We start from the raw sequence: 40717 nt of genomic DNA, 5'->3' as shown, positions 1-40717 counted from the left end.
CGGGGGGGGGGGGGAGGGCGGGGGGGGGGGGGGGGGGGAGAGGGGAGGGGGGGGGGGGGGGGGGGGGGGGGGGGTCCGCCCCCCCCCCCCCCCCCCCCCCCCCCCCCCCGCCCTGCCGCGCGCCGCCCTGCGACACCGCGCCGTACCGCGCGCCGTCGCCCTGCCGGGTGGCGCTCCGCGGCTCCGTGCCCTCTGCCTGGTGGCGCCTCATCCGCCGGGTCCGCCGCGCGCGGGCACGGCGTCCGGCGTCGGGGACGCGGACGGGGACGCGGACGGGGACGGGGACGCGGACGCGGACGCGGACGGGGACGGGGACGCGGACGCGGACGCGGACGCGGACGGGGATCGCGTACGCGAACGCGACAGCAGCGGCCGCAGCGGCCGGGCCCAGGCGAACAGGATGACGGCCAGGCCGGCGAGCGTCAGCAGCGCGGTGAAGATCCACTCGCGGGATCCGCCCGGTCCGTAGACCCGTCCGGTCCGCCCGGTGTCGACCGCCCGGGTGTGCTCCCCGGCTCGCAGGGTCTCCCGGTCGGCGCCGTAGAGGACGATGTCGTCATGCCGGACGGCGCCGTCGTCGGAGCGGAACTCCCCGCTCCACGAGCAACTCTCGTGTCCCGGATGCGAGACGCACGAGAGCGTCTCGGCGGTGAACACCCCGGGAACGCCATCGGCCCGCGCCGCGCGAACGACCGGGCCGATGTTGGGGATGGCGAGGTACAGCAGGAACGCCCCCACGAGCGTCAGCGCCGCGGCGAAGACCGGGGAGCGTCCCTGCCTTGAACGTCCCTCCGTCATGCGCGCGCCGCGCAGGTGCAGGCCATGATGGCGCGCTCGGACGGGGAGGGGCGCAGGTGGCGGACCATGGCCACGACCATCGGGATGAAGACGATCGCGTTGTAGAACAGGTGGAGCTCCACGCGCGGCGCGATGAGCTGCACGATGCTGGTGGGCACGGGACGGCCGGCCAGGTGCCAGCCCATCTGCGCTTGGACGAGCAGCAGCAGGTGCTCGAAGTGGTGCCACACCTGGATGCCGAGCGAGATGTTCCACCACGTGCGGGCCGTGCCGGTGAACGCCTTCCTGAGGATGATGAGGCCGATGAGCATGACCAGCGCGTAGCCGTAGTGCATCCACTCGGAGGTGAAGGCAGGGGGGTACAGCGACCCGATGAGGCCCAGCGACTGCTTGGGGGGCCAGCCGAGCACCCACAGCTGGATGGCCTGGACGATGTGCTCGGCCCAGTGGGCCACCACGATGAACGCGAAGATGTTCAGCGCGATCCGGTGGTAACGGCCGTTGAGCGCGGACCCGTTCAGGGGTGCCGCCGAAACTGTCTCGGTCGCCATGCGCAAACCTCGATCCCGGGATATGACCGTGTGCCCGCCGCGCGCCCCGGCGCGTACGGGCGCTTTCCCGGCCTCGCGCGCGCGAATGCCGGGAAACGCCGAAGTCAATTGTTCCGGTCGGGCGACAGGTGATTCTTCTTCGAATTTGCTGTATTTCGCTCGCGCGCCCGCCCGAGCCCGTGAAATGGGGCGGCCATCGCGCGGCGGGCGCATCTCACCGGGACGCGCGACCGTTTTCGCGCGAATTCACAGCGGCACGTTCCCGTGTTTGCGCTGCGGCGAGGGCTTGCGCTTGTTGCGCAGCATCGCAAGGCCCCTGGCGACCGCGGCGCGGGTGTCCACCGGGTCGATGACGTCGTCGACCAGGCCGCGCTCGGCCGCGTAGTGCGGGTGCATGAGCTGCTCGGTGTACTCGCCGACCAGCTCGGCCCGCAGCTCGGCGGGGTCGGCGGCGGCGGCCAGCTCCTTGCGGAAGATGATGTTCACGGCGCCCTCCGCGCCCATGACGGCGACCTCGTTGGTCGGCCACGCCAGGGACAGGTCGGTGCCGATGGTGCGCGAGTCCATCACGATGTACGCGCCGCCGTAGGCCTTGCGCACGATGACGTGGATGCGCGGCACCGTCGCCTCGCAGTAGGCGTACAGCAGCTTGGCACCGTGCCGGATGATCCCGGCGTACTCCTGGTCGGCGCCGGGCAGGAAGCCGGGGACGTCGATCAGCGACACCAGCGGGATGCTGAAGGCGTCGCAGAACCGCACGAAGCGCGCGGCCTTCTGCGAGGCGGAGACGTCGAGCACGCCGGCCAGCACCATGGGCTGGTTGCCGACGATGCCCACCACCTCGCCGTCGATGCGGGCCAGCACGCAGATGACGTTCTGCGCCCAGTCCTCGTGCAGCTCCAGGTACTCGCCGTCGTCCACCAGCTCGGCGACGATCAGCCGCATGTCGTAGGGCTTGTTCGGCTCGACCGGGACGATCTCGGCGAGGCGGGGGCGGACGTCCGTGGTGGCGTCGCAGGGCGGCGCGCTCGGCGGGAACTCCAGGTTGTTGCCGGGGAGCAGCGAGATCAGGTAGCGCACTTCCTCAAGGCAGCTCTCCTCGTCGTCGTGCACGAACGTCGCCACGCCGGACTTCTTGCCGTGCACGTCGGCGCCGCCGAGCTCGGCGTGGGTGTACCGCTTGCCGGTCACCGCCGCGACGACGTCGGGCCCGGTGAGGTACATCTGCGCGGTGTCGCGCACCATGAACGCGAAGTCGGCGAGCGCCACGGTGTAGGCGGCGCCGCCCGCGCACGGCCCGAGGACCACGCTGATCTGGGGGATGACGCCGGACGCCTGGACGCTGCGCTGGAAGATGCCGCCGTACCCGCTGAGCGCGACCACGCCCTCCTGGATGCGGGCTCCCCCGCTGTCGATGAGGCCGATGAGCGGCGAGCCGGTGGAGATGGCCAGGTCCATCACCTTGTGGATCTTGGCCGCGTGTCCCGCGCCGAGCGAGCCGCCGAAGATCGTGAAGTCCTGGGCGTAGACGAACACCCGCCGGCCGTCGATCGTGCCGGAGCCGGTGACCACGCCGTCGGTGTGCGGCCGGCTCTCCTCCATGCGCAGGCCGTGCGCCTGGTGACGCCGGTACATGTCCAATTCGACGAACGAGCCCTCGTCCAGCAGCATCGCGATGCGCTCGCGGGCCGTTCCTTTGCCCAGGCGGTGCTGGCGCTCGACGCCCTCGCGGCGGCCGTCGACGATGCCCTGGCGCAGCCCGCCGTGCCGCTCGCGCAGCGCCTCCATCGACCGGGCCGGCTGCCCGGACGGCGTCTCCTCCGCCGGCCGGCCGCTCCGGCGCTCCTCGGCCCCGGTGGCACCGTTCGGCCGCCGGGGCACGGCGACCGGGACGAAGTCGATCTCGACGGCGGACAACGGCTCCGGCGCCGGGACGTCCAGGCTCGGGCTCGTCGCGATCTGCTCGGTCATGGCGCCCTCTCCCCTCATCGCGCGCCCGCGGACGCCAGGCTCGGCCGTTCCAGCCCAGCCTGGCGGGCCGACAGGCGGCCGTTCTCGTACAGCCAGCGCACGGTGTCGCCGACCGTCTCGGCGATCGGCCGGGGGCTGACGCCGAAGGCGCCGGCGTGGTCGGCCACCCGCGTGGCGCAGGCGCATGTGTAGATGGCTCCGTACTCGGCGGGGATGTGCCAGGGCCACACCCGCTGGATCAGGCCGGCGAGCACGCCCACCGGGAGCATCGCGCCGGCGGGCAGGAAGGCCGCCGGCAGCGCGCGCCCGGTGACCTCGCGCAGCACGTCCATGTACCGCCGGGTGGACAGATAGTGTCCCGGCCCGAAATGGCGGCCGGGCGCGCCCGCTCCGCCGGCGGCGGGTTCAGGTTCCCGGCCGGGCACGGCGCCCTCGCCCGGGCTGGAGCGCAGCGCCCGGTCCGGCGCGGCCACCAGGGCGGCGTGCAGCGCGGCGGTGTCGCGGACGTCGCCCACCGGGAAGCCGCCCAGCGGCCACAGGGGCGTCAGCCCGCGCAGCACCGCGCGCACCCGCGAGACCTGGTCGCCCATGTTGGGGTCGTGCGGGCCGAGCAGCGCGGGCGGATAGGTGATCGCCACCGGCGCCCCCTCGTCCTGGTGCCGGCGCGCCACCGTCTCGGCCGCCGCCTTGCTGGCCATGTAGGTCTCGCGGGGACGGCCGACGGGCGAGCCGGCGTCCACGAAGCGGCCGGGTGCTGGGAACAGCGCGACGACGCTGGACACGTGGACGATCAGGCCCGCGCCGGCGCGGCGCGCGGCGTCCAGCACGATCTGCGTACCGCGCTCATTGACCTGCCGCATCCGCGCGTGGAGCCTGCTGTCGAAGGAGTACACCGAAGCGGCGTGCAGCACGGCGTCGGCGCCGCGCACGGCCCTCGCCACGGAGGCGACGTCGGTGACGTCGCCGGTGACGGTCTCGACGGCGTCGCGGCCGAGGTGGAAGGGCGCCAGCGCGGGGGCGGCCTTCGCGGGGTCGCGGACCAGCATGCGGACGCGGTGGCCGTCGCGGACCAGCGCCGCGACAGAATGGGCTCCGACGAATCCCGTGCCCCCGGTGACGCAAACCAGCATCAGACCATCTCCTCTGATTCACACCAGTCAAAAGCTTGTAAGCGGCCTCTGTCATCTCCGAGTGTGCGCGGGGCGCCCGCGGTCAGATCCAGCCCTCTTCTTTGGCGCGCAATGCGGCCTGGAAACGATTGACGGCGCCGAGCCGCGCCATGAGATCGGCGACATAACGGCGATAAGTGCGGACGGAGACGTCGATTTCGCGCGCCGCGATCTCGTCCTTGTCCGCCGTCGCCATGACGGCGAGGACCTGACGTTCCAGATCGGAAAGAAGCGGCGCGTCCGAGCTCGGCTCGGTGTATTCCTTGAAATCGGTGGCGCCGTCCCATACGCCGTCGAAATAGGTGACGAGCTGCGAGACCAGGCCGGGCTCCTTCACCAGCAGGGCGCCGCGGGCGCTCTCCTTGGGATGGATGGGCACCACCGCGATGCTGCGGTCGAAGATCAGCATGCGGTCGAAGGGATCTTCGGTGATGTGGACCTGGCCGCCGAGGCTCGTCAGCTCGCGCAGGTACGCCACCATGTTGGGGTCGTCGAGCGCCTTGGGATGGTAGACGGCCTTCACCGCCAGGCCGCGGCGCAGCGAGCGGGTGTCCAGCGGCAGCGCCGTCTCGATGGCGCCCCGCGACAGCGGCCCGCCCGGGTGCAGGCACAGGGTCTCCTTGTAGGAGAAGAAGCCCAGGTCGTCCAGCCGCTGGCGCACGCGGTCCAGGCCCTCGACCCGCTCGATGTCGAGCATGGAGTTGGCGTTCTCGCCGTGCTGCTGGTCCTCGACGAGCGAGGCGATGGCGTCCCGCGCGCCGAGCACGCGCCGGATCTCGGAGTTGAGCTCGTTGAGGCGTTGCTCGATGAGGCGCTCGATGCCGATGCGCGGCTCGGTGGCCATGACGCGGTGCCGGTCGGTGAGGTCGAGCAGGGACAGTCGATCGAGGGTGTCGACGGCGGCCTCGATGGTGTCGGGGTCCAGGTCGAGCGCCTGCCTGATCGAGCCGATGCCGTCGCCACGGTGTCGCAGGAAGTACCGGTAGATCTCCAGTGCGTCCGCGGGAACACCGATGACGGAAATGTCCATGGCTCGCCTCCTGGCCATGTACCTCACTCAGGGGGGATCAGGGCCCTTCGCCCCGTGCCCGGCTCCATGGATTCGTATACATACCAACTATCAGGGATCTAGATAGTCTGCGTTTCTCGCATATTGCTCTGCTCAGCCGCCACGGGTGAGCCGGCCGAGGATACGGGTCAGGGCGTCGCGATCCTGGGGTCCCAGGGGGCCGAGCACCCGCTCGTGGACCTCGGCGGTCAGCGGGTGCAGCACGTCCGTCAGGAGCGTCCGTCCGGCGTCGGTGAGCTCGATGGCGTAGGCGCGCCGGTCGGCCCGGTCGCGGCCGCGCGCGACCAGGCCCCGCTGCTCCAGCAGGTCGATGACGTGCACCATCGTCGAGCGGTCGACGGCGAGCCGCCGGCCGATCTCCTGCTGGGACAGCGGTCCGGCCGATTCCAGCACGACGAGCACGCCGTAGTCGCGCCAGCGCAGGTCGTCGCCCCTGAGCGCCTCCTCCAGCCGCTGCGTGAGCTCACGGGCCACGTCGTTGAGCAGCCAGCCGACGGACTCGGCGAGCGTCCGCGCCGCCGGCGCGGACTCGCGCCCGTTCCCACCCATGACCCCCGGCCTTCCCGCGTCCGCCGATCGCCTTCAGGCCCGGCCGGTCGCCTTCACCCGGCCGGCAGCCTTCGGGTCCGGGCCGGTCGGCCCGCACGGCCGCCGATCGACGCTCCGGGCCGCCGATCGGCTTTCCGCGACGAGGATCGGCATTCCGCGTCGACGATCAGCATTCCGGCTCCTCGGCCGCCTGCGCGGCCTCCCACGCCGTGACGATCTCGCGGACCTCGTCCCAGATATCGCGTATCTGGTCCCACGTGGTCCCGGCGTCGGGGACGGCTGGTCTGTCGGACATGAGGACCTCCCTCACCACCGATCGGCGAACCTCTGGCCGACACCCTCACTCGCCCCTCACTGGATAGTATTTTGACAGATCATCAGCAACACCGTCAATCAGTGCCACTGACGATCGCATTCGTGACCGTCGGTTGCGCCGCCCATCTCAGCGTGTGACACTCGTGCCAGACGGAGCCGTGCTTAATGTGCGGCATGCCGCACATTTCGGGACAGGTGACACCGAAAGGCACGTCTGTGAGCGCTGATTCTTCGAATTCCCACATACCTTCGCCGGAGTTCGCCCCCGGCTCCACCGGCATCCTGCTCGGCAAGGCCGGCGACCTGTTCGACGAGCTCCTGGAAGCGGCTGTGGAGCCGTTCGGCCTGCGCTCGAAGGACGTCATCGTGCTCACGGCCATCGACTCGGTGGGCCCGCAGTCCCAGCAGCAGCTCGCCCGCACGCACGGCATCGACCGCACCACCATGGTCAGCGTCGTGGACGGCCTGGAGCGCATGGGCCTGGTGCAGCGTGCCCGCAACCCCGATGACCGGCGCAAGTACGCCATCGGCCTGACCAGCGAGGGACAGGCGCTGCTGCGCCACAAGCTCGGCCCCGCCATGCTGAACGCCCTGGACACCTTCCTCGCCCCGTTCACCCTCGACGAGCGCGAGATGTTCGGCGAGTTCCTGTGGCGCCTCGTCCACGACCGCCGCGAAACCCCCCGAACCCACCCCTAGCCCACTTCGCCGAGCCGGGCGCCGTACGACGGACTTCGGGTCAGGGGACCGGGCAGGGGAGCGTGGTGCCGGGGGGGACGGTGCGGTAGCACGCGGCGCCGGGGCATACCACCTTCACCGCTTCGCCGGCCTCTCCCAGTGTGACCACGACGGGCTCGTGCCCGAACCGGCGGCAGGCGATGTCGGCCCAGCTCGGCGTCTCGTCCTCGGGGCCGGGCGGGTCGAACGCCGAGGCGTCGGCGTCCAGCGCGGACCACTCCAGATAGGCCAGGTAGTCGACCTCGCGGTGCCATACGGTGAGCCGGCGCAGCGAGTCGGCGGTCGACAGGGTGTTCCACGGCTGGGCGCGCGCGGCCAGCGCCCGCAGGAACGCCTCGGAGACCGCCTCGCCGACCGTGCGCGCGGCCGCGGTCGCGATCGTGGTGCCCTCGGCGCACACGCCCACCACGGCGATCTGGAAGTCCGGGCCGGGCAGCGCGAACGCCGACACCCGGAGCCCCAGGGCGGCCGCCGCCTCGGCTGCGCCCTCGGGGATCATCTCGGCCAGGTGCTGAGAGACCCGCAGCAGCGGCATGCGCGGGCTCGCCCACCAGCGCGTGACCATGTCGTGCGCCAGCAGGTCGGCGATCGCGCCCGACACGCCGTCGTCGCCGTCGCCGATCACGCCCACCGCGGTGGGCTCCACCCGGCAGTCCCGGTCGCCCATCCACACGACCTCCGCCGGGAGCATGTACCGCTCGCGGCTCAGCAGGCCGGTGCCCGCGACGCGCGCGAAGCGGCCGGCGGGCGGGTCCGGCATGAACTCCGACAGGCACAGGTCCCTGTGGTCGTCCGGCGCGCAGGGCCGGGCGACCCCGTCCGGCAGCCGGTGCAGCGCGTCCAGGGACGCGGCCCGCGTCTTGGCCCTGCCGAGCGCCGTCTCGGCGGAGAAGTGCCCCACGACGGCGACCACTCCGGACTCGGGACGGTGGGCGTAGGCCAGGTACACCTCACCGCCAAGGCACTCGGCGACCTCGTCGAGGCACTCCGGCGGGGGTGGTGCGGAGATCGTCGGCCGCAAGCCGTCGGGCGTGGGCACCATCGTCAACTCCTCGCGACGGATCTGCGGACCGCCGAAGACCCCATGGGAGGCCCCATGGAAGGCCTCTCCACCCGTGGCCGGACGCCGCCGGCGCAGGGTCGTCGCCACCGACCGAGCCGTGATCCGGGCTTCCCCGGCATCCGGCGCCCCGGCACGCGTCGCGGATCGGACGAGGGGCTGACACGACTCCCATGGAACATGGCCGACAAAGCGCACGTCAACGCGGTGCGGCCCATCCAGCAACGTGGAAGAAGACCCGCAGGGCGATACACACCCGGCGGGCCGTCAAGCCGTCCGGCCGGAGAACCGCCGGCCGGCGGCGCGGCCGGCCCCGGTCATCCGGGTTATCAGCCGGGCCGGGGGACGTTCCCGCCGGGGCTGGGGACGGCGGCGGGTGGGAACGGCGGCGGGTGGGAACGCCGATGGGACCGGCCGGGCGGTCGCGCGGTTTCGCGCGGAGTACGCCTGGCACGGCCCCTGGGAGGCGATGCGGCTCGCCGGTCAGGCGGTCCCGAGAGGGCTGTTCTGGTAGGCGGCGAGCTTCCACTCGCCCTCGTGCCGGGCGACGACCCAGGTGGCGCGGACGGCGCGGTCGGGGTGCACCTTGTTCTCGCCCGGGGCGAGCACGCCGCCCTGGGTGATCACCAGGGCGGTGTCGGCGTTCAGGAACCGCATGTCGATGGGCAGGCCGGTGACCTGGGTGCCCTTGTAGGGGCCGGCGAAGGCCCCGGTCATGAAGTTCTCGATGTCCGCCGTGCCCTTGCTGTACGCGCCCGGGAGGATCATGGTGCCGTCCGGGGTGAAGACCTCGGCGAAGGCCTTGGCGTTGTGGCTCGCCCACGCCGCGACGATGCGGCTCGGGACGGAGACGACGGCGGCCCGGTCGGTGTCGGTTATGGCGGGGGCGTCGGTGCTGGTGATGGTCATGTCAGGGCCCTTCTGTCGTCTCTGCCGTCAGATGTAGAGCGTGTTGGGCTCAAGACCGCAGAGGATCCGGCCGTAAAGCTCGGCGTTGGTGTTCGGGTGCATCAGAGCGTGCAGGTTGGCGGCGTGGACGTCACGGCTGATCCGCTGGATCGGCACGTTGCTGTAGATGGACGACCCGCCGCTCGCCGCGGCGAAGATGTCCACGGCCTCCTTGGCCAGCTTGACCACCGCGCCCATGTCGGCGCGGGCCAGCGCGCGCTCCTCGATCGTCCACTCCGCGCCGGCGGCGCCCTTGCTGTCGACGAGCGTCGCCAGCCGGTGGGCGTGGAACTCGGCCTCGTCGATCTTCATGACGCCCTCGGCGACCTGGAGGTGGGTCAGCGGCGCTTCGGCCTGGCTGTCGTACCCGGTGTAGGTGATCTTGCGGCCGGGCAGCCGGTCGAGGAAGGTCTCCTTGGCGGCCCTGGCCAGGCCGATCAGCGTGCCGACCGAGGACGCCGAGGCGACCGGGAGCAGCGGCGAGCTGTAGATCGGGCGGCCCGCGACGTCCGGCGACGCCGCCTGGCCCTGCAGCACCAGGGGCAGGGGGAGCACGCGGTCGTCGGGGATGAACAGGTCCTGGGCGATCGTGGTGACGCTGCCGGTGCCCTTCAGGCCCGAGGTGTGCCAGTCGTCGACGATCGTCAGGTCGGAGATCGGCACGACGATGGCGATCGGCATGGGCTCGCCCTCGCCGCCGATCTGGATGGCGACGAGAACCTGGTAGTGGGCGTGCAGGGCGCCGCTGATGAAGCCCCACTTGCCGTTGACGATGACGCCGCCGTCGACCTTGGCGGCCATGCCGGTCGGGCTCAGCGTCCCGCAGACGCGCACGTCGGGGGTGGCGAACACCTCGTCCAGGACGTGCTCGGGGAACATGCTCGCCATCCACGTCGGGATCCAGTACACCGACGCGACCCAGGAGGTGGAACCGTCGGCCCTGCCGAGCTCGGAGGCGACGTCGACCAGGGTGCGCGTGTCGGACTCGTAGCCGCCGTAGCGGGCGGGCACCCGCATCTTGAAGACGCCCGCCTCCGCCAGGGCCTCGATGGACTCCTCGTGGATGCGGCGGTTCTCCTCCGCCCAGGCCGCGTGCCCGCGCAGGAGCGGCACCAGTTCGGACGCGCGACGGACGAGCTCGTCCCGCGTCGGAACGTCGGTCGTCAGCACCATATCCTCCTAGATAAGTCCGGCGAGAAAAGGCGGGACCGGCAGGCGCGCCGGCTGGCCCGAATTCGCATGTGGCCGGAACGCCGGCCGCCGATGCTCACCATCCGACGGTCGCACCGGCCGTTCCGATAACGCATCTTCTGAAGTGCCGAACGCCCATTTCTCAGGCCGTGGACCGCAATGTGAGAGATGTGCCGGGTCAATGCCGGATGTGAACATTAAGCTCCGCGACAGGCTTCCGGTGTGCCCGCCCGTCACCGTCGCCGAGCGGAACGTGTCGCCGGTGACACCACGGCTGCGGCCTGCCTCCGGCACGCGCGTGCGACAGCGGACTTTTCTTCGGGCGTGTCCTTTCCCGGGGCGTGCTTTCCCGGCACGTCTCCTGGACGGCCGGCTCGACGGCTACCGATTCATCGAGGAGTTGAGGTGCACGTAGAGGAAAGAAGTCCGGCGCCCGCCGACACGGCCCCCGCCAACGGCGCCAACGGCGCGGCCGCCGAGCGGCCGAAGACGCGCCCGTTGACCGGCGACGAGTACATCGAGAGCCTGCGCGACGACCGCGAGATCTACCTGTACGGCGAGCGCGTGAAGGACGTCACCTCGCACCCGGCGTTCCACAATCCCATCAGGATGACGGCGCGCCTGTACGACGCGCTGCACGACCCCGACAAGCGGGACGTCCTGACCAAGCCGACCGACACGGGAAGCGACGGCTACACCCACCGGTTCTTCACGACGCCGCACAGCGTGGAGGACCTGGTCGCCGACCAGCAGGCCATCGCCGAATGGGCGCGGATGAGCTACGGCTGGATGGGACGCAGCCCCGACTACAAGGCGTCCTTCCTCGGCACGCTCGGCGCCAACGCCGACTTCTACGAGCCCTTCGCCGACAACGCCAGGCGCTGGTACAAGGAGTCGCAGGAGAAGGTCCTGTACTGGAACCACGCGATCGTCCACCCGCCGGTCGACCGCAACCGGCCGCCGGACGAGGTCGCCGACGTGTTCGTGCACGTGGAGAAGGAGACCGACGCGGGGCTCGTGGTCAGCGGCGCCAAGGTCGTGGCCACCGGGTCGGCGCTCACCCACTACAACTTCATCGCCCACTACGGGCTGCCCATCAAGGACAAGAAGTTCGCGCTGGTCGCCACCATCCCCATGGACGCCAAGGGCATGAAGCTCATCTGCCGGCCGTCCTACTCCACCACCGCCACGGTGATGGGGACGCCGTTCGACTACCCGCTCTCCTCGCGGCTGGACGAGAACGACACCATCCTGGTGCTGGACAAGGTGCTCATCCCGTGGGAGAACGTCTTCGTCTACGGCAACCTCGGCAAGGCGCTGCTGTTCACCGGACGCTCGGGCTTCTTCGAGCGCTTCACGTTCCACGGTTGCACACGACTGGCCGTGAAGCTGGAGTTCATCGCCGGGCTGCTCGTCAAGGCCACCGAGATGACCGGCACCAAGGACTTCCGCGGCGTGCAGACCCGCATCGGCGAGGTCCTCGCGTGGCGCAACCTGTTCTGGGCGTTCTCCGACGCCGCGGCGCGCAACCCCGTGGAATGGAAGGACGGCGCGCTGCTGCCCAACCCCGCGTACGGGCTGGCCTACCGGTGGTTCATGCAGACCGGCTACCCGCGGATCAAGGAGATCATCCAGCAGGACATCGCCAGCGGGCTGATCTACATCAACTCCAGCTCCGAGGACTTCAAGAACCCCGACATCCGGCCGTACCTGGACAAGTACGTCCGCGGGTCGGACGGCAGCGACGCGGTCGAGCGCATCAAGGTCATGAAGCTGCTGTGGGACGCCATCGGCACCGAGTTCGGCGGCCGGCACGAGCTGTACGAGCGCAACTACGCCGGCAACCACGAGAACACCCGGGTCGAGCTGCTGAACGCCCAGCTGGTGGGCGGCGAGGTGGACGGCTACAAGGCCTTCGTCGACCAGTGCCTCAGCGAGTACGACCTGGACGGCTGGACGGTCCCCGACCTGTCCTCCTTCGACCACCTCCGCCGCATGGGCAACGGCAACACCCTCAACCCCTGATCCGCACGTCCCCGGGGCCGCACCCGGCCCCGGGGGCGGTGACAGGTCACCGGTCGCCGCCTTCCCCGGACCGCCGCGTCGGCACCCTCCCGGACCGCCGCGTCGGCCGCCTTGCGGACCGCCGTGTCAGCCGTCTTGCGAGGTGGAGAGGCCCAGCAGGTGGGCCGCTCGCTCGGTGCGCAGGTGGAGTGCCGTACGGCCCCTGCGCTGTGTCGACACCAGGCCCGCCCCGCGCAGCGTGCCCAGATGCTGCGACACCGCGCTCGGGGTGACGCCCAGGCGGGCGGCCAGGGCCCCGGTCGTCGAAGGTTCGGCCAAGGCGGCCAGGATCCGCGTCCTGGTGTGGCCCAGCAGCGGGACCAGGCCCGTCAGCGTCGGCGGGGCCGGCTCCCAGAGCAGGCCGACGCCCACCGCTGGGTAGCGGATCGACGCGGCGGCGACCGGGGACTTGTCGACGCCCACGTTCGGCCAGTTGAAGACGGTGGGCAGCAGGACCAGGCCGTGCCCGGCGGTGTCCACCGTCCAGACGGAGTGCGGCGTGCGCCGGCCGTGCACCACCAGCTGGCCGCCGTCCCAGGCGACGTCCCGGTGCAGCTCGGCGAACAGCGCCTGCACCCCGCCGTCCACCAGGGTGAGCGCCCGCCGCCCGATGTCGGCCTCCATCACCGCGCGCATCCGGGCCCAGTGCGGAGCGATCAGCAGCTCGTGGCAGCGGTGGAGCGCCTCGGCCAGCCGTGGCAGTACCGCGGCCGGCTCGGGGGCGTCCTCGGCCGGCACGCTCGTGACCGCGCCGTACTCCTGCCGGAAGAAGCCCTCTTCTGTGGCCCGCAGCACGTCCAGTTCGGCCGCCATCGTGGGCAGCCGCTCACCCGGAACCGGGAGCAGGAACGACGGCAGCGGGCCGGCGATGAGCGCGCGCAGCAGCGGCAGCTCGCGCTCGCCCGCCACCAGCGGGCGCCCCCGTCGTACCCAGGGCCGGTGCACCGCGTGCCCGCCGGCGCCGAGCAGGACGCGCAGCGCCAGCACCGTCTCGCCCAGCGGTGAGATGGCGAACCGCACCTTCGCGACCGACGCCGCGGTGAACCTGATCTCGACCGACATCCGCCCCCATCACCCGGCCCGCCGACCGCCCTCGGCACGAAGCCCGCCGCCGACCGCCCTCGGCACGAAATCCGCCGCCGACCATCCTGTCGTCACGGAGCCCTTCGCGGGCCACGCCCGTCATGTGCTCCGTCCGCGTTCCAGGCCCATTATGTAGCCCTCGCTAAACGATGGCCGAAAAGTGCCATCGTCCCTCAGGCTGCCGCGCATGGAGTTCTTCACCTCGTACGACGGCGCCAAGCTCGCCTACCACGTGTCCGGCGACGGCTCGCCGGTGGTCTGTCTGCCCGGCGGGCCCATGCGGGCCTCCGCCTACCTCGGCGACCTCGGCGGCCTCTCCGCGCACCGGCGGTTGATCATGCTGGATCCACGGGGCGCCGGCGGATCGGCGGTGCCGCGGGACGCGGACTCGTACCGCTGTGACCGGCTCGTCGACGACGTCGAGGCCCTGCGCGAGCACCTCGGCCTGGACCGGATGGACCTGCTCGCCCACTCCGCGGGCACGAATCTGGGCACGCTCTACGCCGCCCGCCATCCGGAGCGGGTCGGCAGGCTCGCGCTGATCACCCCGAGCGTCATGGCCGTGGGCGTCACGATCACCGAGGACGTCCGGCGGGCGACCGCCCGGCTGCGCGAGGGCGAGCCGTGGTTCCCCGCGGCGTTCGCGGCCCTGGAGGCGGTCATGGCCGGGCGGGCCACCGGCGACGCCTTCCGGGCCATCGCGCCGTTCTGGTACGGCCGCTGGGACGAGGCGGCACGGGCGCACGACGCCGCCGGGGACGAGCAGCGGAACGACGAGGCCGCGGCCGCCTTCGGCTCGGCGGGCGCCTTCGACCCGGAGACCACCCGCGCCGCGCTCACCCGCTTCACCTCGCCGGTCCTGGTCCTCGCCGGTGAGGTCGACCTGAACTCTCCTCCCGCGGCGATGACCGAGCTCGCCGGGCTGTTCCCCAGGGCCGAACTCGCCGTCCAGCCGCGAGCCGGGCACTTCCCGTGGCTCGACGACGCCGAGCGGTTCGTGGCCGCCACCGCGGCGTTCCTGCGATAGGGACACCCGCGGCGGCGGTCGGCGGGGCAGTGGGGGGCAGCGGGGCGCGGTCAGACGCGGGCGACGGGGGCGAGGGGGACGCCGGGGACGGTGTCGCCTTCGAGGACGACGTAGGGGTCCTCCATCTCGTACCAGCCGAGGCCGGGCGGGCAGCGGTCGTAGCCGAGCAGGCGCCGCACCTCCTCCGGGTAGGCCAGCACGGCCTCCTTGGGCACCGCGAGGTACTGGTTCTCCTCCTGGCGCAGGTTGCCCAGGTCCAGCGCGATGGTCATCCCGGTGCGCGGGGTGTCGGTGTCGTTGCGGCCGCCGCCGTGGTAGACGCCGCCCAGCCAGATCAGGCCGGACCCGGCCGCCATCTCGGTGGGGAACGCCTCGTCCGCCTCGGGGGCGCGCTCGTCGTCCCAGTGGTGGCTGCCGGGGATCACCATGGTGCCGCCGTTGGCCGCGGTGAACTCGCTCAGGGCGAGCATGAGCTGCACCCGGCTGGTCGGCCCCGGGTGGCGGCGCAGGTGCAGCGCGTCGTCCCGGTGCAGGGGCTGCTTGCCCTGCCCGGAGTGCAGTTGGATGAGCTGGGTGCCGCTGATCTGGATCGTCGGGGTCATCTCGACCCGCGACTTGCCGACCCACATCGGCACCGGCTTTTGCATGATCGCCCGCGCGGCCCCCAGGTACAGCGGCTGGGTGACGACGGGCGTGAGGTGCGCGGTGCGCGCGAACAGCGACGACACCCGGCGGGTGCGCTTGCCGTTGTACCAGTCCTGGCTGTACTCGCACGCGTCGAGAGCCGGTCCGAAGTCGTCCCACAGCGCCGCCAGTGTGGCGGCGTCGGCGAAGTCCTCGACGATGACGGCGCCGTCGCGCTCCAGGATCTCGACGACCTCACCGAGGTCGGCATCGGGTCGCACCCGGGTCAGGCCCGCCATCGCAGACCACCTTTCCTGATGAGAGTTGTCCTCGCGCCCGCGCGCGGGCCGCGCGCGGGCGACGCCGATGACCGGCCCACAGTGGTCACACCCGCGTGGGGTCGCCGGCCTTGGCGACGACGCTGCGGACGAAACCAGTCAGGTTCGGGTCTTCCTCGAAGATGTCGCCGACCTCGATGAAGATGCCGAGCTCTCCCTCGACGCGCGACACCAGCCGGTTGGCGGCCATGGACTCGCCGTTCAGCTCGAAGAAGGTCTCGGTCTCGTGGCCCTCCGGCACCTGGAGGACGGACCTCCAGATGTCCTCGACCTTCTTCTCGATCTCGGCGATGGTGTGCTTCCCTGTGCCCTCAGTGCTCATTGGGTGTCCTCTCACTTGCCCGGCGAGCCTTCGCGATCGCTCGCCGGCTCTGTTCGCTGGTCTGTCAGGTCCTCGGTCCGTCTGATCCTCGGTCCGTCACGTTCTCGGGTCCGTCACGTTTCGGGGCTGTCACGTTCTGGGGCTGTCCGCGTCGTTCGCCGGTCAGGTCCACCGCACCGGGGCATCGGGGGCGGTGACCGCGTCCGCCACCACCTGGTGGAACTCCGACGCCATGCGGGTGATCGTGCTCTTGTCGAACAGGTTGCTGTTGAACCCGAGGGTTCCGACGATGTCGCCCGAGGAGTCGATCTCCAGGTGCCACATCGCGCCGTCCGGGATGTCCCCGCCCACGGGCTGGGACAGCAGCCGCCGGCGGATCTCGGAGTAGGCGAGGCCGCCCGCCGACTCCGCCTCGCCGGCCAGCGGCGACCGGAAGACCTGGAAGGCGCACACGGCGCGGTCGTCGGCGATCGAGGGGAGCATCAGCTCCGGCGCCTCTTCCAGCACCTGGGCGAACGGGATGTCGTGGCCGTACGCCGCGATGCAGGTGGCCCGGGTGCGCTCGACGACCTGGCGGAAGGTGTCGCAGCCGGCTAGGTCGATGCGGAGCGGGACGAAGTTGAAGAAGGACCCGACCGTGTCCATGAAGCGCGGCTGGGCGCGCCCGGAGGTGAAGGTCGGCACGACGATGTCGGTGACGCCCGTCATCTTGCGCAGCAGCGTGGTGTAGGCGGCCAGCAGCACCATGAACGGCGAACTGCGCATGCCGCGGCCGATGTCGAACACCCCGGAGGTCAGCTCGGCGGGGATCCAGAAACGGTGCCAGGCGGTGGCCTTCGGCAGGCCGGCCGAGCGCAGGTGGTCGGTGGGCGTCGCCAGGATGCGCGCGTCACGCAGGTTGTCGCGCCAGAACGCGCGCTTGCGCGCCGACGCGTCGCCGGAGGCGCTCTCCTGCTCCCAGCGCGCGTACTCGCGGTACTGGCACACCTCGGGCAGCTCCACCTGGTGGCCGTCGCGCAGCGCGTAGCAGGCGACCAGGTCGCGCATGATCAGGCGCATGGACCACTCGTCGGCCGCGGTGTGGTGGGCGATCAGCACGAGCACCGCGTCGTCGTCGTCGAACCGGCCGAGGACCGCCCGCAGCAGGGGCAGCTCCCCGATGCCGTACGCGCCCGCCTCCAGCTCGATGAGCAGCTGCTCGGCGCGCAGCTCGCGCGCGTCGGGGGCGACGCCGGTGAAGTCGTGCACCAGCAGCGCCGCGGGGGTCGCAGGGAGGACCTCCTGATACCTGGTCTCGGCGGTCCGGACGATGAGCGTGCGCAGCGACTCGTGGCGCGTCACCACGTCGTCCAGGGCGTCCTGCAGCGTCGCGACGTCGACGGCCCCGGTCAGCCGCCAGCCGCAGACGATGTTGTACTTGGGCCCGAACGGACCCTCCTCGTCGCCCTTGTCGAAATTGCAGAGGAATTCCTGGTTGAAGGAGAGCGGAATCCGATCGGCCGGGCCGGCCGGCGCGTGCGGTGCCACGGAAATCGTCATGATGCGGAAGGTCCTCCTTCGGGTCTGCGCGAGTCGACGCCGGCGCCGACGGGCCCGCGCGGAATTCCGTAACGCGCAGGAGAATTCATCGGGCCGCCCGGGGAGGAGAATGGTCGCGCGGCCATATCGATAAACTCTATCCACCCCGGGCCGGGTCACTGTTCTTCTGTATTGCTGTGTTCACGCGGCCTCGCCGTGCTCACACGGTCACCTGTGCTCACCCGGTGACCGTGCTCACGCGGCGACGCCGTGCTCACGCGCGCGGCGAGCGGGCGCGGGCGGCCCCGCTCGCGCGCGCCGCGCGGTTCAGCGCAGTTCGACGTTCACGCTCGCGGGGGCCGCGAGGAACTCCCCGCGGGAGACCGCGGCCGCCACCAGCTCGATGTCGTCGGACATGAACCGGTCGGCGTCCAGGGTCGGCACCAGCGAGCGCACCAGGCCGTAGGTCGCCTTGCCGGCCGGGCTGAGCTCGTCGTACCTGCCGGAGACGTCCACCGCCTGGGCCGCGGCGAGGAACTCCACGGCCAGGATGCGGTTGTTGTTGGACAGCACCCTGCGGGCGTTGCGCGCCGCGATGAGGCCCATGCTGACGACGTCCTGGTTGTCGCCGTTGGACGGGACGCTCTGGGTGCTGGCCGGGCCGATGGTCCTGTTCTCGGCCACCAGCGCCGTGGCCGGGTACTGCGCGCCGGCGAACCCGCTGTTCAGGCCGGGGTCGCCCTTGACGAGGAACTCCGGCAGCCCGTCGCTGAGGTGCCGGTTGAGCAGCCGGTTGGTGCGGCGCTCGGAGAACACGCCGAGCTGGGTGAGCGCGATGGTCACGTAGTCCATCGCGAACGCGATCGGCTGGCCGTGGAAGTTGGCGCCGTGGAAGATCTCCTGCCCCTCGAAGAACAGGGGGTTGTCGTTGGAGGAGTTCAGCTCGATGCGCAGCTTGTCGACCGCGTGGTACAGGGTGTCGCGGACGGCGCCGACGACCTGCGGGATGGCGCGGAGGGTGTAGGCCTTCTGGATGTAGACCTCGGTGCGGTCGACGCCGTTGCCGGCCCGCTGCTCCTGCGCCTGCCGCCGCAGCTCGGCGTGCTCCAGGGTGAGGCCGCTCCCCCGCATCAGCGCGCGCATGTTCGCGGCGGTGTCCATCTGGCCCTGGTGCGGGCGGGCGATGTCGTGGCCCTCGGCCAGGAACGGGCTGGTCGACCCGCGGAGCGTCTCGACGACCAGCGCCGTGACGATCTCGGCCTGCCGTACCTGCTCGACGGCGCGGCCGACGACCAGCGAGCCCAGTCCGGTCATCCCGGAGGTGCCGTTGATCAGCGACAGGCCCTCCTTGAAGCGCAGCTGCAGCGGCTCGATGCCCTGCTCGCGCAGGACCGTCGCCGTCTCCACGCGCTTGCCCTCGCGCAGCACGTACCCCTCGCCGATCAGCGTGGTCGCGATGTGCGCCAGCGTCGCCAGGTCGCCGCTGGCGCCCAGCGAGCCGATCTCGGGGATGGCCGGGGTGATGCCGAGGTTCAGGTACAGCGCCAGCCGCTCCAGCAGCTCGGGCCGCACCGCCGAGTACCCGCGGGCCAGGGCGTTCAGCCGGGCGGCGAGGATCGCCCTGGCCTCGTCCTCGGCGAACAGCGGGCCCACGCCGGCGCTGTGGCTGCGCACCAGGTTGGTCTGGAGCTCCACCTCCTTGGAGGTGTCGACCAGCATGTAGATCATCTCGCCGTAGCCGGTGGTCACGCCGTAGACGGGAATGCCCTGCCGGACGGTGTCCTCGAACATGCGCCGGCTGGTGGCGGCCCTGGCCAGCGCCGCGGGGGCGATGGTGACCGTCGCCCAATCCTCGGCCACCCGCCGGACGTCGGCGATTTCCAGGCTCTCGCCGTCGAAATCAACGGACAGTTCGGTTTCCACCAGAGTCACGTTTCTCACCCCATCATGGTTTGGGTAACTGCTTCTTTCGGTACGGCTCGCGCCTCGATGAGAGCGGCCATGCCGGCCGGCGTCGGGTCGGCGAAGAATCGCGCGATCGGGACCGCCGTTCCGAAACGCCCGCGAATCCGATCGAGCAATCGGGGGATCAGCAGGGAGTGCCCGCCGGCCGCGAAGAAGGTCGTGTCCGGCTCGACGCGCCGGCCGCCGAGCACCTCGGACCAGACGCCGGCCACCTCGTCGGCGAGCGGGCCGGGCGACGGCCCGCCGGGGCGGGCCGTGAAGGGGGCCGGACGCGGCAGCGCGTTGCGGTCCACCTTCCCGCCGGCGTTGCGCGGGAGCGCGTCCAGGGTCTTGAACGACACCGGCGGCATCGCCTTCCCGAACCGGAGCCGTAGCGCCGCCCGCCACACCTCCGGACCTCCGGCGTCCTGCGTCGTCTCCGGTCCTCCGGCGGCGGTGCTCGTCTCCGGTTCGCCGGAGGGCCGCGTGCGGGGGACGACGTAGCCGACCAGGCGGGTGACCAGGCCGTCGCGGCCGGGCACCGCGACGACGGCGCACCCGGCCACCGAAGGGTGGGCGGCCAGCGCGGCCTCGATGTCGGTGAGCTCCAGCCGGACGCCGTTGAACTTCACCTGCGCGTCTCCGCGCCCGATGAACTCCAGGGCCCCGTCCCACCGCCTGCGGCCGAGGTCGCCGGTCCGATAACCGGGGCGGTCCTCGTCGAAACCGGCGAGCGGCCGGAACGGCGCGCGTTCACCGGACGCGGCGCCGACGTACCCGGGGGTGACGTACGGACCGCGGATGACGATCTGGCCGGTGACCCCGGCCGGGCACGGCCGGTCGAGGTCGTCCAGCACCAGGACCTGCCGCCCGGGGATGGACCGCCCGATCGGCGCGACGCCGTGCACCGGGCCGGTGATCTCGTGCCAGGTGGCGAGGATCGTCTCGGTGGGGCCGTACAGGTTGACCAGCCGCGCCCACGGCAGCGTGGCGCGCACCGCGCCGGCCACCTCGCCCGCCAGCGGCTCGCCGGCCAGCAGCAGATGCGCGAGCGCGCCCAGGCGCCCGCGTCCGCCCTGGTCGCCGATGGCGGTGATGAGCTGCCTGGCGAAGCTGGGCACGGTCTGGAAGTGCGTGACGCGCTCCGCGGCGAGCCAGCCGGCCATCCGGTCGGGGTTCGCCCGGGTCCGGTCGGGGACGGGGCACAACGTCGCGCCGGCGGTGAGCGCCGCGAACATCTCGACCAGGCTCGCGTCGTACCCGGGCGCGGCCCACTGCGCGACCCGGGAGCCGGGGCCGATGCCGAACTCCGCGGCGAACCAGGTGACGAACTGCGCCAGCGCGGCGTGCGTCTGCGGGATGCCCTTCGGCCTGCCGGTCGACCCGGAGGTGTAGGCGACATAGGCCCGCCGCTCACCCGGGCCCGCACCCGCACCCGCGCCGCCGCCCGCATCCGCGCCGTCGCCCGCGCCCGCGCCCGGGGAAGGCGTACTCGCGGCCGGGGGCAGGGCGGCCAGGTCGACGACGTGGCCGTCCAGTTCGCGCCGGTACCAGCCGGCGAGCTCGTCGTCCGGGTCGCCGTCCAGCACCAGGCGGGCCGGGGCGAGGTCGGCGAGCACCGCCTTGCCGCGCTCGCCGGTGTCGCCCGTGCCGAGGCACACCAGGTACGCGCCGGCGTCGAGCACGCCGAGCAGCGCGGCGACCTGACGCGGGCCCTGCGGCACGCGCACCGCCACCGGCAGCCCCGCGACGCCGTCTCCCGCGCGGAGCGCGGCGGTGAGCGGCGCGGCGAGTTCCTCGATCCGCCGGTAGGTGACCTCGGCGCCGTCCCAGGCCACCGCCACGTCGTCCGGGCGGTCGCGCGCCGTCAGGTGGACAAGTTCATGCACGGCGCGGACGGGGGCCGCGGCGGCGATCCGGTCGGCGTCGCGCACCGCCGCGGCGAGCCGCGCGGGCTCCTCCAGCGGGAGCGCGTCGATGGGCAGGTCGGGCTCGCGCAGGGCGGCGGTCAGCAGCGTGCGGAGCTGGCCGAGCAGCAGCCGCGCGGACTCCCGGTCGAACAGGCTCGCGCGGTACTCCAGGCAGCCCTGGAGCGAGGGCGAGGCGCGGTCCACGATCAGGGCCAGGTCGGTCCTGGCCGAGCCGCCGGCCGGGACGGACCGGACGGCCGTTCCCGTCAGCGCCAGTTCCGGGTCCGGCAGCTCGCGCCAGACGAGCATGACGTCGCCCAGGGGGACGCGGTAGGGGTCCCGCTCCGGGTTGAGCGCCCGGACCAGCTCGTCGAACGGCAGCTCGCGGTGCTCGTGCGCCTTCCGGGCCAGCCGCGCCGCTCCACGGAGCACCTGGCGGAAGGACGGCGCGCCGGACAGGGCGCCGCGCAGCACCAGCAGGTTGGCACAGGGGCCGACGACCCGCTCGAAACCGGGCGGGCGCGCGTCGGCCGTGACCGCGATCAGGGGCCGGTCCTCGTGCGCGTACCGGCCGAACAGGCACTGCGACGCCGCGAGCAGCACGGCGAACGGCGTCGTCCCCTCCGCGCGGGCGAGCGCGGCCAGGTCACGCGCCGGCTCCGGGCCCCAGTCGAAGCGGATGGAGTCCCCCTCGGCGGACGGCCCCGCGGGACGCGGCCGATCCACCGGCAGCGCCGGGCTCGCCGGCGCCGCCGCCGGGCCGTCCGAGGGGGCCGAGGTGTCCGGGGCGCGGAGGGTGGCGATCCGGTCGTCGCGCAGGCGGGTGAACTCGGGGATGGACTCGCGCTCGCGCTGCCTCGCCGCGAAGTCGGCGTACTGGAGGCCGGGCGGGGGCAGTGCCGCGCCCGGCGGGCGGCCGGCCGCCGCGTCGGCGTAGCAGGCCGAGAGCTCCTCGGCCAGCAGGGTGAGAGAGCGGTCGTCGGCCACCGCCTGATGCAGCACCATGACCAGGGCGTACTCCCCCGGCGCCAGCCGGGCGGCCGCGAGCCGGGCGAGGGGCCCGGCGGCGAGGTCGAAGGGAGCGGCGACCTGCCCGGCGCACCACCGCAGCGCCGCCGCGCTCTGCTGTGGGACGGAACCGGTCAAGCCGGTCAGGTCGGTGGTGAGGGTGAGGTCCGGCGGCGGGTGGGGGGCGATCCGCTGGACGGGGCGCCCGTCGTGGTCCTCCAGGGTCGTCCTGAGGATCTCGTGCCGGGCGGCCACCGCGCGCCAGGCCGCGTCCAGCGCCACGAGGTCGAGCTCTCCGGTCACCCGGTAGGCCCGGTGCACATGGTGCGCGGGCGAGCCGGGGACCAGCCTGTCGAGGTACCACGCCCCGTCCTGCGCCCGGGACGTCACCGCCCGCCGGGCGCCCGGGCCGCGGGCGGGAGATGCCTCAGTCACTCGTGATCCCTTCGAGGTTCGGCCGCCGTGCGGAGATCCCCGGCGGCCGGTCCCATCGCGTCGTCCCCGGGGCGGGACGCCGTTCCTTCAGGAGGTCGTGACCTTGCGCTTGCCGGCTCCTGGCACCTTCGCGATCTCCCGGGTGGTGACCAGCGGCCCGGGCGTCTTCGACAGGCCGAGCGCGGCCAGCACCACGCGGAGCAGGAACTTCGGCTTCATGAGCGTCTTCGGGTGCTCCACCTGGCCGGCGACGCGCATGTACCCGGCGGTGACCCGGCTGTCGCGGGAGGCGGCGGTCTGCACCAGCGCCATGAACGCCTGCTCCAGCTTCAGGCTCAGCGGGCGCTCGCCCTCCACGCCGGGGAAGCCGAGGTCGACGTTGTGGGTCATCTGCCACGGCGGGTCGATGACGTTGCGGGCGAGGTCGCGGAAGTAGTCCAGCGGCTGCGGGGCGGCGCCGCTGTGCAGGTGCTCGCGGATGGTGAGCGCCGACAGGGCGGCGACGGTCATCCCGCCCGCGTACACCGGGTTGAAGGTGGTGACGGCGTCGCCGACGACGAGCAGGCCGTCGGGGAAGCGGTCCATGTCCTCGTAGCGGCGGCGCAGCGTCGTCGGGAAGCTGAACCGCACGGGGTCCTCCAGCGGCTCGGCCTGGACGATCGCCTCGTAGATCTCCGGGATGCCGAGCGAGCGGATGAACTCGAACAGCCCTTCCTGGTCGGTGGGCGGGTGGTCGCCGAGGATGCCGTAGGTCGTCATCTCGGCCCGGTCACCGTCGGTCTTGGCGAACAGGATGCCGCGGGGCGAGGCGGGGTAGGCCACGCCGTTGATGGACAGGTCGCCCTTGTAGGGGTCGTTGGTCAGCTTGTAGTGCTGGGTGACGTAGCCGAGGCCGATCTTCTTGCGGTCCTCCTTGACCCGGGGGTAGCCGAGGTCCTCCAGCCAGATGGGAGTGCGGGAGCCGCGGCCGGTGGCGTCGACGACCAGGTCGGCCTCGACGACCTCGACGCCCGTGCCGCCGTCGAGGTTCTGCACCCGCACGCCGACGATCTTGCGGCGGTCGGGGGTGGCCTCCAGGCCGAGGATGTCGTGCCGCTCGAGGAACGAGACGTTGCCGAGCGCGTGCGTCCGCCGGCGGACGTGGTACTCCAGCATCGGACGGCTCGCGCCCACGCAGAGCATGTCGGCGGCCTGCTGCTTCAGCCGCTTGCCGCGGACGTACCAGCGCACGGTGCCGGCCAGGTCGCCTTTGGGCACGCCGTCGGCGAACAGCTCCTCGGTGATCCCGGGGTACATGCTCTCGATGGCGCGCTGGCCGCGGGTCAGCAGGCCGCTGATGTGGCGTCCTTGCGGGCACCCGCGCCGGGGCTCCTTCACATCGACCAGCAGGTCGCGGTCGACTATGACGACCTCGTCGTAGGCGTCGGCGAGAACTCGTGCCGCGAACAGGCCCCCAAGGCTGCCGCCGAGCACCACCGCGCGGGTATTGGCGTCGTTGCCCATCGTGGTCATCTCCTCGAATTTCCGTATTTGATCCGGCATCGTCGTTACGGCTGTCGGCCGGCCGGTGACGTACCGGCCCTTGCTGCCTGGTGACCGCCCACGCCGGCCGCGTTCCGCGCCGGCCGCCCGCACGACGCGCGGCCGTGGGACCCGCCGGCGGCGTGAGGTCGCGGCGTCTCCGGCCGCGCGAACGGCCGGCCGCGAATATCCCGCCACGAAATCCGCCGGGGATTCCGCCGCGCCTTTTCCGGCGCACGATGGGGCAGGCGACGGCCGGGGGTGGGAGTCGAAGAACGTTATGGTGTCGCCCGGGCCGCGGGATTCCGGGGCCGATGCGCAGGCCGGGAATGGGCGTACGGCCCGGCGCTGATTCCGCCCGGCCCATGACGGAGGGGAATCCGCCCGGCTCGTGACGGCATGCCGATGGCGATGCTAGCCACGGGTACGAGGCACGGCAGGCTCCTTCCTTGACCCTGCGGCGGGGGAAACGGTCCATCCGCCGGTCAGCACCGCTACATCGTCACGCCCGATCGCGCGGCGTCGCATCTCTCGAAATGCTGTGCTGCGCCGCGGGAGCGGTACCCGAGTTGGTGGCGGGAAAGGCGGGTCCAGCGGCAATTCGGCGCGCACCGCCACCGCCGTCCCCTATTCATCGCCCATTGCCGGGAACCCGCGCGGCGGCCGCCGGAAAGTCGCCCGGTAAGCGGCGGGGAACCGCAGGAAATGCCGGAAAAGCAATTCTGGAGATGTGCCGGAAGCGGCGCGGATGTGACCCTGACCGCATGGCCGAGTTCACAGGTAAGACGGTATTGATCACCGGTGGCGGCAGCGGCATGGGCCTCGCCACCGCGCAGCGGCTCCTGGAGGCGGGTGCCGGCGTCGTGCTCGCCGGACGCAGCGAGGACCGCCTGGAGGCCGCGGCGAAGGACCTCGACGCGGGCGACCGCGTGCTGACCGTCCCCACCGACGTCTCCAGCACCGGGGACCTCGACCGCCTGGTGTCGCGGATACGGGAACGCTTCGACGGCCTGGACGGCGTCTTCGCCAACGCGGGCGTCGCCGGGTTCGCCCGCAGCGGCGACGTCACCGAGGACGACTTCGACGCCCTGATCGGCATCAACCTCAAGGGCGTCTACTTCACCGTCCAGAAGTCACTGCCGATCCTGCGGGACGGCGGCTCCGTGGTGCTCAACGGATCCTGGCTGACCCACCGCGGACTGGCCTTCACCTCGGTCTACGCCGCCGCCAAGGCCGCCGTCGTCAACCTGGCCCGTACGCTGGCGCCCGATCTCGGCACGCGCGGGATCCGGGTGAACGCCATCAGCCCCGGCTACATCGTGACGGAGATGTTCGAGGCGATCTCCACCACCGAGGAGGCGAAGGAGGAGTGCCGCAGCCACGTGGCGCTCGGCCGGCTCGGCACGGCGTCCGACATCGCCGACGCCGCCTGCTTCCTGCTCTCCTCGCGGGCCTCGTACATCACCGGTCAGGAGCTCGTCGTGGACGGCGGCCTGACCACCTCCGTCCCCCTCTGACCGGGTCAGGAGAAGGCCGCCGGGGCTCCCCCCCAGCCCGGGCGGCCTTCTTCTGACCCTTCCGCTTTTCACCGCCCTCGCCGCCGTGCCACCGAACGAGGAGGACCAGTGATCGACTTCCGGTTGGACGAAGAGTACGAAGCCCTGCGCAAGACGGTCGAGGAGTTCGCCCACGAGGAGGTCGCCCCGGTCATCGGCGGGTTCTACCAGCGCGAGGAGTTCCCCTACGCCCTGGTCGCCAAGATGGGCCGCATGGGGCTGTTCGGCCTGCCGTTCTCCGAGGAGTACGGGGGCGCCGGCGGGGACTACCTCGCCCTGTGCCTGGCCCTGGAGGAGCTGGCCAGGGTCGACTCCTCGGTGGCGATCGCCCTGTCCGCCGGGGTCTCGCTGGGCGCGATGCCGCTCTACCGCTTCGGCTCGCGCGAGCAGAAGGAACGGTGGCTGCCCTCCCTGTGCGCCGGCGAGGCGCTGGCCGCGTTCGGCCTCACCGAGCCGGGCGGCGGCACCGACGCCGGGGCGACGCGCACCCGCGCCAGGGTGGACGGCGACCACTGGGTGATCGACGGCAGCAAGTCGTTCATCACCAACTCGGGCACCGACATCACCCGCCTGGTGACGGTCACCGCGGTCACCGGGACGCGCGACGGCGGCCGCAAGGAGATCTCGGCGATCATCGTCCCGTCCGGGACGCCCGGCTTCACGGTCGCGCCGAAGTACTCCAAGGTCGGCTGGTGCGCCTCCGACACCCACGAGCTGGGCTTCGCCGACTGCCGGGTGCCGGTGGAGAACCTCCTCGGCGAGCGCGGCCGCGGCTACGCGCAGTTCCTGTCGATCCTGGACGAGAGCCGTCTCGCCCTCTCGGCGGTGAGCGTCGGGCTCGCCCAGGGCTGCGTGGACGAGTGCGTCCGGTACGTCCGCGAGCGCGAGGCGTTCGGCCGCAAGATCGGCGAGTACCAGGCGATCCAGTTCAAGATCGCCGACATGGAGGCGCGCACGCACACCGCCCGGCTCGCCTACTACCAGGCCGCGTCCAAGCTCCTGCGCGGCGAGCCGTTCAAGAAGGAGGCCTCGATCGCCAAGCTGGTGGCCTCGAACGCCGCCATGGACAACTCGCGCGAGGCGACGCAGATCTTCGGCGGCTACGGCTTCATGAACGACTTCCCCGTCGCGCGGTTCTACCGCGACGCCAAGATCCTGGAGATCGGCGAGGGCACCAGCGAGGTGCAGCGCATGCTGATAGCCCGCCACCTCGGCCTGTCCTGACGTGCGTCCGCCCCTCCCCCGCCGGCCCGTGGACGGGCCGGCGGGAGGGAGACGGTCAGCGGAAGCGGCGCAGGCGCAGGCTGTTGGAGACGACGAACACCGACGAGAAGGCCATGGCCGCGCCGGCGATCATCGGGTTGAGCAGGCCCGCGGCCGCCAGCGGCAGGGCGGCCACGTTGTAGGCGAAGGCCCAGAACAGGTTGCCCTTGATGGTGCGCAGGGTGCGGCGGGACAGCCGGATGGCGTCGGCCGCCACGCGCAGGTCGCCGCGGACCAGGGTCAGGTCGGCGGCCTCGATGGCCGCGTCCGTTCCGGTGCCCATCGCCAGCCCCAGATCGGCCTGGGCCAGCGCCGCGGCGTCGTTGACGCCGTCGCCGACCATGGCCACCGTGCGGCCCTGCGCCTGCAGGCGCTTGACGACGTCGACCTTGTCGGCGGGCAGCACCTCGGCGATGACCTCCTCGATGCCGACCTCGTCCGCCACGGTGCGCGCGACGGCCTCGTTGTCGCCGGTCAGCAGCACCGGGGTCAGCCCCAGCGCCCGCAGGTCGCGGACGGCCCGCTCGCTGGTGGGCTTGACGGTGTCGGCGACGACCAGCACCGCGCGGGCCCGGCCGTCCCAGCCGACCGCGACGGCGGTGCGTCCCGCGGCCCCGGCGGCGCGCACCGCGGCCGCCAGGCCGTCGGGCAGGGGCTGGGACCACTCGGCCAGCAGCTGTGGACGGCCGACCAGCACCGCGTACCCGTCGACGACGCCCTGAACGCCCAGCCCTTCGACGTTGGCGAACTCCTCGGGGGCGGGGAGCGGCCCGCCCGTCCGCTCGGCGGCGCCGCGGGCGACGGCCTGGGCGATGGGGTGCTCGGAGGCGTGTTCGAGCGCGCCCGCCAGGCGCAGCACCTCGGCCTCGTCCTCGCCCTCGGCCAGGTGGACCTCGGTCAGCGTCATCCGGCCCTCGGTGACGGTGCCGGTCTTGTCCAGCACGACGGTGTCGATCGTCCGGGTGGACTCGAGCACCTCGGGCCCCTTGATGAGGATGCCCAGCTGGGCGCCGCGTCCGGTGCCGACCAGCAGCGCGGTGGGGGTCGCCAGGCCCAGGGCGCACGGGCAGGCGATGATCAGCACCGCGACCGCCGCGGTGAAGGCGGCGCTCGCGCCGGCGCCCGTGCCGAGCCAGAAGCCGAGCGTGCCCAGCGCGAGCACGATCACGACCGGGACGAAGACGCCGGAGATGCGGTCGGCCAGCCGCTGGACCTGCGCCTTGCCGGTCTGGGCCTCCTCGACCAGCCTGGCCATCTGGGCGAGCCGGGTGTCCGACCCCACGCGGGTGGCGCGGACGACCAGCCGCCCTCCGGCGTTGACGGTGGCGCCGGTGACGGCGTCACCTGGCCGGACCTCCACCGGCACGGACTCTCCGGTCAGCATCGAGGCGTCCACCGCCGAGGAGCCCTCCTCGACCACCCCGTCGGTGGCGATCTTCTCGCCCGGGCGCACCACGAAGCGGTCGCCGACGACCAACTGGTCGCTGGGGACGCGCACCTCGGCGCCGCCGCGCAGGACGGCGACGTCCTTGGCGCCCAGCTCGAGCAGGGCGCGCAGCGCGGCGCCCGCCCGGCGCTTGGAGCGGGCCTCGAAGTAGCGGCCGGCGAGGATGAACGCGGTCACCCCCGCGGCGGCCTCCAGGTAGATGTTGCCCCCGCCGTCGGTGCGCTCGATGGTGAGCGCGAACGGGTGCGTCATGCCGGGCATCCCCGCGGTGCCGAAGAACAGCGCCCACACCGACCAGCCGAGCGCCGCGATCGTGCCCAGCGAGACCAGCGTGTCCATGGTCGCCGCGCCGTGCCGCAGGTTCACCCAGGCGGCCTTGTGGAAGGGCAGGCCCGCGTAGACCACGACCGGGGCGGCCAGCGTGAGCGACAGCCACTGCCAGTAGGTGAACTGCAGCGGCGGGATCATCGCCATGGCGACGACCGGCACCGAGAGCACCACGGCGGTGATCAGGCGGCGCCGCAGCGACGCCAGGTCGTCGGGCTCCTCGGCCGGCCGGTCCTGCGGCGGCACGGGCGGGGCCGGCAGCGCGGCGGTGTAGCCGGCCTTCTCGACCTCGGCGATCAGCAGCCGCGCGTCCAGGCCCTCGGGGTAGGTGACCTTGGCCTTCTCGGTCGCGTAGTTGACCGTCGCGCTGACGCCGTCGAGCTTGTTGAGCTTGCGCTCGATGCGGTTGGCGCACGACGCGCACGTCATGCCGCCGATCGACAGCTCGACCGAGCCGCCGGCGGCCGGCGGCTCGCGTTCGGTGACCGATGACATGCCGTATCTCCTTCGTCCGGCTGACGCCCGGCGTCAGCGCCCGTCCTCGTGCCCGTGCCCGCGCTCGTCCTCCTGCGGTGCGGCGGCGAGGGCTTTCGTCACCCGGCGACCACTTCGTAACCGGCCTCCTGCACGGCGGCGGTGACGGCGGCGCCGTCGAGGGGGCCCTCGCTCTCCACGGTCACCAGGCCGGTGGACAGCTCGACCTCGACGCCGGTTACGCCCGGCACCTCGCCGACCTCTTCCTTCACCGAGCTCACGCAGTGCCCGCAGGTCATGCCCTTGACGGTGTAGGTGGTGGTGGTCAACGCGATCACTCCTGTCGTCGATGAGCGGGGTTCGGCTCCCCACTGTAGCCAACACCATACCCCTGTACCGTATTCCGGAGCACCAGGGAGCCGGCCGAGGCGGGCCGCCCACCTCGGCGGCCTGGGCGGGCAGAAGGAGAGAACGCGCAGGTGAGCCCGCCGCCGACCATACCGGCACGGCGCCGGATCCCCTGACGCCGCACCTGCCGGGATTTCTCGGTACCCGCCCCGGCCGGGCGCGCCGCGTTCATGGACCGCACGGGTCGCAATGGACGTCGCCGGGCGACCTGCCGGTGACCAGCGCGCGGAGCCAGTCGACCAGCCGGACGCCCCGCACCTCGATCTCGTAGAACCTGCCGGGCTCGAAGATCTGGTGGTCGGCGCCCGGCGCGGTGTAGCTGTGCAGGCGCACCCCGGCGGCCTCGATCGCCGCCTCGTTGCCGTCGATCACTCTGAGGAGGTCCGGCGGATTCCCGTCCAGCCATCGGGTCAGCTCCGAAGTCGCGTGCGGGTCGTAGGCGAAGTCGAAACGGGCCAGAACGAGGCCGGGAGCATGCCGGGCGGCCTGGGTCCAGAACCGGGGGACGCCCGGCTCGCGGACGGTGAGCCCGTCGACCGCCCAGCCGGGCATGGCGTCGTAGGCGTTCCACCGCGCCTTGAGGATCCCGGCGTTGAAATCGGGGTCGTCCGGCCAGGCGCCGGACTGTGCGCCGAACACCACGACCTTCGCGCGGGGAAGCCGGTCGGCGACGAGGCCGCCGTAGATGGGAGCGGCGACCGACCCCGCGGTCTTGCCGATGACGACGACCTGTTCGGCGTCGGGATAGTGCTCGGCCAGGTAGTCGAGCGCCGCCGTGCCGTTGACCCGGCCGCGGTGCTCGACGGTCAGCTCCGGCGAGTACCTCTGGGAGACGTTCCCCAGATGCGCGTCACCGGTGCAGGCGCTCACATAGAGGAACGAGTGATCGGCGAACGGGTTGTCGGCACGAGTGGTGTCGAACATCCCGCTCCGGTTCTCCGGATTCACGCCCGAGAGGTTCCAGTCGTAGAAGTCGTTCTCGCCGCGGTCGCCGGTGAACGCGCACATCTTCGCGTCCCAGCAGACGCCTCCGCCGTTCAGGAAGAACACGACCTTGGTGGGATCGGCTCGCCGCTCCCAGAAGGAGAACCGGCTGCCGTCAGCGCAGTGGCAGTCACCCGCCGGCACGACCCGGTCCCACGCCAACTCCTTGCGGGCGCCGCTCAGGAAGGCGCCCCAGCCGGCCGGCACGATCGCCAGAGCGACCGACAGGAGAAGGGCCGTTCTCAGCACACGGTGGCGGCGAGAGCGGCCGGCGGCGTCGCCGGAGTTGTTCGTCATCGTCACAGGCTGCGCGGCGCCGGAACGGCCGCGCATCTGCCCATGGTCATGTCCGCACCCCTGACTTCCGACGGGTTCCGGGCGACGGCGCGGAAAGCCTAAGGTGTCGCCTGGGATGAGGATTCACATGGCGCCTCTGTGGGGCGCCTTACGCATGTCGAGCGTCCAGGATGCCGGCCTCGCCGCCCTCCTGCTGACCGGCACGTGGGCGGCAGGCGGCGCCGCCGCGACTCCGGCGACCGGCGCCTGGTTCGCCGGAGCGATCTGGCTGCGGCAGCCGCCGGCCTCATGGGTCCTGATCGGCGTCTGCGTCGCCGCCGTGGCGGTGCGCCGCAGGTGGCCGGTTCCGGCGCTCGCCGCGACGTCGCTCGCCGCCGTGGCGCAGATGGCGCTGGCGGCGGGACCGGTGCTCGCCGACCTGGCCGTACCGATCGTCCTCTACACGGTCGCCGCTCAGCGGCGGCGCGAGGTGTCGCTCGCGCTGCTCGGCGCCGCCCTGGCCGTGGCGACGGCGTGGTCGGTGTTCGTGGCCCTCGACGGCAGGACCGACGGCTGGCTCTACGAAGGGCGGCCCTTCGGCGTCGGCGGACAGGAACGCAGGGCGGGGGCCTCCGTCATGCCGCCGCAGGAGGCGGCGCCCGGCGAGCCGCGGCCGGACGGCCGGGAAGCCACGACGCCGGGACCGACGGACTGGGGCGGGATCCCCGTCCTCGGCTCCCTGCTGGTCGTCGCCTGGGCGATCGGGTGGGGTGTCCGGAGCCGCCGCGCCTACCTCGGCGAACTCAGGGCGCGGGCGCGAGACCTGGAGCGCGAACGCGACCAGCGGGCCGCGCTGGCGGTGGCCGCCGAGCGGGCCAGGCTCACCCGCGAACTGCACGACGTGGTGGCGCACGGCCTGGCCGTCATCGTGATGCAGGCGCAGGGCGGCGCCGCGGCGTTCGCCAAGCGGCCCGCCGACACCCTCGCCGCGCTGGACACCATCGTGGCGACCGGCCGCGCCTCGCTCGCCGACATCCGTCACGTGCTGTCCGCGTCCGGGCCGGTCGACGACCCCGCGCGGCCGGTGCCGGGCCTGGCGCAGCTGCCCCGCCTGATCGACCAGGTGCGGCGGGCGGGCACCCCGGTCCGGCTGCGCATCGACGGATCGCCGCGACCGCTGCCCACCGGCGTGGACGTCTCTTCGTACCGGATCGTCCAGGAGGCGCTGACCAACACCATGAAGCATGCCGGGCCGGGAGCCCGCGCCCAGGTGGTGGTGTCCTACGGAGACGATGAGCTGAGGATCCATGCCGACGACGACGGCGCCGGCGAGCCGGCCTCCGGCGGGACCGGCAACGGACTGCGGGGCATGCGAGAACGCGTGGCGCTTCTGGGCGGCGAGGTGTCCGCCGGCCCGGGTCCGGACGGCGGCTATGTCGTACGGGTTCGCATCCCCCTCGATCAGGAGGTGACCGCATGATCCGCGTGCTCCTGGTCGACGACCAGGCCCTGCTCCGCGCCGGCCTGCGGATGATCCTGGAGAACGCCGAGGACATGGACGTCGTCGGGGAGGCCGACGACGGCGCCACGGCCGGCGCCCTCGCGGCCGAGACGATGCCCGACGTCGTCCTGATGGACGTCCGGATGCCCGAGGTCGACGGGCTGGAGGCCACCCGCCGCATCCGGGCGTCGCTTCCGGACGGCCCCCGCGTCCTGATCCTCACCACCTTCGACCTCGACGAGTACGTGTACTCCGCGCTGCGGGCCGGCGCGAGCGGATTCCTGCTCAAGGACACCCTCGCCGCCGACCTGCTGTCGGCGATCCGCGTGGTGGCGAAGGGCGACGCCATCGTGGCGCCACCGGTCACCCGGCGGCTGATCGAACGCCACATCGGCACGTCCGGCGACCCGCTGCCCCGCACCGAGGCCGAACTTCGCGTCCTCACCGATCGAGAGCGCGAGGTGCTCGAACTGATCGCCCGGGGCCTGTCCAACGCCGAGATCGCCGGCCGGCTCTTCCTCACAGAGGGGACCGTGAAGGGCCACGTCAGCCGTATTCTGACCAAACTCGGCCTACGGGACCGGGTGCAGGCCGTGATCTTCTCCTACGAGTGCGGCCTGGTCCGCGCCGGCGGGTGACGCTGCTGCGGGTGACGCTGCTGCGGGTGACGCTGCTGCGGGTCAGATGAGGGTGGTGGTGGCGGGCATGGCGTCGTGGCGGAACAGCCCGCCGGGGTCGACGCGCAGGCGGACGCGGTCGACGGCGGCCACCTGGTCCTCGGTCAGGTGGCCCTGCGGCTGATCGAGCCTCTCCACGAACGTGGGCGCGGTGCGGCCGGCGTCCCACGGGGCGAGGGCGGCCCGCACGGTCGCGCAGTGCCCGAGGATCGCCTCCTTGGTGAGCGCGCCGTCCGGCACCCCCGCGCCCGAGTAGGCGTACCGGGCGTCGAAGTGGTCCAGCGCTCCCCCGGCCCGGTCGCCCACCCCGTACGCGCCGCCGAGCTGGCGCAGGCCCGCGACGACCAGCGGCGATCCGGAACCCGGGCCGAGCACCCGCAGCAGTTCCGCCACGCCCTCGTCGCCGATCTCGTTCAGCAGCATGTGGTCGCCGACGATCGGCACCGGGTCCGAGGGATCCATGTGCGCTCGCAGCACTCCGGCGGAATCGGTGACCTCCCAGGTGTCGAGCACCGGGTCGGCCACGGCGCGCAGCGGCCCGAGCAGGTCCTCCGCCTGCCCGCGGGCGGCGGGCAGGCCGTCCTCCGACTCGACGAGCACCACGCCGTCCACGCACAGCACCGGCCCGGCGGCCAGGACGGGCGGGACGTCGGGAAGCGCCGGCAGGTTCATCACCCGCGCCGAGGTCGCGACCTCCCAGGGCGCGTCCTCGGTCCACCGGCGCCAGGCGCGCAGCAGCGGGGAGGCGTGGGCGGCCGGCCAGAACGCGGCGCCGGTGACCACCTTGGCCACGGGGAACAGGCCGACCTCGACGGCGGTCACGACGCCGAACCCGCCACCGCCGCCGCGCAGCGCCCAGAACAGCTCCGGGTCGGAGGCGGCGTCCACCCGGCGCCGCTCGCCGTCGGCGGTGACCAGCTCGACGGCGCGCACGCTGTTGACGGCCAGGCCGACCTTGCGGCTGTAGAAGCTCATGCCGCCGCGCAGCAGGTAACCGACGACGCCGACGTCGGGCGACGAGCCGTGCGGCGGGGTCAGCCCGTGAGCGGCCGCCGCGTCGACGACCGCGCCCCAGCGCGTCCCCGCGGGGACGCGGGCCACGCGGCGGGCGGCGTCGATCTCGACGGCGCCGTCCATCAGCGTCCGCAGGAGCAGGGCGCCGTCCATGGGACGCGCGGTGGCCGAGGCGTGCCCGGTGGTGTGCACCCGCACCGCCAGCCGCTCGGCGGCGGCCAGGCGCAGCGCGGCCCGTACGTCCTCGACGGTGCGCACGGTGACCGCCGCGGCGGGCCGCGCGGGGGCGACCAGGTTGAACACCCGGGTCGCCGCCTCGTAGAGGGCCTCGCCTGGCAGCGCGACGCCCGCGTCCCGCTCGCTGATCGTGGTCATCCCTCGTCGCCTCCAGTTCGTTCGTGGAACTCTGCCCGGACCGGCCCCGCCGGCCCGCGCGTCAGTCGCGGACGGCGGTGATGAAGGCGAAGGTGCCGGGGCCCGACGCGTCGACGATCGACATGCCGGCGTCGGCGAGCCACCTCTCCAGCTCCTCCATCGTGAAGAGCAGCTGGCCTTCGGGGCGGCTCGGGAAGTAGTGGGACTCCTGAAAGTGCCGGGCGATCGGATCGGAGTCGAACAGGAAGGTCATCGCGGTGAACGTGCCGCCCGGCCTGAGCACCCGGCCGACCTCGGCGATGGCCTGCGGCGCGTCGTCCGGGAAGGCCTGCAGGGCGTTCCAGCAGTTCACCGCGCCGAAGGTGGCGTCCGCGAACGGGATGTTCAACGCGCTTCCCCGCACCGCGGGCACCCGCGGGAGCTTGCCGCGCATCACGGTGAGCATCGGCAGGCCCATGTCGACGCCGACCAGGCGGTCCTGGCCGACGGCCTCGGCGACCACGGTGGTCCACCGTCCGGCGCCGCACGCGAGGTCGAGCACCGGGCCGTCCACCGGGCGGATCTGGCGGGCGATGTAACCGTCCTCGACCTGCGGGGTCACCGCGCCGCCCCAGTTGGCCCCCGCGATGCGCAGGTAGGCCGGGCGCAACACCTTCTCGTAGTACACGCCCAGGCTCGGCATCTCGGCGAGCTTGGCCAGCAGGTTGGCGGTCGCCTCGTGCGGCTGGTCGGCCGCGGACTCGCTGATGCCGTCGGACAGGTCCAGGATGCCGAGGGCGATCGGGTAGCGCACCGCGCACGTGGGGCAGCGGACGACCTCGCCCTCGAACTCGACCGAGCCGGAGCAGGTGGTGCAGCGCAGCGCGTCCGCGTACTGGGTGAAGGTCTCGATGCCGAGCTCACCCGCGGGGGCCGGGGCCTCGCCGGTCCCGGGAGCCGAGGGCAGGTCGACCGGCATGCCGTGCCGGACGGCCCAGTACGCCATCGCGCCCGAGTAGGCGTACAGCATCCGGGTGTCGTTCTCCCAGTTCGTGGTGACCTGGGCCGGGGTGAGCGTACGGAGCTGCTGACGGTGGAACTCCAGGTCCTCCGCGCTGAGGTCCCACACCGACGGGGACGGCCACATCCGGCCGATGTCGGGGTCGCCGCGGTCGAGCGTCGCCAGGCCGCGCTCCAGCCGGCTCTGCTCGGGCGGGTCCAGCGCGAGCGGCGCGGCGGCGGCGAGGATGCGGTCGCGGTCGCCGGGGAAGTGGGACAGCAGGTAGAGCAGGGCGAGCGTCAGCGGCCGGTCCTTGCCGCCGCGGCCGAGCAGGGCGAGGTAGTGGTCCAGGCCCGCGCGGACGGCCGCGTTGAGCGGGCCGTCGACGACCGGGTACTCGGCCTCGGCGAGCAGGCCGAGCAGGACGGCCAGGTGACCCTTGCGGTCGTCGCCGGCCTCGTCGAGCGCGGACACGAGCGCGGGAACCGCCGTCAGGGCGCGGCCGGTCGCCTCACCACGGTGCCACAGCGCCGCGACCAGCCGCTGGAACTCCGCCTCCAGGCCGGCCGGCTCCGCGGTCGTGAAATCGGTCAGGAGTTCGGCGACAGCGGGCCCCGTGGTGGAAACACTCATGCGCGCGTCCTTTCACGAAAGGGAGAATGGCGGCCGCACGGCTGGAATCGCCGGCGTGCGCCGGCCGCGCCCGACGCGCATCGGTCGGATGCGCGCTCTCGATGTGCGCTCTGAACGCGCACCGTTTCGATGCGCGCGGTTTCGATGCGCACGCCGGACGGCCGCGTTCCACGGCCGAGACCGCTCCGTCCGGCGACAGGTCCGTCCACGAAATCTTCGCATCGGGCGCGGCGTCGAGTCTTCTCCGAGCGTGCTTACCGGCGACCCGCGCGAGCTGCCGCGATGCCTCCGGCAGGCAGCAACCGTGGAGATGCGTCGAAGGCCGCGGCGCGGTCACCATGAGGCTTGGGAGGAACGATTCCTCGTCTTGCCCCGGCCGCGGGGAACGTCACTCCGGCGACGACGGCGCCGAGCCGCCGGCCCGCCCGGCCTCTTCCGCGTCCGCCACCGGCCGCCCATCGTCTGGAGTGAGGGATTGATGACCAGGGAACTGATCGACTCGGCCGACATCGGCACCCATTACGACGAGCGCTCCCCGATCGGCGACGAGTTCCGCAACGGCCAGTTGCACATGTGGTACTGGTACGACAACGAGGACGACACCCCGTTGAAGGACGCCGTGCACCGCATCAGCCGCAAGGTGGCCGAGACCCTCGGGCTGCGCCCCGGCGAGCGGGTCCTGGACGCCGGGTGCGGCCCCGGCGAGACGGCGGTCTTCCTCGCCAGGAACTACGGCGTGCGGGTCACCGGCATCACCGTGAGCTCCTTCGAGATCGACAAGGCGAACGAACGGGCCGTGGCCAACGGGGTGACCGACCGGGTGACGTTCGAGTACGGCGACTACACCGGCCTGACCTACCCAGACGGCTCGTTCGACGCCGTCCTTGCGCTGGAGTCGCTGCAGAACGCCCCGGACCTCGGGCAGGTGCTGGCGGAGCTGTTCCGGGTGCTGCGCCCCGGCGGCCGCATCTCGTTCTCCGACTTCAGCCTGGAGTCGGAGGCCGAACCGGCGCGGGTGAAGAGGTTCATGAGCACCCTGAAGCTGCGCGAGCTGCCCACGCTGACCCAGTGGATCGAGCACGCGCGGCGGGCGGGCTTCGAGGTCGAGGAGTACACCCAGTGCGGCCCGCGGGTGTTCGGCAAGAAGAGCAAGTACATCAAGGCCGCGATGGACCACCGCGACTCGATCGCCGCGAAGTTCGGCGAGGAGGCGCTGGCCGAGTTCTCCCGCCGCCACCTGGGCTTCTTCGCCCCCCGCAAGGACCAGATCGGCTACGTCATCGTCTCGGCGCGCAAACCGAACCGCTGACCCCGGACCTCGCCCGGCGGCCTCCTCCCCGCCGGGCACCCTTCTCTCGCGACCAGCCCGGGCATGGGCTTCTCCAACCGGGCGCCGGGTCGGCGGGAAGTGGTGCGGCGATGACGGCGCCCTGCTGCGACGGGCGACCGGTGAACCTCGCGGACATCAGGCGCCGGCCGCCCTCCTTGGACCACCCGAAGACCGCGGACACCGGGCACACGGGCCTACCCGTGGTCCCGGTGTCCTGTGCGCGCGACGAGACCCGCGGGCCCGCCTGATCGGCCGGGAACGCGGGTCTTCCGTTTTCAAGGGCTGTTCGGTGTTCTGGAAGGCTCTTCGATGTTCTGGGAGTTCTCTGCCGGCCGTGCGCAGCGTCGTTGGTGGACACGGCCGGCAGGGTCGGGGGGACCCCGGCGGGTCAGGCGTGCGCGCCGTCCTCCACGCCGAAACGGGCCTTGGCCAGCTCGCGCTTGGCGATGGTGGACAGGAAGACGGCGAACCCGGCGTGGCTGTGGAACATGGACATGTCCCGCCACACCCGCTCGATGCGCTCGCCCTGCCGCACCGCGCTGGAACCGGCCGTGGGGAACAGGTAGTTCTCGACCGCGCGCCAGCACAAATCGACCACCTGGTGGCAGATGGAGGCGAGCCGCATCTCGGCCTCCTTGGTGACGGCCTGCGGGCCGCGCGCGCAGATCTCTGTCCACTGCTGGATGGCGTTGAGGACGGCCGCCTCGCCGGTGGCGATCATGCCGGCGGCCTGGCCGTACCAGTACTGGTAGTCCAGGTCCTGGGTGCGCGGCAGGTTCGGCGGGAACAGGGCGACGCGGCTGCGCATCAGGTCCTCGTAGGCGTCGAGCGCGCCGAGCGCCATGCCGACGGCGAGGATCGCGTCCTCGATCACCATGAAGCTGAGCTGACCGCCGCCGTACTCGGGGTTGCCGTGCAGCGTGCGTCCCGGGGTGCCCTTGGAGACGTCGACCTGGCTGACGTGGGTGTCCAGCGTGAAGTGGCCGGGCACCACCCCGTTCTCCATGGTGATGCTGTGCGACCCGCTGCCCTTGAGCCCGAGCTGCTTGCCCCAGTCGGACAGGCGCCGCCACTGGCTGCGCTCGGCGATGAACATCATGGGCGCGGGCGGCGCCCCCTCGCCGGGGGACACCAGCGTGTGGCCGATGAAGTGCGTCGCGTACGGTGCGCCCGAGTTGTAGCCCCAGGTGCCGTTCAGCACCCAGTCGCCCTCGGGGGTGCGCTCGGCCGTGCCGCTCGGCGCGACCGTGGCCGGGCAGATGAAGTCGCCGCCCGCGAAGATCTCCGACTGCGCCTGCTCGTCGAACAGCGAGGCCACGACCAGGGCGTGCGCGTGACCCAGGCAGTACATCCAGCCGGTGGACGGGCATCCCCGGGTGAGGGCCATCGTCACCCGCATGAAGGTGTCGATGCCGTACTCCAGGCCGCCGTAGCGCCGCGGGACGAGGATCCGGTAGAAACCGGACCGCAGGAACTCCTCGTGGGTGTCCTGCGCGTAGAAGGTGCGCTCCTCGGTCTCGGCCTGGCGGTCGACCAGCGTGGCCGCAATGGCCTCGGCCCGCGCGACCATCTCCGCCGGGGTGAGGACGGTCTCGGGCTGAAAAACGACTCCGTACTCGGAAACATCCGTGGCCACTGCCATTGGCGCGCAGTCCTTCATCTCGAATGGCTGACGGGGAACCGTGCCGTGTGGTCCAGCGTTCACCTCCGCCCGGCGCACGGGCATCTCTTGGAATGCGGTGTGCCACGCCGCCCGGCGCCGCCGGCGCCGGCGCCCCCCGTCCGACCTGCGCGTACCCGTCGTACGCGCACACCGCCTGGCGCGCCGCCGCCGGCGAAGACCGCAATCTGGAAAATGCGCGCCGCACTGCGGGATGCAATGGTCGAGACCTGCCGATCCATGAACGGTGGCTCCCCGATCGACCGCGCGAAAGGGCATGCCGGGCCGCCGGCTGATCGAGCCTGAGCCGGCCAGAACTTGAGAAGGTGCGTCCAATGGTGGAGTTATCGAAACCTGTCGGTTCCCAGCCGATATCACTGCCGTCCCGGCTTCCGTCGCTGACCGGAATGCGGTTCGTCTCCGCGGCGATGGTCTTCCTCACCCACGCCATCGGCGCGAGCCTGTTCGCCTCGGCGGCCTTCGCCGGCGCGTACATGTCGGTCGTCATCCAGGGTGGCTGGGCCGCGGTCTCCTACTTCTTCATCCTCAGCGGATTCGTCCTGACCTACGCGCAGCGCAAGTCGGACACCGCGGCGACGTTCCTGCGGCGCCGCTTCCTGAAGATCTACCCGAACTACATCATCACGCTGGCCGCCGCCATCGTCCTGGTGAGCTGGGTGGGCAAGCAGGCCATCGACGGCGGCACCGCGCTGCTGCACGCCCTGCTGCTGCAGTCGTACGTGCCCGTCCTCGGCGTCCGGACCGCGCTGAACTCCCCGGCCTGGTCGCTGTCGTGTGAGGCGCTGTTCTACCTGTGCTTCCCGCTCATGGCCCGCTACATCGGCCGCATCAGGCCCGAGCGGCTGTGGGGGTACGCGGGGCTCACCGTGGTCGCGATCTTCGCGGTGCCCTTCGTGGCCAAGCTGCTCCCCGCCCAGCCGCCCATCCCCGGCTTCGGCATGACCGAGCTGGAGATGTGGTTCGTCATGCAGTTCCCGCCGGTGCGCATGCTGGAGTTCGTCTTCGGCATGATCATGGCGCGGGTCGTCATGACCGGCAGGCGGCTGCCGATGGGCCTCGGCGGCGCGATCGCCCTGGGCATCGCGCTGTACGCCCTCGCGCCGCTGCTGCCGGTGAGCTTCGACGTCGTCGCCGTCTCGGTCGTCCCGCTCGGGCTGATCATCGCCGCGGGCGCGGTCGACGACACCGAGCGGCGGACGAGCTGGCTCGGCGGGCGGGTCATGGTCTGGCTCGGCGAGGTGTCCTACGCGTTCTACATGTGGCACTTCCTGGTGCTGATCTACGTCCGGCAGTGGTTCGGCAACATGAAGGGCTGGAGCACCCCCGCGGCCTTCGGGATGATGGCGGTGCTGGCCGGCATCACGCTGGTGCTGTCGTGGGCGCTGTACTCGCTGGTGGAACGCCCGATCATGAGGCGCTTCGCCTCCTCGCGCAACGGCAGGACCGGCCCAGGGGTGCCGCTGCCGATGCCGCCCGCCTCCTCCCCCGACCTGCCCGAACAGGTGCCGGTCGACCCGGCTCCCCCGGCGGCCCGCTGAGGCCCGCCGCGGGGGGGGGGGGGGGGGGGGGGGGGGGGGGGGGGGGGGGGGGGGGGGGGGGGGGGGGGGGGGGGGGGGGGGGGGGGGGGGGGGGGGGGGGG

32 protein-coding genes are annotated in these 40717 nt (G+C 72.4%); 9 read left to right on the top strand and 23 right to left on the bottom strand.

The annotated features are described in order from the left end of the window. Nucleotides 1–207: 207 nt before the first annotated feature. From ACZ6QO_RS37020 to ACZ6QO_RS36990, 7 genes are all read right to left on the bottom strand, one after another. The gene (locus ACZ6QO_RS37020; RefSeq protein WP_465858052.1) at nucleotides 208–798 is read right to left on the bottom strand and encodes a hypothetical protein; all 591 of its coding nucleotides are present in this window, start codon (nucleotides 796–798) and stop codon (nucleotides 208–210) included. Next, a complete protein-coding gene (locus ACZ6QO_RS37015) occupies nucleotides 795–1349 on the bottom strand; it encodes a hypothetical protein (RefSeq protein WP_465858050.1) in 555 nt (184 codons plus the stop codon). Before ACZ6QO_RS37015 ends, ACZ6QO_RS37020 begins: the two co-directional genes overlap by 4 nt. Nucleotides 1350–1595: 246 nt before the next feature. Then, nucleotides 1596–3320, bottom strand: a complete 1725-nt coding sequence (locus ACZ6QO_RS37010) for an acyl-CoA carboxylase subunit beta (protein WP_465858048.1) — start codon at nucleotides 3318–3320, stop codon at nucleotides 1596–1598. 14 nt (nucleotides 3321–3334) lie between these two features. Continuing rightward, nucleotides 3335–4450 (bottom strand): SDR family NAD(P)-dependent oxidoreductase, encoded by a 1116-nt coding sequence (locus ACZ6QO_RS37005; protein ID WP_465858046.1) that lies wholly within the window; start codon nucleotides 4448–4450, stop codon nucleotides 3335–3337. An 82-nt stretch (nucleotides 4451–4532) separates the two neighbouring features. Then, nucleotides 4533–5519, bottom strand: coding sequence for a helix-turn-helix transcriptional regulator (locus ACZ6QO_RS37000; protein WP_465858044.1), 987 nt, complete (start codon nucleotides 5517–5519; stop codon nucleotides 4533–4535). Between the two features lie 132 nt (nucleotides 5520–5651). After that, nucleotides 5652–6107, bottom strand: coding sequence for a MarR family winged helix-turn-helix transcriptional regulator (locus ACZ6QO_RS36995; RefSeq protein ID WP_465858042.1), 456 nt, complete (start codon nucleotides 6105–6107; stop codon nucleotides 5652–5654). A 166-nt stretch (nucleotides 6108–6273) separates the two neighbouring features. Continuing rightward, complete coding sequence (locus ACZ6QO_RS36990; protein ID WP_465858040.1) at nucleotides 6274–6402, bottom strand: hypothetical protein; 129 nt, start codon at nucleotides 6400–6402, stop codon at nucleotides 6274–6276. 236 nt (nucleotides 6403–6638) lie between these two features. Between ACZ6QO_RS36990 and ACZ6QO_RS36985 the strand changes: the two genes are divergently transcribed. Then, nucleotides 6639–7121 (top strand): MarR family winged helix-turn-helix transcriptional regulator, encoded by a 483-nt coding sequence (locus ACZ6QO_RS36985; RefSeq protein ID WP_465858039.1) that lies wholly within the window; start codon nucleotides 6639–6641, stop codon nucleotides 7119–7121. Between the two features lie 40 nt (nucleotides 7122–7161). On the opposite strand, the gene ACZ6QO_RS36980 is transcribed toward ACZ6QO_RS36985, so the two are convergent. The 3 genes from ACZ6QO_RS36980 to ACZ6QO_RS36970 form a co-directional block, all read right to left on the bottom strand. Next, nucleotides 7162–8202, bottom strand: a complete 1041-nt coding sequence (locus ACZ6QO_RS36980) for a hypothetical protein (protein ID WP_465858038.1) — start codon at nucleotides 8200–8202, stop codon at nucleotides 7162–7164. A gap of 501 nt (nucleotides 8203–8703) precedes the next feature. Next, complete coding sequence (locus ACZ6QO_RS36975) at nucleotides 8704–9129, bottom strand: SgcJ/EcaC family oxidoreductase (RefSeq protein WP_465858036.1); 426 nt, start codon at nucleotides 9127–9129, stop codon at nucleotides 8704–8706. A gap of 27 nt (nucleotides 9130–9156) precedes the next feature. Then, a complete protein-coding gene (locus tag ACZ6QO_RS36970; RefSeq protein ID WP_465858035.1) occupies nucleotides 9157–10341 on the bottom strand; it encodes an acyl-CoA dehydrogenase family protein in 1185 nt (394 codons plus the stop codon). A 423-nt stretch (nucleotides 10342–10764) separates the two neighbouring features. On the opposite strand from ACZ6QO_RS36970, the gene ACZ6QO_RS36965 reads away from it, so the two are divergent. After that, entirely contained in the window at nucleotides 10765–12384 is a 1620-nt protein-coding gene (locus ACZ6QO_RS36965) for a 4-hydroxyphenylacetate 3-hydroxylase family protein (protein WP_465858034.1), read from the top strand. Nucleotides 12385–12510: 126 nt separating this feature from the next. Here the strand turns inward: ACZ6QO_RS36965 and ACZ6QO_RS36960 are convergent, their stop codons facing one another. Continuing rightward, the gene (locus tag ACZ6QO_RS36960) at nucleotides 12511–13485 is read right to left on the bottom strand and encodes an ArsR/SmtB family transcription factor (protein WP_465858032.1); all 975 of its coding nucleotides are present in this window, start codon (nucleotides 13483–13485) and stop codon (nucleotides 12511–12513) included. A 208-nt stretch (nucleotides 13486–13693) separates the two neighbouring features. Here ACZ6QO_RS36960 and ACZ6QO_RS36955 point away from each other — a divergent pair, with 208 nt between their 5' ends. Further along, nucleotides 13694–14533 (top strand): alpha/beta fold hydrolase, encoded by an 840-nt coding sequence (locus tag ACZ6QO_RS36955; RefSeq protein ID WP_465858030.1) that lies wholly within the window; start codon nucleotides 13694–13696, stop codon nucleotides 14531–14533. 50 nt (nucleotides 14534–14583) lie between these two features. On the opposite strand, the gene ACZ6QO_RS36950 is transcribed toward ACZ6QO_RS36955, so the two are convergent. The 6 genes from ACZ6QO_RS36950 to ACZ6QO_RS36925 all read right to left on the bottom strand — a co-directional run bounded on the left by ACZ6QO_RS36950 (nucleotide 14584) and on the right by ACZ6QO_RS36925 (nucleotide 24144). Continuing rightward, nucleotides 14584–15456: a phytanoyl-CoA dioxygenase family protein gene (locus ACZ6QO_RS36950; protein ID WP_465858028.1), complete on the bottom strand. Its 873-nt coding sequence runs from the start codon at nucleotides 15454–15456 to the stop codon at nucleotides 14584–14586. An 85-nt stretch (nucleotides 15457–15541) separates the two neighbouring features. Continuing rightward, nucleotides 15542–15817: a phosphopantetheine-binding protein gene (locus tag ACZ6QO_RS36945; RefSeq protein WP_465858026.1), complete on the bottom strand. Its 276-nt coding sequence runs from the start codon at nucleotides 15815–15817 to the stop codon at nucleotides 15542–15544. 162 nt (nucleotides 15818–15979) lie between these two features. Further along, nucleotides 15980–17356: a condensation domain-containing protein gene (locus ACZ6QO_RS36940; protein ID WP_465858024.1), complete on the bottom strand. Its 1377-nt coding sequence runs from the start codon at nucleotides 17354–17356 to the stop codon at nucleotides 15980–15982. Nucleotides 17357–17662: 306 nt separating this feature from the next. Then, nucleotides 17663–19276 (bottom strand): tyrosine 2,3-aminomutase, encoded by a 1614-nt coding sequence (gene cmdF / locus ACZ6QO_RS36935; RefSeq protein ID WP_465858022.1) that lies wholly within the window; start codon nucleotides 19274–19276, stop codon nucleotides 17663–17665. Beyond that, nucleotides 19273–22632, bottom strand: coding sequence for a non-ribosomal peptide synthetase (locus ACZ6QO_RS36930; RefSeq protein WP_465858020.1), 3360 nt, complete (start codon nucleotides 22630–22632; stop codon nucleotides 19273–19275). Before ACZ6QO_RS36930 ends, cmdF begins: the two co-directional genes overlap by 4 nt. A gap of 87 nt (nucleotides 22633–22719) precedes the next feature. Beyond that, the gene (locus tag ACZ6QO_RS36925; RefSeq protein WP_465858018.1) at nucleotides 22720–24144 is read right to left on the bottom strand and encodes an NAD(P)/FAD-dependent oxidoreductase; all 1425 of its coding nucleotides are present in this window, start codon (nucleotides 24142–24144) and stop codon (nucleotides 22720–22722) included. Nucleotides 24145–24917: 773 nt separating this feature from the next. Between ACZ6QO_RS36925 and ACZ6QO_RS36920 the strand changes: the two genes are divergently transcribed. Continuing rightward, the gene (locus ACZ6QO_RS36920; protein ID WP_465858016.1) at nucleotides 24918–25670 is read left to right on the top strand and encodes an SDR family NAD(P)-dependent oxidoreductase; all 753 of its coding nucleotides are present in this window, start codon (nucleotides 24918–24920) and stop codon (nucleotides 25668–25670) included. 108 nt (nucleotides 25671–25778) lie between these two features. Further along, on the top strand, nucleotides 25779–26933 hold the full coding sequence (locus tag ACZ6QO_RS36915) for an acyl-CoA dehydrogenase family protein (protein WP_465858014.1): 1155 nt from the start codon (nucleotides 25779–25781) through the stop codon (nucleotides 26931–26933). 55 nt (nucleotides 26934–26988) lie between these two features. On the opposite strand, the gene ACZ6QO_RS36910 is transcribed toward ACZ6QO_RS36915, so the two are convergent. The 3 genes from ACZ6QO_RS36910 to ACZ6QO_RS36900 all read right to left on the bottom strand — a co-directional run bounded on the left by ACZ6QO_RS36910 (nucleotide 26989) and on the right by ACZ6QO_RS36900 (nucleotide 30945). Further along, nucleotides 26989–29241, bottom strand: a complete 2253-nt coding sequence (locus ACZ6QO_RS36910) for a heavy metal translocating P-type ATPase (RefSeq protein WP_465858012.1) — start codon at nucleotides 29239–29241, stop codon at nucleotides 26989–26991. Between the two features lie 98 nt (nucleotides 29242–29339). Continuing rightward, entirely contained in the window at nucleotides 29340–29549 is a 210-nt protein-coding gene (locus tag ACZ6QO_RS36905; RefSeq protein ID WP_465858010.1) for a heavy-metal-associated domain-containing protein, read from the bottom strand. Between the two features lie 247 nt (nucleotides 29550–29796). Further along, entirely contained in the window at nucleotides 29797–30945 is a 1149-nt protein-coding gene (locus tag ACZ6QO_RS36900) for a pectin acetylesterase-family hydrolase (RefSeq protein WP_465858008.1), read from the bottom strand. A 91-nt stretch (nucleotides 30946–31036) separates the two neighbouring features. Between ACZ6QO_RS36900 and ACZ6QO_RS36895 the strand changes: the two genes are divergently transcribed. Next, the gene (locus ACZ6QO_RS36895) at nucleotides 31037–32368 is read left to right on the top strand and encodes a sensor histidine kinase (RefSeq protein WP_465858006.1); all 1332 of its coding nucleotides are present in this window, start codon (nucleotides 31037–31039) and stop codon (nucleotides 32366–32368) included. Beyond that, on the top strand, nucleotides 32365–33027 hold the full coding sequence (locus tag ACZ6QO_RS36890; protein WP_465858004.1) for a response regulator: 663 nt from the start codon (nucleotides 32365–32367) through the stop codon (nucleotides 33025–33027). The genes ACZ6QO_RS36895 and ACZ6QO_RS36890 overlap by 4 nt, the downstream gene beginning before the upstream one ends. Nucleotides 33028–33069: 42 nt before the next feature. On the opposite strand, the gene ACZ6QO_RS36885 is transcribed toward ACZ6QO_RS36890, so the two are convergent. Both ACZ6QO_RS36885 and ACZ6QO_RS36880 read right to left on the bottom strand, forming a co-directional pair. After that, nucleotides 33070–34455 (bottom strand): FAD-binding oxidoreductase, encoded by a 1386-nt coding sequence (locus ACZ6QO_RS36885; protein WP_465858002.1) that lies wholly within the window; start codon nucleotides 34453–34455, stop codon nucleotides 33070–33072. A 61-nt stretch (nucleotides 34456–34516) separates the two neighbouring features. Then, nucleotides 34517–36067, bottom strand: a complete 1551-nt coding sequence (locus ACZ6QO_RS36880; protein WP_465858000.1) for a class I SAM-dependent methyltransferase — start codon at nucleotides 36065–36067, stop codon at nucleotides 34517–34519. Nucleotides 36068–36545: 478 nt separating this feature from the next. Between ACZ6QO_RS36880 and ACZ6QO_RS36875 the strand changes: the two genes are divergently transcribed. Beyond that, on the top strand, nucleotides 36546–37376 hold the full coding sequence (locus ACZ6QO_RS36875; protein WP_465857999.1) for a methyltransferase domain-containing protein: 831 nt from the start codon (nucleotides 36546–36548) through the stop codon (nucleotides 37374–37376). A gap of 409 nt (nucleotides 37377–37785) precedes the next feature. Here ACZ6QO_RS36875 and ACZ6QO_RS36870 read toward each other — a convergent pair whose 3' ends face one another. Next, complete coding sequence (locus ACZ6QO_RS36870; RefSeq protein WP_465857997.1) at nucleotides 37786–39039, bottom strand: acyl-CoA dehydrogenase family protein; 1254 nt, start codon at nucleotides 39037–39039, stop codon at nucleotides 37786–37788. A 353-nt stretch (nucleotides 39040–39392) separates the two neighbouring features. Between ACZ6QO_RS36870 and ACZ6QO_RS36865 the strand changes: the two genes are divergently transcribed. After that, nucleotides 39393–40616 carry an acyltransferase family protein gene (locus tag ACZ6QO_RS36865; protein WP_465857995.1) on the top strand — a complete coding sequence of 408 codons (1224 nt, stop codon included), beginning with the start codon at nucleotides 39393–39395 and terminating at the stop codon, nucleotides 40614–40616. Nucleotides 40617–40717 lie beyond the last annotated feature (101 nt).

This window comes from Sphaerisporangium sp. NPDC049457, assembly GCF_055586705.1.
The sequence above is the reverse complement of the archived record's forward strand: the minus strand, read 5'-3'. Positions and strand labels throughout refer to the sequence as shown.

Coding starts and splice junctions, on each gene's coding strand:
- ACZ6QO_RS37020 (WP_465858052.1), bottom strand. CDS start 798: ATGACGGAGGGACGTTCAAGGCAGGGACGCTCCCCGGTCTTCGCCGCG.
- ACZ6QO_RS37015 (WP_465858050.1), bottom strand. CDS start 1,349: ATGGCGACCGAGACAGTTTCGGCGGCACCCCTGAACGGGTCCGCGCTC.
- ACZ6QO_RS37010 (WP_465858048.1), bottom strand. CDS start 3,320: ATGACCGAGCAGATCGCGACGAGCCCGAGCCTGGACGTCCCGGCGCCG.
- ACZ6QO_RS37005 (WP_465858046.1), bottom strand. CDS start 4,450: ATGCTGGTTTGCGTCACCGGGGGCACGGGATTCGTCGGAGCCCATTCT.
- ACZ6QO_RS37000 (WP_465858044.1), bottom strand. CDS start 5,519: ATGGACATTTCCGTCATCGGTGTTCCCGCGGACGCACTGGAGATCTAC.
- ACZ6QO_RS36995 (WP_465858042.1), bottom strand. CDS start 6,107: ATGGGTGGGAACGGGCGCGAGTCCGCGCCGGCGGCGCGGACGCTCGCC.
- ACZ6QO_RS36990 (WP_465858040.1), bottom strand. CDS start 6,402: ATGTCCGACAGACCAGCCGTCCCCGACGCCGGGACCACGTGGGACCAG.
- ACZ6QO_RS36980 (WP_465858038.1), bottom strand. CDS start 8,202: ATGGTGCCCACGCCCGACGGCTTGCGGCCGACGATCTCCGCACCACCC.
- ACZ6QO_RS36975 (WP_465858036.1), bottom strand. CDS start 9,129: ATGACCATCACCAGCACCGACGCCCCCGCCATAACCGACACCGACCGG.
- ACZ6QO_RS36970 (WP_465858035.1), bottom strand. CDS start 10,341: ATGGTGCTGACGACCGACGTTCCGACGCGGGACGAGCTCGTCCGTCGC.
- ACZ6QO_RS36960 (WP_465858032.1), bottom strand. CDS start 13,485: ATGTCGGTCGAGATCAGGTTCACCGCGGCGTCGGTCGCGAAGGTGCGG.
- ACZ6QO_RS36955 (WP_465858030.1), top strand. CDS start 13,694: ATGGAGTTCTTCACCTCGTACGACGGCGCCAAGCTCGCCTACCACGTG.
- ACZ6QO_RS36950 (WP_465858028.1), bottom strand. CDS start 15,456: ATGGCGGGCCTGACCCGGGTGCGACCCGATGCCGACCTCGGTGAGGTC.
- ACZ6QO_RS36945 (WP_465858026.1), bottom strand. CDS start 15,817: ATGAGCACTGAGGGCACAGGGAAGCACACCATCGCCGAGATCGAGAAG.
- ACZ6QO_RS36940 (WP_465858024.1), bottom strand. CDS start 17,356: ATGACGATTTCCGTGGCACCGCACGCGCCGGCCGGCCCGGCCGATCGG.
- ACZ6QO_RS36925 (WP_465858018.1), bottom strand. CDS start 24,144: ATGACCACGATGGGCAACGACGCCAATACCCGCGCGGTGGTGCTCGGC.
- ACZ6QO_RS36920 (WP_465858016.1), top strand. CDS start 24,918: ATGGCCGAGTTCACAGGTAAGACGGTATTGATCACCGGTGGCGGCAGC.
- ACZ6QO_RS36910 (WP_465858012.1), bottom strand. CDS start 29,241: ATGTCATCGGTCACCGAACGCGAGCCGCCGGCCGCCGGCGGCTCGGTC.
- ACZ6QO_RS36900 (WP_465858008.1), bottom strand. CDS start 30,945: ATGCGCGGCCGTTCCGGCGCCGCGCAGCCTGTGACGATGACGAACAAC.
- ACZ6QO_RS36895 (WP_465858006.1), top strand. CDS start 31,037: ATGGCGCCTCTGTGGGGCGCCTTACGCATGTCGAGCGTCCAGGATGCC.
- ACZ6QO_RS36890 (WP_465858004.1), top strand. CDS start 32,365: ATGATCCGCGTGCTCCTGGTCGACGACCAGGCCCTGCTCCGCGCCGGC.
- ACZ6QO_RS36885 (WP_465858002.1), bottom strand. CDS start 34,455: ATGACCACGATCAGCGAGCGGGACGCGGGCGTCGCGCTGCCAGGCGAG.
- ACZ6QO_RS36880 (WP_465858000.1), bottom strand. CDS start 36,067: ATGAGTGTTTCCACCACGGGGCCCGCTGTCGCCGAACTCCTGACCGAT.
- ACZ6QO_RS36875 (WP_465857999.1), top strand. CDS start 36,546: ATGACCAGGGAACTGATCGACTCGGCCGACATCGGCACCCATTACGAC.
- ACZ6QO_RS36870 (WP_465857997.1), bottom strand. CDS start 39,039: ATGGCAGTGGCCACGGATGTTTCCGAGTACGGAGTCGTTTTTCAGCCC.
- ACZ6QO_RS36865 (WP_465857995.1), top strand. CDS start 39,393: ATGGTGGAGTTATCGAAACCTGTCGGTTCCCAGCCGATATCACTGCCG.